Consider the following 57,096-nt stretch of genomic DNA (forward strand, 5'->3'; position numbering starts at 1 on the left):
TCAGTTTTTGCGGCCGCCGACTATAAGACTCATCCCCTGTCAGGAAGCTTAGGCCAATATTACAGTTGTGTCAGGTTGCGATATTTCTCTTGAGATGCAGAGTGATTAGTCCGTAAGGTCTAAGCTATCCAACGACACATAACCTCCATCCACCATCTAAAATTTACCTGTGCGGCGTTGTAAGTTTCCGGTCACTGCACGATGGCGTGGCGTTTTTTGAGTTTTTCGCTGAAATCATACATCGGCTCGGACGCACTACGTTAAGCACTTGAGTGTTCGATAGGTGGGAATTAAATGGCAGCGTAACTAAAGGTGGCCACCGGTGAGTATTAATTTTGACAAAGCGCTTGGCTCCGCAGAAAGAGCATTACGTTTTCGCAGCCAACGAGCTGAGGTACTTAGCAATAATATCGCTAATGCCGACACTCCTAACTTTAAGGCCAGGGACTTGGACTTTTCTGCTGTACTGGCTAGCCAAACAAAAGGAGGTTTGGCTACTCCGTTCTCTTTAAAAACAACAAACCCAAAACATATTGCCGTAAACGAATTAGTAAGTGATATTCACGGCGGTGCTTTGCTTTACAGTACGCCGAACCAACCTTCCATTGATCAAAATACTGTGGATCAACAGGTCGAGGTCGCAAAGTATACGGAAAATGAAATTCATTTCGAAACCGCCTTTACTAGATTAAATGGAGCATTTAAGGGGCTACTTAAAGCTCTGCGAGGTGAATAATAAACTTTACCCAGCGAGGGAATCAGCGCCTCAGGCGCTGATTTGGGAAGGGAAACCGAGTGCTTCGACAGTTTTACGGACTTGCTCTGGGTTTTCACTGCTTTCAACGCTTACCTTACCTGCTGCGCGATCCACGGAAATCATAGCCTCGCTGTCCAGTGACTGAATTGCTTTGGTGATTTTGCTGACGCAGCTACCGCAACCAATGCCTGATACGTTTAAGACGAACATGGTTATTCCTCTTGTGCTGAGCAGTCTATTTTCACCGCAACAACAAGATCAACGTTGACACCACGGTAAGGTCAAGAGTTATGTATAGCGGGCTGTGAGCATCGGTTACGCTCATTCAATTCGGGTATTCCTCAGCCTCAAAGCATTGAAAACTACAGACGCAGAACTGACGCTCATGGCTAACGCAGCAATCATTGGAGACAGAAGGTGCCCCGTCAGTGGATAGAGCAGGCCTGCGGCGAGGGGAATACCCATTGAGTTGTAAAGGAAGGCGAACCCCAAGTTTTGCCGCATGTTTTTTACCGTTGCAACCGAAAGTGCCCGTGCCCGTAAAATCCCCATCAGGTCGCCTTTTACCAGCGTGAGCTGCGCGCTATTCATCGCGACGTCAGTCCCTGTACCCATGGCAATGCCCACATCTGCTCGCGCCAAGGCCGGTGCGTCGTTGATACCGTCGCCGGCCATGGCAACCTTTCGACCGGATTGCTGGAGGTCCGCCACCAGGCGCTCCTTGTCCTGAGGTTTCACTTCACCATGAACCTCTTCAATACCCATCTCCTTGGCGACAGCACGTGCGGTGGTGAGCCCGTCTCCCGTGGCCATGATGATTTTTACGTTATCAGCCTTAAGCTTGGTGACTGCTTCTTTAGAGGTCGGTTTTATCGGGTCTGAGACCGCTAGTAATCCTGCCAAGACCCCGTCAACTGCTAGATAGATGATGCTGATGCCTTCAAGGCGCAACAACTCTGCACGTTCTTGTAAGACCTTTGTGCTCACGCCGGCAGCTTCCATCAGTGCAGTGTTGCCCAGCTGTACTTTCTTGCCATCAACGAGACCACTCACCCCAATCCCTGAGCCGGACTCAAACGATTCAGGCTTGGTGAGCGCAATATTTTCAGTTCGGGCGTGATCGACGATGGCGTGTGCCAAAGGATGTTCGCTGCCTTGATCAAGGCTAGCGGCCAGTTGAAGCACATCGCGTGGGTTGAAATCTGGTGTGGCCTCCACACTGTGAAATACCGGCCGTCCCTCTGTCAGGGTTCCCGTTTTATCGACAATCAGTGTGTCGATCTTGCAAAGGTTTTCGATGGCACTGGCATCTCTGAACAGCACACCCATACTGGCGGCTTTACCCGTCGAAACCATGATCGACATGGGCGTTGCCAGACCCAGAGCACAGGGACAAGCGATGATAAGCACGGCGACAGCGTTGATCAGGCCGAAGACCCAGCTGGGTTCCGGGCCGAACAGTCCCCAACCTATGAGGGTCAGCAACGCAATCGCGATAACCGCCATCACAAAGTAGCCGGCGATCGAGTCGGCCATTCGTTGCATGGGCGCTTTGGAGCGTTGGGCTAGTGCGACCATTTGTACTATCTGCGACAGCATGGTGTCAGCGCCGACCTTTCGCGCCTCCATCACCAAGCTTCCATGAGTATTAAGCGTGGCACCGATCAGACTATCCCCTGCTCTTTTCATGACCGGCACAGGTTCACCAGTGAGCATGGATTCATCCACCGCACTTTCTCCCTCGAGTACAGAGCCATCAACTGGCACTTTTTCACCAGGTCTGACCCGCAAATGGTCTCCCAAGTGAACATGGGTAAGAGGAATGTCTTCCTCCTGACCATCGGCGTTGATCCTGCGTGCAGTCTTGGGAGATAGGCCAAGAAGGGACTTAATGGCGGCGGAGGTTTGTGACCGTGCTTTGAGCTCAAGAATCTGCCCAAGCAAGGTGAGCGAGATGATGACCGCAGCGGCTTCGAAGTAGACGCCGATGCGTCCATCTTGCATGAAGGTGGTGGGAAAACTTTGGGGAAATAGGGTTGCCGCGACGCTGTAAAGATAGGCTGCGGCAGTACCTAAACCAATCAGAGTCCACATGTTTGGACTGCGATTTCTAACGGATGCTATGCCTCTTACAAAAAAGGGCCAACCTGCCCATAAGGTGACCGGAGTGGCAAGAGCGAACTCGATCCAGTTTTGAACCGAACCATGGAAGATTTGTAATGAGTGACCCGCCATGGCTAGAAGGGCCACCATTACGGTTAAAGGCAGCGACCACCAAAAGCGGCGGGTGAAATCCAGGAGCTCGGGTTTGTCATCGTCATCAAGCGCGGGCATGACGGGCTCTAATGTCATGCCACATTTAGGGCAATTGCCGGGCCCTGGCTGTCTTATTTCCGGGTGCATAGGACAGGTAAACTCAGTGGCTACCTGTAGCGTGGGCTCTATAGCGGCGCTGCTGGGTTCAGCGCTGGGATGATTACCAATGTAGCGTTCTGGATCTGCCCGAAATTTCTCTTGGCATTTCTGGCTACAAAATTGATACGTCTGTCCTTGGTAAGACTCGCCAAATTTACTTGGAGGTATAACCGCCATACCGCACACCGGGTCGCGTAGACCACCGTCATTGGGTGAGGCAGCGTGGGCGGGACCGTGATCGTGGTGGCTCGGTGGAGTGGGCATAGCTATTTCTCTTCCTTGTTGGTTCCTGCCTGATCGCCATGGTCATGTCCGCCATGTCCATGTCCAAAAAAATGCATCAATGGACAGATCAACAGGATGAGGTAGGGCAAATACGGATAAACGTGGGTGAAATGTTCCCGCACCCCGTAAAAGGCACCGATCGCAATGAGCATGATCAGTACAACGCCTGTTTTGCGCCTCCAAAATGGTGGGGAGGTGCTTCCAGCCGGATGCTGATGCTTATCCATGATCTAGACCCCGTGTGTGAGCGTGTTGCTCTGATCTCTGCCTCAGAGCATAGCGAACTCTTGCGTCGACGCGGTTTTAGCGGTCGGTTCAGGCTTACTTCAAGTCAAATTGACCGACCATCCCCGACTGGTAATGACCTGGCACGTTGCAGGCAAATTGAAGTCCAGTTGTGTTGTTGAAGGTCCAGATCAACTCCTTGGTTGCCCCTGGCTCGATCAGCACGCTATTCGGGTCGTTGTGTTCCATTCCAACCATCTTCATGCCTCCCATGCTATGGCCCATGTTGCCCCACATTTTTCCAGTTCCGGTGGGTGTAAGCGTTCCATTCTGGAACATGCTCGCCATTTCTTTTTGGTGCGCCGCGTGAGCAGCGGCTTGGCCGATATTGAACTCGTGCAGCAACGCCCCTTTGTTGTGAAGTACAAAGCGAACCGTTTCACCGGGCTTTACGTCGATGCTTTTAGTTTTGAAGAAAATATCACCCATCTCTACATCAACCGTGCGAGTGACCTCTGAGGCGACTCCAGGCTGACCGATATCCTCTTTCCCATGACCTACGCTGGCCATCGCCGTAGCGCCGAGGAGTAGGGTGATTGCCGCAATAACTGGAGTAATGAGCTTAGTTTTCATGGTGACCTCGAGAGCCAGTGGAAAATACTAGCTATGCTAAAGGGATAGAGCTGAGCGTTAACTGACTTGAACACTACATTTCTGTCAGTTTTCCTGAGAAAACACGGCGCCCAGATGACGCCGTGTCTAGTGGGCGGTTCAGAGAGCCCCGTAGGAGTTATTCGGTTACTGATGGTTCTCAGAAAGCATCAGTTTGTGCTCGCGCTGCATTTGGTTCAAAACGTCATCAACCATGGCGTCGTGTTTTTCCATCCAGGCGAGATGTTCCTGAGGTGACATTGATGCTTTTGGATGATCTAGATGAAGCTGGCCCATGATCTCGCCCAGTATTTTCATATGCTCGGCCATGTGAACATGGCGCTGCCCTTCAGGAGCTTTTTCAGCTTGTACCAAGGTCGCTTCGGCTTTATCGCGCAGGCTTTCCATGCGCTCCATAATCCGATCTGCACCACCTTCAGCCAACGCAGATGCTGAGATGAGTATCGAACTAGCAAAGAATAGGACTTTTAAACGGTTCATGAGGAAGCTCCTTTTTGATTTGTTTTCCGGCTCCTCTAGCTTTCATGGTTAAGAGTCGGTCGAGCACCAGAAAGTACTCATGCTCGAACCCTAGACAGCACTCGCTGACATCTACCTGAAGCCAATATTACTTTTCTGTCAGTTGCTGGTTGGCAGAGGCATTTCATTGCAGACTCAGCCTCACAATTATTCGAGAGCCATCCCCATGAGACTTCTGGTTGCGGAAGACGAACCCAAAATAGGTATTTATTTGCAGCAAGGACTCACCGAGGCGGGGTTCAATGTTGATCGTTTTACCAATGGCAAAGACGCGCTTCAGCACGCCTTGAGCGAGGCGTATGACCTGCTGATTCTCGATGTGATGATGCCTGGGCTGGATGGCTGGGAAGTACTTCAGAAAGTGAGAGCATCCGGAAAAAATGTCCCTGTGCTTTTCCTCACGGCGCGAGACCGAGTTGAGGATCGGGTAAAAGGACTTGAGCTGGGGGCTGACGATTACCTGATCAAACCCTTCGCATTTTCTGAATTGCTGGCTCGCGTCAGAACGCTGCTGCGTAGAGGTACCACTGCCCCCTCCCAAACCCATATGAAATTGGCTGATTTGGAGGTGGACCTCCTCAAACGCAGGGTTATCCGCGCAGGCAAACGTATAGATCTAACGGCCAAAGAGTTTGCGTTGCTCGAATTGCTGCTCCGTCGTCGAGGTGAGGTTCTGCCCAAGTCGCTTATTGCTTCCCAGGTCTGGGACATGAACTTTGACAGCGATACTAACGTCATCGAGGTTGCTGTCAGGAGGCTCAGAGCAAAGATTGATGATGATTTTGAGGTCAAGCTTATCCACACCTCTCGAGGCATGGGGTACATGCTGGATGCGCCGGATTCGGGGACGGGGTCGGAATGAAGCGAATGTCCCTGACTACGCGCATGAGCCTGATGTTCATGCTAGCTGTAACGGCTGTGCTCACCGTCGCTGGACTCAGTTTTAACAACCTCAGCCGGCATCATTTCAAGATGCTGGATCAGCAGGCGCTGAACGAAAAGCTTCACTCGACGCAAAGAATTTTGACTGGGTTGAACAGCATTGATCAATTCAGTGATGTTAAGCCTGAGCTGGAGGCACTGCTTGGTGCTCATCGTGATTTGACAGCTCTTATCATCGATGGTGACGGTAAGCTCCTGTTTGCTGACCCAGGTCCGATCGTAGTTCCTGAAGACTTCCGAACGGTCACAAACAGCAATGTCTGGGAGTGGCGAGACCAGGAGCAGATATTTCGAGGCGTGACGGCGCAAGCCATAGTGACGGGGCAGGACAAGCCATTGACAGTGATGTTGATCTTTGATGTTACTCAACATATGGCCTTCTTCGAGACGCTTGAACGATGGTTTTGGATAGGACTGGTGATAAGCGCGCTGGTCAGTGCTGCACTGGGCTGGATGGTAGCGCGTAGTGGACTACGACCTATTCGCCTAGTCACTCAGGTAGCAGCTTCGATGTCAGCTAAATCGCTCAAAGAGCGTATTCCATTAGGTCCCGTTCCCCAAGAGCTCCAGCAGATGGTGCTCTCGTTCAACGCAATGTTATCTAGACTGGACGATGCGTTTGTTCGTTTATCGAACTTCTCTGCGGACATTGCTCACGAATTACGGACACCCGTTAGCAATTTGATGACTCACACTGAAGTGATTTTATCTAGAAAAAGAAATATTGAGGACTACGAGGACAATCTGTACTCAAATCTTGATGACTTGAAACGTATGGGACGTATGATTGATGACATGTTTTTTCTAGCGAAATCAGATAACGGTCTAATTACACATGAAAACAAACCGATTGACCTGGTAGCAGTAGTAGAGAAATTACTCGAGTACTACCGTTTGCTGGCTGATGAGCGAGGGATCGACCTGAAGGTCACAGGCAGGGGTAGCGTCCGAGGTGACGTACTCATGCTCGACAGGGCCATCTCTAATCTGCTCTCAAATGCGCTCCGGTACACCCCCGAAGGAAAGTGTATTACTGTCGATATTCGGCAGAAAGGAACTTCAATATCAGTCTCTGTGGAGAACCCGGGAGAGCCCATTGCGTCCGAGCATCTTGAAAAGCTGTTTGATCGATTTTATCGCGTGGACCCAGCTCGCAGAGAAGGAAGTCCAAGTAATGCAGGGCTAGGTTTATCGATTACTCGATCTATCATTGAAGCGCATGACGGAAAAATATGGTGTACGTCGTTAAACGGAATAACAGCCTTTCATATTGAACTCCCATGTGCTGATGCAAGAAAGGTCTAAGACACCTTGTTCATATGTATGCAGGCAACATGTGGTTAGCTCAATAGGATCGTTTTTGGATGAGAGAAAACTCTTGGAGCGTTCCAAAGAAAGTCGCGTATTTGGCGCCGTATCCGGGCAGATCAGTGCCAAAAACCCGCCCCAAGCTGACTGAAATGTAATCGAACAGTTTGCGTTCATGTGGCATCGTGTACTCGCACTGTGACGTTGGAAATCTTGTGATTCCTCCCTGTCCAGCCGGCCCTAGAACACGGAATTTGCTAGGTATTCGTCAGTGGTTTTAACGAGCGTCAAAAAGTAAAAAACTAGATATTCCCTAAAAACCTAGAACCAACAGCTTTTGCTGTCAGGAGTCTTGCATGTCATTCCTTAAAACTACCACCGTAGCTGTTGCGCTGACTGCGGGTTTGCTTCTGAGTGCAGTTGCTCAGGCGCATCCAAAGCTGGTTTCTTCTACTCCCGCTGAAGGATCGGATGCGGCGGCTCCGTCTAAAATCGAACTGCACTTTTCTGAGAATCTAACGACTCAGTTCTCTGGTGCAAAGCTGATTATGACCGATATGCCTGGTATGCCGAATTCACCTATGGGCGTAAAAGCTAACGTGGCAGGTGGCGGTGATCCGAAGACGATGGTTATTACACCCGCATCGCCATTGACCACGGGTACTTACAAAGTCGAATGGCGTGCCGTTTCCTCGGACACTCACCCGATTACCGGCAACTTTTCTTTCAAAGTGAAATGATTCATGAGCGACTCATTAAATATCGTTGTTCGCTTTGCTCTTTATTTCGACCTGATGCTGTTATTTGGACTGGCAATTTTTGGTCTTTATAGCCTCAGGGGAAAAGAAAGAATATCGGGAACAGTTTTGAATTTTGAGTCGCTTCTTTACAGTACTTCTGCTGTAGGTGTAGCTCTGTCCCTTGCCGCCATGTTGTTACTTGCGAAAGCAATGAGTGGCGTGTCGGGTTTCATGGAGCTACATCACCATATCTTTCAAATGGTTCTCATGGGGACTGACGTCGGTTTGACCTGGATGGTCCGAATAGGGGCGTTGGTGACGGCCATTATTGGCGTTTCCCTGAACAAGCGCTTTCCAACACTGAGTCTTTGGATTGTCACTGTCTGTGGCGCGATTGCGCTAGCGACGCTGGCATGGACAGGGCACGGAGCAATGGACGAGGGGAGCCGTCGCTACTGGCACTTTATTAGCGATATCTTCCATCTTTTGGCCGCAGGCGGTTGGTTGGGTGCGCTAGCGGCATTTGCCCTGCTGCTGCGTTTGAAATCACTGAAAGGTGAGCGAGAAGCACGAATTCTTGCTCGGGTACTGACAGGGTTTGAATCGGCCGGCGCGGTGATTGTAGTGATCATCAGCATTACGGGAGTGGCGAACTACCTATTTATCGTTGGGCCAAATCTCGATGAGGTGATGCTCAGCACTTATGGCGAGTTGCTATTTTTGAAGGTCCTGCTCTTTGCCGGGATGATCGTATTAGCGACGCTCAACCGTTTTCACCTAAGCCCGCTCTTGGAACGTTCTGTTCGAAATGGAGACTATGCTGTCGCGGTCAATGCCTTGCGCCGTAGCATGAAGCTCGAATTTTCAATGGCAGTCATCATTATTTGTCTAGTCGCATGGTTAGGTACTTTAAGCCCGGTCATGGAAATGAGCGCGGCATAGCGGTTGGTGATGGCCGACTAAGGAGTCTCAAGGGTGAATTGTAAGGGCCATTTGCACCGTCTACACTCCAGCTCATGAAACGCTACCTGCGGTTTTGCCTAATTTTCCTGATTAGCTTGGCGCTTCCCCTCAGCGGGATGGCGGGTGTTCAGACATCGATTGAACCATGCCCGATGAAAACCATGGGCATGGCGATGATGGATGGTATGGGGCAAGACTGCTGCCACGACATGAAAAGTCCCACCGAGCATGGCAAACCTTGTAAGCCCGGTCAGGAATGCAAAACTGGCGGCATGTTGCAAGTATCGATCATCAAGCCTCCTATCACCCTGTCCAGTCCTCTCATTCTATCATTCTCCAGCCATTTCCCGCTCGTACAAACCTCTTCAGGGGTATGGCGACCCCCACGTACTTGATTCCTGTACCACACTGAGCCTCATTCCGCGTTAGCGGGATGGCATATCTGCGCGCATGTCTTATGAAGCGCGCGGTGGATCATCACAGGAATCGTGAACATGAACTCCAAGTGCTGTTGCACAGGTTGGTCCTTCCTGGCCGGCCTGGCGGCAAGCGTACTTGCATTGCCGAGCTTCGCTAGCGCATTGACATTCGATGAAGCGCTGCGTCTGGCCGAAAACAATGCACCATCGTTGACCGCACAAGACGCCAAAATTCAAGCAGCCACTAGCGCGGCCATTCCCGCCGGCGAACTACCCGATCCCAAGCTACTGCTGGGCGTGCAGAACTACCCCATTGGTGGACCCGACAGATGGAGCATCGACCAGGACTTCATGACCATGCAAGTGGTCGGGATTAGGCAGGAGATGCCCAACAGCGACAAGCGCAAAGCACGTATCGAGGTCGCGGATGCGGCTGTTGATCGAGCGTCAGCCGAGCGTCGAGTGGCGCGTCTGAACGTCCGACAGTCCACGGCATTAGCCTGGATCAGAAGCTACTCGGTTGAGCGTAAAGATGCGTTGTTCCAGGACTTCTACAAAGAAAACCGTCTTCTGACCGATACCGTCAGAGCTCAGATTGCGGGTGGCCGAGCCCAACCCGCCGATGCGGTGACACCTAAACAGGAAGCTGCTCAACTGGCTGAGCAGCAGGATGATTTAGTTCGTCAACGTGCACAGGCCCGGGCCGCCCTCAAGCGCTGGATTGGCCCTGCCGCCGATGACAAACCGGTAGGCGGTTTGCCTGATTGGCCTATTGAGACCTCAGGTTACTCCCATAAGCTGCAACATCACCCCGAATTAGCGGCTTTTGTGCCGATGACCCGTGAAGCACAAGCCAAGATCCGTGAAGCTGAGGCGGAAAAGCAGTCTGACTGGAGCTGGGAATTCGATTATCAGCACCGAGGCCAACAATTCGGTGACATGGTCAGCGTGCAGTTTTCATGGGATCTCCCGCTGTTCCCTAACTCTCGGCAAAACCCCAAGATTGCGGCCAAGCACGCCGAACTAAACCAGCTTGAGGCTGAGCGCGAAGCCCTGTCACGCGAGCATACCCAGCAACTGGAGGATGAGTTGGCTGACTACGAGCGCCTCAATCGTGCAGTCAGCCGTAATCAGGAAAGCTTGTTGCCGTTGGCTAAAGAAAAGGTCGAACTCACGATGGCCAGCTACCGCTCCGGCAAGGGTGATTTGAACTCGGTTGTTGCCGCCCGACGCGAACTCATCGAAGCCCGTCTCAAGCAGGTTGACGTTGAAGAGCAACGTGCCCTGACCAGCGCTCGCCTGTATTTCTCTTACGGGGAGTCCGCTCAATGATTTTTAAATTATGGAAAGGGACTTTAATCATCGGCATCTCGATTGCCTTGGGTGTTGCCGGGGGTTACTGGTTAGCCCAACCGCGAATGAGCGGAGTAGCTGGTGTCGTACCGGATCATGAACCCAAAGCCTCTGCCGATCGAAAAGTTCTGTATTGGTATGATCCCATGTACCCACAACAGAAATTCGATAAACCGGGTAAGTCACCCTTCATGGACATGCAGATGATCCCTCAATACGCAGATACCAAGGGGGACAGCGCTGCCATTCGAATTGATCCAAGCCTGACTCAGAACCTTGGTGTGCGACTGGCTAGTGTCAGTCGAGGCGTATTTGCCTCGACACTGAACGTGGTAGGTGTGCTGGCCTTCAACGAACGGGACGTTGCAGTCATTCAGGCCCGTACAGCGGGTTTTGTCGAGCGTGTGTATGCCCACGCACCTGGTGATGTGCTGAAAGCGAATGCCGCCTTGGCAGATATCTTGGTGCCGGAGTGGGCAGCTGCTCAGGAGGAATTTCTCGCCCTCAAGCGTAGTGGCGATGCTGGCTTGCTGACAGCGGCCCGGCAGCGACTGCGGCTAACCGGAATGCCACTTACGTTAATTGCTCAAGTTGAGCGCACTGGCAAAGTTCAATCGAACCTGACGCTGACCAGCCCTATTGGTGGTGTGCTTCAAGAGCTGAGTGTGCGTGAAGGTATGACGGTGGCCGCAGGCGAGACGTTGGCTCGTGTTAATGGTTTGAGCAGTGTCTGGCTGGCCGTGGCTGTACCAGAGGCGGAAGCTGGGTCAATCGTAGTAGGGCAAGCAGCTGAAGCGCGTTTATCCGCATTCCCTGGAGTTGTGCTCAAGGGCGTCGTCAGTGCGATTCTTCCGGAAACCAGTTCGGACAGTCGCACACTTCGCGTTCGAGTTGAGTTACCCAATCCAGATGGCCGACTCAGACCAGGTTTGACCGCACAGGTAAGCCTCAATCGTTCAACGGAGCAAAGTGTTCTGTGGGTGCCGAGCGAGGCCGTCATTCGTACCGGTCGACGTGCGTTGGTCATGCTCTCTGAAGACGCTGGTCGATATCGCCCGGTGGAGGTGCAGCTAGGCCAGGATAACGATGGCAAGACGGCGATATTGAAAGGCTTGGAAGAGGGGCAGAAAGTGGTGACCTCTGGCCAGTTCCTGCTCGACTCGGAGGCCAGTCTCAAGGGCGTTGTCGCAAGCTCATTGGACGTTTCGCCATCTACTATGCCCGTTGGCGCTTTGCATGAGGCCGATGGTCAGATCGTTGAGATCAACGACAAAGAAGTCACGCTCGCCCACGGTCCCTTCAAGACATTGGGTATGCCAGGCATGACGATGACTTTCCCTCTCGCCACTCCTGCTCTGATGAAGGGCCTAAAAACGGGCGACAAGGTTCGGATCGCTGTTAGCCAGACGGACGATGGTCTGCGTGTTGAACGTCTGGAACGCTCTGGGGGCCAGCCATGATTGCGGCCCTTATTCGCTGGTCGGTGGCCAACCGCTTTCTTGTGTTGCTGGCGACGCTGTTCGTCACGGCATGGGGGATCTGGGCGGTTCAAAGTACGCCCATCGATGCATTGCCAGACCTGTCGGATGTTCAGGTAATTATCCGTACACCTTACCCAGGCCAAGCCCCACAGATCGTCGAAAACCAGGTGACCTATCCACTGGCAACCACCATGCTCTCGGTACCTGGGGCCAAGACTGTGCGCGGTTACTCCTTCTTTGGCGACAGCTTCGTTTATGTGCTGTTCGAAGACGGAACTGACTTGTACTGGGCCCGCTCGCGGGTGTTGGAATACCTGAGCCAGATACAAAGCCGCCTACCAGCCAGTGCTAAGCCAGCCTTAGGACCTGATGCCACTGGCGTTGGCTGGATTTTCCAGTACGCGTTGGTTGATCGCAGCGGTGGGCACGATCTGGCGCAACTGCGAGCCCTACAGGACTGGTTTCTCAAATTCGAGCTCAAGACGCTGCCGAACGTTGCGGAAGTTGCCACCGTAGGTGGCATGGTCAAACAGTATCAGGTCCAGCTCGATCCGCTAAAGTTGGCGAACTTGGGTATCACGCAGTCTGAGGTGACCGAGGCGATCGGCAAAGCCAATCAGGAAACCGGTGGAGCCGTGCTGGAAATGGCGGAGACAGAGTTCATCGTACGAGCTTCCGGCTACCTAAAGACGCTCAATGACTTTCGCGCCATCCCGCTCAAACTGGGCGCGGGCAGTGTGCCGGTCACGTTGGGCGATGTTGCCACGATTCAGTTAGGGCCTGAGATGCGTCGAGGCATTACCGAACTCGACGGTGAAGGTGAGACCGTCGGCGGCGTGGTGATTCTGCGCAGCGGGAAGAATGCTCGTGAAACCATTGCGGCGGTCAAAACCAAACTCGACGAGCTGAAAAGCAGTCTGCCGGCGGGGGTTGAAATCGTCACCACCTACGACCGCAGCAAGTTGATTGATCGTGCCGTGGAAAACCTCAGCCACAAGCTGATCGAAGAGTTCATCGTCGTCGCGTTGGTCTGCGGAATCTTTCTCTGGCACCTGCGTTCATCTCTGGTGGCAATCATTTCCCTGCCGGTTGGGGTGCTGATCGCCTTCATCGTGATGCGCTATCAGGGTATCAACGCCAACATCATGTCCCTTGGCGGGATTGCCATCGCCATCGGCGCTATGGTCGACGCTGCCGTGGTGATGATTGAAAATGCCCACAAGAAGGTCGAGGCTTGGCACGTGGCCAATCCTGGGGAGGAACTGAAAGGTGAACGTCATTGGCACGTGATGACTGAAGCGGCTGCCGAGGTAGGACCTGCATTGTTCTTCTGTCTGCTGATCATCACCCTGTCGTTCATTCCGGTGTTCACGCTGGAGGCTCAGGAAGGACGTCTATTCGGTCCATTGGCGTTCACCAAAACCTACGCTATGGCCGCAGCGGCTGGACTGTCGGTAACTCTCGTACCGGTGTTGATGGGGTATTGGATTCGTGGACGAATTCCCAATGAGCAGCAGAATCCGCTAAATCGCTGGTTGATCCGGATCTACGAACCCGCTCTGGACGCCGTATTACATCGACCTAAAATAACGCTGCTGGTTGCGTTGCTAGTCTTTGTCAGCGCGTTGTGGCCGATCTCTCGTCTGGGTGGTGAGTTTCTTCCCCCGCTGGACGAAGGGGACCTGCTCTATATGCCATCAGCTCTGCCTGGATTATCGGCGCAGAAGGCCGCGCAACTGCTTCAACAGACTGACCGTCTGATAAAGACAGTTCCAGAGGTCGAACACGTTTTCGGCAAAGCCGGCCGCGCTGAAACCGCGACTGACCCAGCACCTTTGGAAATGTTCGAAACCACCATCCAATTCAAACCACACGAACAGTGGCGCCCAGGCATGACCCAGGAAAAGCTCGTTGAGGAGCTAGACCAAGCGGTGCGTGTCCCAGGATTGACCAACATCTGGATACCGCCGATTCGTAACCGCATCGACATGCTGGCCACTGGCATAAAAAGCCCTATTGGTGTGAAGGTTGCCGGTACCAACCTGACGGAGATCGATGCCGTCACCCAAGCCATCGAACGTGTTGCCAAGGATGTCTCAGGTGTGAGTTCAGCGTTGGCCGAACGACTGACCGGTGGCCGCTATATTGATGTGGATATCGATCGTAAAGCTGCGGCCCGCTATGGGTTAAATATTGCCGATGTGCAATCGATCGTGGCCGGCGCAATCGGCGGTGAAAACGTCGGGGAGACGATTGAAGGGTTGGCTCGTTTCCCAATTAACGTACGTTACCCTCGTGAGTGGCGGGATTCACTCGGCGCTCTGGAGCAGTTACCTATCTATACCCCTCTAGGCAGCCAGATCACTCTTGGCACCGTTGCGAAGATCAAGGTCAGCGATGGTCCGCCGATGCTTAAGAGTGAGAACGCCCGACCTTCAGGCTGGGTGTATATCGACGTGCGGGGACGGGATATTGCTTCGGTAGTCGCCGATCTACGACGGGTCGTCAGCGAGCAGGTTAAGTTGCAGCCTGGTATGAGCCTGAGCTACGCAGGACAGTTCGAATTTCTCGAAAGGGCCAACGCACGACTCAAGCTGGTGGTGCCTGCCACGCTGTTGATCATCTTCGTGCTGCTTTATTTAACCTTTGCTCGCTTCGATGAGGCCTTGCTGATCATGGCCACTCTGCCATTCGCACTGACTGGTGGGGTATGGTTTCTCTATCTATTGGGATTCAACCTGTCGGTCGCCACTGGTGTCGGCTTTATCGCTTTGGCCGGTGTTTCTGCCGAATTTGGCGTAATTATGCTGCTTTATCTGAAGAACGCCTGGGCTGAGCGTGAAGACCTCGGCGATAGGACCGAGCACGGGCTGATGGCCGCGATTCGTGAAGGCGCTGTCCAGCGCGTTCGGCCCAAAGCCATGACTGTGGCTGTCATCATTGCTGGCTTGTTACCCATTTTGCTGGGCAGCGGGACCGGCAGCGAGGTGATGAGCCGAATTGCGGCACCCATGGTTGGAGGCATGATTACCGCGCCCTTGCTGTCGCTGTTTGTCATTCCGGCAGCCTATCGACTGATGCGTCGCCGGCACCTCTCAGTTGAGCCCATCAATCCTCAAGAAAAAGTCGTATGAAACTGACCCTGATTGCAGTTGCAAACACCGTATTTGCGCTGTCTCTTTCGGCCCACGCGTAGGACATGCCGGGCATGAAAATGTATGAATGGAATGCAAGCTCATTTAATGACAATGGCTAAGTGATTTAACGTTCGACTTTTGCAGAGCGTCGCAGCTCTTTTTTTGAGCCAGCCAATCACGAGCTGATAATAACAATACCCCGTCAGCTGGTCCCTCAAGCTTTACGGAGCTGCCAGTCGTGTTGTCTTTAATTATCACAGTAGGAGTTGCCGTAATGCCCGCTTTGAGGGCCTCCTCGACCTGTTGGCCAACATGCCGGGCGATCACTTTGTCGGTAGCTGCACAGGACAATAAGTCCTGGTAAGTAACATCAACGACGTTCAGATGCCCATTGAAACCCTCACCGTTGCTACGGGTCCGGTCAAAAATCTGGTCAATGGCTTGCCAGAAGGCAGGTGCGCCACCAAGCGCCCCCGCACATTCAGCGAGCTTGGCTTCGTGTAATGCGGTCGGACCGTGCACATCCAGTGGCAGATGATGCCACTGCAGGTTTACATCCTTCTGCTGCTGTATCCAGGTTTTCAACGCAGGTGTGTACGTCTTGCAGTAGGGGCACTCCAGATCCGCGAACTCAGTCACAGTCCAGCGTGCTTTGGAAGGACCAAACAACCACGGGCCTGTGTTGTGCGGGGATGGTATCTCACTTCGAGTGAGGGCTAAGCAGGCCATCGATGTGCCTGCCAAAACGCACCCCAGCATCAACCAATATTTGCGAAGGCCTATCATGCCCGAGCCTCTGCTGGCTTCGATGAAAGCAGCGCTTGTTTACGAAGGGCCTCAAGAAGAGCGTTCTCAGCATTCTCGGGTTGTGGGTGCTGTAGCAGCCAATTGGCTAACACCGCGTGAAGTTGGGACTCGATGTCACGACGATCCACCGCACGAACCAAAACCTGTTGCAGTTGCTCTATCAAAACGGGGGCACACACCTCAAGGGTTTGAAGGGCGTCTTCACCCGGTTGTTCAAGCAGCTGGGTCAGACTTTCTATAAGGTTCTGGGTCAGGGAATTCAATGCTCTCATGCTTGGCGCTCCAAGGCCGTGACTTGCTCGGGGAAAGTAATGATGTGAGGTTCGATACCGCGATAGCGGTCAAGCGTTGCAGCAACTTCAATGGCCGCATCCAGCTCGCTGCAGCCTTTGGCTTGCATGATGTCGAAGCGTTGCTTTTTCTCTTCCGGCTCGGTCATGGCCAGGGCCAGATACAAACTCGGTGGTACCGCCCGGAATAACATTTCCATGCTTTTGGACAACACGACGCCCTCGGTGAATTTGCCGCTTTCTTTACGCGCTGACAGCATCATCGACTTCTGTGCAGGAGTCAGTTCACGAAACCGCGCGATCTTCTCCACCTCATCAGGCGGCATGTTTAAGCACATCCACCACTCGATCATGTTGAGCAGGGCTGAGGCCTCTGGCGGCACGTCGTCAACGTTCTGGGTGGCCATCCAGAACCAGGCGCCGAGCTTTCGCCACATTTTGGTAATCTTGACGGAGTAGGGGGATAGGAGTGGGACCTTCAACTGGATGTGGCCTTCGTCGGTGAAGCAGATCAGCGGACGGCCTTTAAACTGGTCACGCTCGGCAATGTTGTTGACCGTGTTGAGCAGGGAAATATAAGCGATGGCCATCTGTGCGCTATAGCCTTCTCGCGCATAGGTGGCAAGGTCGACAATGGTAATGTCCGCTTCTGGCCATGGGGTGCCAGGACGGTTGAACATGTCGCCTTCGGTGCCCATACAGAACATGGACAAGGCTTCCGCCATCTCCAAGAATCGTGAGCTTCGGGCGTCTGGAATACCGGGCTCGAGTCCCATTTCTCGCAGCGCTTCACGGATATCTTCCGGCAGAACGATACGTTGCTCCGTCACGCATTTTTTCGCTGCATTCAGTATGCATTGGCGGATGGCGCTACGGTCGGCACGAGTAAGACGGGCATCCTCTTTTTCTTCACCACCGGTGATCATCAGCCTGGCCGCAATTTCCATCTCGCCCAGGATGTCGCGTTGTTCATCCTCGGTCTGGCTAGTCAGATGTTCGTCCGACGCCTCAAGATCATCAGCTTGGATAATCTTCACGTTTTGGCTGGGTTCGATGAGCTTTACGGCATCAGCGAATGGCGCGAGGCTGACACCCGATCCAGGTGCAAGTCGAACCCGGTTTACCGTCAAACCCAACTTTTTGGCGAAATCACCGAGTAAGCCGAAGCTGTTGCCAGCCTCCACAATGAATAGACGTGGCCGATAGATGGCGATGATTTGGCTAAGGATGTTTGTCGCGCTGGCCGATTTACCTGAACCCGTAGGCCCGAAAATGAACAAATGCGCGTTCATCTGCCGGTCCAGCTTGTTCAGCGGGTCGAAGGTTATCGGCGCTCCCCCACGGTTAAACAGGGTAATACCCGGGTGCCCGGTTCCGGTCGACCTACCCCAGACGGGGGCCAGGTTCGCAATGTGTTGGGCGAACATCAGTTGTGCGTACCACTCCAGTGCTTTGCGCGCATTGGGGTCGAAGTTGCCGGGTAGCCATCTAAGGTAGGAGTTCAGCGGTGCCACTTCATCCCGAGGTTCCACCGGCTCCATGCCCGCACCCAGCAATGCGCTGCTGAGTTGCAAACTGCGTTCGTGCAGCTGGGCATCATCTTTACCCCGCAGGTAAAACGCTACGCTACCTCTGTACAGCTTGTGCTTGCGCCCGAGCAACTGACGGGCGGTGGCGACGTCTTCGCGTGTCAGGATCGAGGCCTGAGTGTCTCCAACTGCCTTGCGTGAAAGCTGTTCCAGATGCCCTTCGAGAATGTCCTGCGGGGTGATCACGAGAGTGATACAGAGAATGGTGTCCTCTGGCATTTTGTCGAACAGTGCGTTGAGCGCATCACCGCCCTTTCGGGTTTCACCGGTTAAGTGCCCGGTCTTGGGAGCATCCCTCAAGCGGTCAAGCATCACCACCTGATGGGGAAGGCCGTCGAAATACCACAGACCTTTCTCTATATCTGACAGTGGTTCGCGATAAAACAGGTTTTGCGAGAAGTCAGTGCCGCTGGCGAGCGGCAGCTCGCCCTCTGCAGCACCAGGTGCTTGCTTGCACACCAATTCGTAGAAGCGGCGAATATCTGCATCGGCAGGGCCAAGATGATCGGGACGTGGATTGAACCAATGAATCAGCCAATGGCGAATGGCGTGGCCATCCATGCGATGGGTTTTAATGCCGGCGTTCGCCAAGCCGCCCACCAAGCGATCGCAGATGATTTTCAGGTAAGGACCTGGTGCCTGGCCTCGCACATCCGCTTGCGCGCCTTGGGTACGGCGGTAGACAACAACACGGACGCGGCGCTGTTGGCCCCTCCAGGGCAGTTGGCTGACCTTGGTGTCTTCAAACAGCCCGCCTGGTTTGGAGATGGATTCCAGGTGTTGCTTCATCAGCTTCAAATAAAGCTCGGTGAATGCACTGCCTTGTGCGCGTGGTTGAACGTAGTCATGCAGTTGCTGAAGGTAATCGTCCCAGCTGGTTTCGTCCTGGGCATAGAGCTGAACCACCCAGGGTGAGGTTTCAAGCTCGTCGAAGGAGTCCTGGAGGGCGTTTTCCAGGGCGTCGCGGGCCTTGCGTAACCATTCGGGATCCCGACCTTCAGTACCAATCGGTGTCAGCTCAAAAAAGGCAGCACGAGACACGCCGTCTTCCAATAGCATGGCTTTTTCTGCAGGCAGGTAATCTACCCACGGCAGTAGGTCTACGAAGGAGGGGTTGACGTGGTATAGACGGTCAGCATCAGCGGTTGTGGCTGGCTTTTTCTTTGGGTTACGCCAATCGCTCGGCGAGGGAATACCCATGGCAGCAAGGCGTTCGTAGTAACGCTCTGTAGCAGCCTCAAACGTCTCGGTTGCTGGTCCCTGCACATCGTCAGATAACGGCGAACCTGGTGTTACGCCAGGTTCCACACGCTCTGTCGCCCGTCGCGTTTTGAATCGTTCAAAAAAACCCATCAATATGCCTCCGTGCGTTCGCCAGGCATGGCGTATTGCACCCGCTGATACAGCGGAAACACCGTGGTGTAGCCTGGGATCGGTGCCGGGTCTGAACCCGCTAAATGAGGAAAGACGTACATCACCAGGTCGGGATTGGGTAGGCGTTTAAATTGGCTGTAGATCTCGTTTTGTGCGGTACGTGTGAACATGGTGTTGTCTGTTTCCCTCGTCTCCAGAGGCCGACGAAGATCTTGGCGTGCATCGAGCAATTGGCGGCTGCTCGAGCTGCTTGAGCCGCTGGAGCCTTGATCCCAAACGTCCATCATTGTGCGGTCCCCATGGGGGAGCAATTCGTCTTTGTTGGTGGAACAGGCCGAGGCGAGTAGGGCGATGGCCAGGTATGCACCTAGTTTTAAGCCATGATTAGTCAAGCGCAGTCGAAACATGACGGGCTCCTGAGCGATAGTTGACCTTGCGGCCATTGAGTTCGTAATCGATGGTCAGTTGCTGGTCCAGGTGCACAGCTATCTTTGCCCCGGGTTGTACATACACCGCTGCGAAGGCTTGCCCGTAGAGTTTGTTGACCCAGCTGGAGACGTCATTGACGCCCTGGCCAATAATTTTGCCCATGGCTTCACTGCCCGAGCCGCCGACAGAACCGATGGTCCCGGACTGAGGGTTTATAAAAGAGCCGCTGTTTCCATCTGACTTGATGAGGGAGGCAGCACCTGCGCCGGCGGCGGTAATCAGTACCTGCGAGCCAATGTATTGCGAGGCGTTGCTTTTGCGGTCGCCACTGATACAAGGAATGCCATAGGCATCGCTTATCCAGCCCAGGCCACCCTGAATGGTGGTTTGGTTGCCATTGTTCTGATTGTTACTATTTTGACTGCTATTCGTTTCTTCCTGAGGTTGTGGCAGCGTGCGCACAGTGCCGTCATTGAAGACGAACGTCAGGCTTTTGATCTGACCGCGTACGCAAGACAGGGTCCAATCGCCGGAAGCCGTTCCGCTGGCCACCGCGCCGGCGACGTCGGGCAAGTCGATGCCGTTGGCCGTGAGATTGTCCGGCCCGATCAATACCTTGAACGGGTAGGGGTCGTTGACAGTGCCGTCAATGGGCACCCGGCCGATCAGCGCGGACATGGCCACCGAACCCATCAATGTCGAGTTCTGCGGCAGGTGTAGACCTTGCGCACCTGTTTGCGGGCCTCCTGTGGCGAGATTTCATTCGCAACACTTTGAGCGCCCGTGCGCAGTGCATTTTGTCCTCGGTCCACGGACTCGCCAAAAGAGGTCGGGAAGTTGAAGCCGCTTGCCGTTTGATTTGTCCCTGCAGCGATGGGCTTGCCGTTGACATCGACCGGCGTTGCGTCCTGCGGCTCTATCCAAACAACGTCCGCGCCAGGTCCGCCTTTGAAGCCTTGACCGTCACCTGGCTGAACGCCGAAGCCGATCGGCAAATCAGATCCAGACTCATTGCCACTGCCCGATTTGCTGCTCAGGGTATTGTACTGCTGCTGCAGTGTGTCCAAGAGGGTTTGGCTCTGTTGTTGCGCCTCCTGCTTCATCGTTTGCTGAACGTTCTGCAGTTTGTTATCGACGTTGAGGTCGATGTTCTGCAGGCGTTTTTGCAGCTCGATGTTCTGTTGCTTTAGTTCGTCATTGTTCTTCAAAGCATTGGAGACTTGGTCCTTGAGTTGTCTGCTTTCCACGACAATGGTGCGCAATGTGTCGCTGGGTGTATCTCCGTCAACCCCAAGCTTTTTAGCCTCCTTCGTACTAAGTACAACCGTTTCCGGCGCATGAACCTGTTGGTCGGCACTTTCGCGATTGAATAATTTGACCACTACGTATATCGCCAGGATCGCGAACGGTATGACCAGGTATTTAACAAGTGGATTACTCTTCACGACGGCCTCCCTTCGGATCGATCTGGCTGATGGCGGCCGGCAATAACGATTCGGCTAGACCATGACCACGGGTCACCAAGTAGACCGTCGAGGTGTCGCTGGAATCACCTTTGGCGCCAAGGTAGGGATGCTGAAAAGTCGCGGTGACAAAGTCACCCATCAGGTCACGCGGATCCAATGTGAGGTTTTGGGCGCTTGTGTTACGTAGCTTCACCGCCGTGACCCAATACTCGTCTAACCGCCACGACCCCAACGCAGAGGCTTCGACCGGCAATATCGGCATTAGGGTGGTGAGGTCCAAACCGCGCTTCAGATTGATCTGAGCAATCCCCTCCACGGGCTCAACGGTGCGTAGGGGCGCGTAAAGCATCTGTGCGGCATAGCGCGTCATGACCACCGGAAGAGGGGTCTCACGACGCGGTTTCGGCGCGTCCTCATCCTCCTCGGCTTGAGCGCTGGCTTGGGCCGTGGAAGAAGTTGAATGGTTGCTTGTAGGTTTGGCGTTGACTTGGCCGTAACGCGGGGCGGGACTGTCCCCGGCTACAATTTTAGCCGGCTCGGATGCGACCTGATTTGGTTTCCCTACCGTTGCGATGATATCCACGAGCATGATCTCACCGGAGTTCATGTTCTGCAGCTGTAAGCGAGTCGGTTCAATCGGCTCTTTCGCCAACAGGTAGAGGGCACCACCGGTGCTCTGCACGCGCAGTTTGTCGACGAGGTTACGAGGCAGACCCACCCGTACGTTTTGGTCCACAAAGACAATACGCTCCTGACCCACGATCAAGGGCAGTGCTATAGGGATACGATCCCAGCGCAGGATTTCGACGGCGTTGGCCAACCCGCAGAAGTGAAGGGCTACGAGCCCGATGATCAGTAGGCGGCGTGTCATCATTTGCCTCCTGCTCTGGTCGTTTCTGCGGAGACTTCGATGCGTTGTGGATTACTGCTATAACAGTCCCAGGCCAAGCCGAATGGGTTTTTTTCGGGATCGACGTCGAATCGGATAATTCTTAACGGATAGCGAGCAAATGCCCGCTTTACGCGCTCCCCGCCGTAGTGCTCGTCAGCGGTGATGTCCAGGTTGACGGTCCAGTCATTGATGCTGTGCTGTTCAATATGTTGCTCAGACTTATCGTCGATGCCTCTGCCTGGAATTTCAAATACACCCCGCTCACGTTTGCGCAGTTCCCCGCTATTGCGGCGTAGCTCGAAATCTTTCTGCAAGTAGGCTTTGCAGCTGGGAGTCAGGTAGCTTTCCAAGCGGGTAATGTTGTCCTCGTAGTCGGTTTCACCGTCAACGGGCCAACGGTTCATCTGCTGAAAAATGTACAGACCGAAGGCGTATACCGACTCCGGTGGAATATCCCACCACTTACGGGTGCTACCTGAACGTAGATCTGGAGGTACATGAACAGTTAGGTCACGCGGTGCGCTCTGCCAGCCATAAGCCATGTACAGACCCAGGGCAATGAGAAAACCAATGACCATGCGCAGGCTGTTAATGTGGGCCAGTTGGGCGTCTACTTTTTTACGGTAAGTCATTGAACCTCCGTTCGATGACAGGTCCACGCACCTGTACGAGTAATCAGCAGGGCTTTATTCCAGGTAGGAAAGAACCGCGCGATGTTCAATTGCATCTGGCGGTATAGCCATGTATCAGGTCGGCCGCGTTTCCACCGACGCAAGAAACGACTGGCAAGAAACAGCCCTAGGACAGCACAGAGCATGGCGGCGCCGATGATAAGTGCCCAAATCTGGGTCAATATCGCGGCCGGAATACCGATAACCAGCCCTGCGCCGGTGCTCAACGCCAAGGTGGCCCACATTTCGTCAGCGGTAAGGCCGCCCATGATGACTGGCTGATTGTTCAATCGCACAGGGAGGAAAATCAGGGTCCCATCGTCTGAGAGTTCTGTCATGGCCACGGCTCTTTTAAAGAATATTTGAAGCCTTGGTGACCAGAAAAATGGCGACACCGAGGATGGCGACGCCAACGGCGGCTGTCGCCCCCAGATCTCCCCATTTTTTCTTGCCAAGTTGAATTTCGTGGTAGGTGCCGAAGGCATGCCAAGCAACGCCACTGAAAATGACTGCGCAGATGATGAGGCCAAGCAAAGTAAAACCGTCAAAGGCGTAGTTCTGCATGGTTTGCATCAGGTTAGAGCCTTCCCCCCGGGTAGGAGGCTGAGACTGCGGAAGAGCCGCCATGGCCAGTTGGGGGAGAGCAAGCAACCCGATCAGCATGCGGCCCGGTTTTAAGAATGAAGTCATGGTGTATCTCCCATAGGGTCAACTAAGAACAAATGTGGTGAGGATCATGCAAAGCAGTAGGATGCGGACGAGCGAGGTCGAGGCAATCGTTCGATCAAGGTTGCCAGTGGCCCATCCTCGGTAGCAGCTCCAGATAGCCCAGGCGCCCCACATAAAGATGATGGCTACAGCGACGCCGACGAAAAACAGGTAGCTCGTCGAGGCAGGAAATCCTCCTGCCGCTTGAAACGCAGCAGCCTGAGCGCCGCTCATGCTCATGGCTTGCGTCCTTCGGTCGTGTATTGGCCTGACAGCTCAACAGGATCACGAGGCTGGGCTCGGGTTGGGGTTAGATAGCCCTCCAACCCATGACGAATTCGAGCGATATCACCTGCTAGACGCTGGTAATCGAAGAAGTAACGCTTGCCAGGTTCGTCGGCCACTTGAGCGCTACGACGTGCGGTGTCCTCTAAGGCATTCAACTGGCGGATCATCACGTCCAGGTTGGCCTGTTCGGAGGCTGAAGCAGCGGTCGCATGAGAGACAGGCAGGCCGCATCCAAAAAGTGCGATGAGGCCTGGCAAGGCAAGTCGGCAAGTGAGTGCAGTGAGACGCGGGTACTGGATCACGGCTGGGCTCTAGTCATTCCTGATGCCGTCAGCTTGCCGTGATCAAGCTATGGTCGCCGCAAGAAAACCATATTCAGGACTGTAAGGATTTCTTCTGACGGTACTGACACCATCAATCACAGTGGATAGGGCGTTTGAAGAACAGCAGATACCCGATGGGCAAGGCGAATCCGTAAGCCCAGCCTTGGGCGTTTTGATTGCCAACCTTGACTTCTCCTTTGACCACGGGCTGCACGCTGACCAGCTCCCAGCCTTCGCTGCCTAATTGAGCAAGGCGGTTTTGACGTTCAGAATCTTCCAGAAAACCCTGGGTGTCGGGTTCAGTGGTGGGCTCTTCGGACTTGAACATGAAGAGCTTTTTGGTTCTGACAACGTACTGAAAGGGAGAGAACTCAGTGTGGTATTCAAATTTCTGACGGCCCATGGCGACGTCCTCAATGTGCAGAGCTACCAGGGTTTCAATAATAAGCGCGTGCCAGCAATCTGAAATAGTTTGTTGCTAAGCGCGTGATTTCTGAGGTTGGAGTGCAGAGGTCCGAGCATCGACATAGCGCTGCATGATAGAAAGCACCATTGAGTTCAACGCTAGGATCTTCATCCCTCGCGTCACCGCCACGTACAGCAAATTCAACTCGTCATCTTTACGACCTTGATCGATATCGGGTGAAAGCGGATCAGCGCTAAAGTCGTCATACAGGCTGACAAAGTCCCACTCCAGCCCCTTGGCCTTGTGCCCAGTCGTGAGTGTCACGGTGGCGTCGAGCTCGTTATCTACAGAGCGGGAACGTAGGGTTTGGATCCGCTGGGGCAGGTCCGGATAGGCTGTAATGATCTTGATCGATCGCAACATCTCCGTATCCTGGCTTACCTCGGCTATTTCCACGTACTGTGAAAAGTCCCGGTAATCTCTCAACAGCCTGCGGTTCTGCACCTCATGGTTACGGTTGCGGCTGAATAGGTATAAATCTTCCAGATCGCGTAGCGAGTAGCTGTCGATACCGCCGACCCAGAAAATCTTGGGGTTGCTTGCGACCAGCTGCAGGGCGTTCTCGATGACGCCGGTCACGGTACGATGGATAAACGTGCGATGCGGTAGCTCTTCAGGCAGAGCCCGTTTAACCAGGGTATTGCAACCTAACCCCTGCAGCTTTCGTGTCTCACCCTTGTAAAAAAGAATGATGTTGGCCACATGCGCGACGGCAGGGCCGAAGCGAAAGCTTTGGGTCAGGTAGTGACGTTCGGCGTCGGCCATCCAGTCGCTGTTGAGCGCATCTTCTGCGCCGCGGAAGCGATAGATCTGCTGGTGGGGATCGCCGACTGCCACCTTGCGGACCCGTTGTATTTTTACTATGTCGGCAATAACTGGGTTCACGTCTTGACCTTCGTCGAGCAGAATGGCGTTAAATCGTTCGCTCAGGTCGGGCTTGCTTAGCTGATACAGCTTCAAGTAAGCGTCATGGGTGATCGACATTGCTGTGTCCTGCAGATCGATCATCCGGTTCCAGATGGTTTTAGCCACGTTTAAAGCATTGTTCAGGAAACGTTCCTGGGCACTTGTGAGCATTCGTTGCCCCTGGAATCTGGGAAAATGCACACGGCCCAACTCGTCATCGGCGCTGGCCATGAAGTTGTTAAGCGTGCTGAGGACATCCCGCACGAGCTCCCAGTCCTGGGTGTTGATGGCCCTTGCGATGTCCGTCAGGCGTAAGTTATTGGTCTGCTTGGTGGCGTACTGACTGCCATAGACTGCATATGCGAGGCCATGCGCCGTCTTACACACCACGTTTCTGCGTGGAAAGCGGCCCCTGGCAGCGAGCTCGACGGATTTGTTGTAGCAGAGGTAGAGCATTTTCACCGAGGCGTGTTGTGTGGCGTAGCCCACCAGTGTGGTGGTTTTGCCGGTACCGGCAAAAGCCTGAACCAGTAGCTTGTCAGCCGTGGAATGGATGATGGGCTGCTGTTCTTGTGTCCACTGCATGGGCAGCTCCTAAAGGTATTTTTTGAAGCTTGAAACGGTGATGTAAACGGACACACCCAACAGCACGGCGCAGGGCAACAGAATCAAAAGGGGGCTGATGCTGATGGGGATGGCCAGGTAGACCGTCCAGGGCACGATGGTCAGCGGAGTGATCGTCCCCCGGGCTTTGTGATACAGGTAACTTGACTCGCGGCCGGAGCCGAATTTTCGTAGATCACGCCGCACCAGGCCATCGACCAAGCCAGTGAACGCCGCCAGTGCGAACAGCGGAATCGTCAACGTCAGAATGACCATTCGCACACAGAAGGTCAGGACTGTGTATAACGCGGCTAAGCCATAGTCCTGGAATTTGATCATCGCCCGACCGAGTTCGTAGCGAAGGTTCAAGGTTCCCGTTTGTTGTGGTGATGTTGAGCGAGCGTACTGTGTCAGTGCATTTATATTGTCCTGCATGCCGGTTTTCACCATCAGCCAGTCATAGACCGTTTGTGCCAGCCAGGTTGCCGTACGCCCCGGTTCTTTGATGACAACGCTGTGCAGCAGATCCTGGGACAGCCAGCCCAGTTCATGTTGGAACATCTGCTGAGCATGTTTCCAGCCGGCATCCGGCCAGAACGTGTACATGCAAAGCCATTCAACGACGATGGCGCCGAGCAAGGAGCCGAACATCACCCCCAAGAAATGAAAAGGGGTAGAGAACAGCATGCCCAGGAAGTTTTTTTGACCTTCCTGCTGTTGCTGGGCTTTTTCCGCGATATCGGCCATGGCTCTGTTCCTTCAAGCCTATGCGGCTTTTCCGTTATTGGCCATCTGGCGGAAGTCGTCTACCAAGTCATCAGGAAGCGACTCACTTAGTGCGTCATATCCCGGTGCTTGCCACCAGTCGCTGCTGGTTCCGGATCCTTTACGCATGCCCTCAACCAAGGCCTGAAGATCCTTGGGCATCACTTCATCGGGATCGCTTGCCGGCAACGGCATACGAATCTTCCACAAATTCCCGCCCTCTATCAGGGCAAAGCATTGCCCCTTGGGTAGGGCAACCACATGCGCCGGTTCGATCATCGGTACGCTGACACTTTGGATCTGATCGTGAGTGTTAGAGGTGAAAGCGGTGTTGCCGTTAATAGCGTCGTTTGCACTGCTTGCTGGTGTACTGGTAAACACCTGGACCTTTGGCAACTGGTTGGTCAGCAGCTCGGCGGTTGCAGTCTCACGTACACGTAACATGAACAGGTTGTTGAAGTTACCGATGACTTGGCCAGCTTTAGCCCGGTTACCGATTTTTGCCTCAATATCGCTCATGGTTTGGGTATAGGCCGTGACCTGCATGCCGGCACCACCGCCTTTGTTGATCATCGGTATGAATTCATCGCCCATCAGTTCGTTGAATTCGTCCGCATGTACGTTAATTGCTACCTTGCCGCCGGTGGCCCCGGGCAAGCCATCATCGATGCCAAACTTATAGATGTGACCCGCAACTGACACCAGGTCGCTGAACATCGAGTTGCCCACCGCTGCAGCTACCTCTGTATCAGATAAAGCGTCCAGGCCGACATAGACCACTGCCCGTTTGCGGATGATCTGCATCCAGTCAAAGATTGGTCGTGGGTCCTCAAGATCCATGTAGTCGGGAGATAGCAGCTCTGCAATCCGGCCTGTGGTCAGTTTTTCCAGCAATGGCAGAAGGCTGGCCACGATCTTGTCGAAATAGGTTTTGTCATAGCGTACGGCTGATCGCAGACCCTCCATCACTGGGTCGGAGATGCGTTGCTGAGTGAGGTACATGTCCAGGGCCACCACGCGTAGCGGTCGATCCTTCATGGCGAAACTGAGGTTCTTACGATCGATCTTTCCTTCCAGCTCAACGATGGTTTGCCAGGCTTTGGGATCATTTTCAGCAAAGTGCTTCTGCGCATACTCAATAAACAGCGCGTCAATGTTTGTCACATGCTTGAGGATCTGTTCATAGTCCGGCCGACGTCCCAGTGCCACGAGGGCGCGCGCGATGATGTTGACGAAACGCCAGGCGAATTCCCGGAATGCCGCGGAATTGCCTTCCCCCGAAAGTTGGCCGGCAATGCGGGTGGCAACCTCCGAGATCCGACCAAACCGGCCGACGGCGTTGTAGCGAGCGGAGTGATCGGGCCAGCCTAGGTGGAACACGTAGAATTCCTCCAGTCGGTTTGCGCGCTTGCATTCGATGTACATGCGCTTCAGGAGGTCTGCGTCGCCTTTAGGATCGAAGACAATCACCACTTCGCGGTCCAGGTCCATTTCTACATTGCGCTGGCTTCGATGAACGGGTTGCACGCGGCGCCCCATATGAACGCGGCGCCGGGGGCTACGGCGGGTACGCCTGATGTCTTGGGTGATAAACAACTCTGCCAAGCGGGTTTTTCCAACACGAGTAGTCCCCAATACAAGGGAGTGTCCAACCCGCTCACCCAGTGGCAGGCTGACATCCGCTTCGTTCGGCTCTATACCGTGTAAGCGCGGTAGCCCCCCGACTGGAGGAAGTGGACGCGCCGGGTTAAATGGCACATCCCACGAGGTAGCCTTTGACAGCAATTTGAGTGGAAAGGGTGCGAACTCCAGACGCTCCTCAATTCTGCGAGCAAAGGTATAGATAGACGTGGGCTCGACATACTCGGCGTACTTTGGGAGGTAAGTCTCCATCAACCGCTGAGTATGTTTTTGGGTCCAGCGAAAGCCTTTACCGATGAATAGCCGCTCATTGCTGACCGGCATGTCTTTGCTGGTCATGGTGTAGTGGGGTAGGCGCCGAATATTGCGCCGGTAACGCAGCACTACCAACGCTTGTTTGAGGCGGACGAACCCTAGACCCAGAAAGCCTGTACCGGCAACCATGCCGAATAAAGGCGTCAGAGCAACCGCCCAGGGCGCGAAAATACAGAGCAACGCCGCAGCGGCACATACGCAAACTGTGTACAGCTCAACAGCAGGGCGTAGTAACGACTCAATGGTGTAGGAGGTGGTCATGGATCACTTCCTATGAGTGAAAGGGGACAATGGCCCCACTGTTTCGAAATGGAAAACGACTGGCTTGCCTGTCTCAGCGATCAGCCCATAGGACTTGGCCAGGCGGTATATGGGGTGGTAGCTGTTAAGGGAGTTGACGTGTCCAGCAATGCGCTCTCGCCAGACTTCTAGTGGCATCGCTGCCTTGCTCAAATTACACGGCACGCACGCGGGCATCATGTTGCTGATGGCGTGGTTCTCTGGCCGCCCCAAAATGATGGCACCGGAGTACTTGCCGTCCACCCTCTCTGGTTCTCGCCATACTGCTTCCATGTGGTCCGCATGCCACCGGTCACCCAACAGCACACCGCAGTATGCGCAATGGCCCGCGAATTTAGCGTGAAGCTCGCAGCGTTGCTTCTTGGTCAGCTTCATGGGGCCGGGATCCTCCTTTCATGCGTGATGATGAATTGGCCAACTCTTGCCTCGCTTGCTCAACTGCCTCGGGCAGTCGTTCTTTTAGCCGCTGACATAGCTCCACCTCGTCACCAGGTACGCGGGCGATGACGGTGCCGCCATAGAGCTTGGCGACATAGGTGACCTGTTCAAAAAGCAGTTGGCCTGCTCGTGGGTCATCTGGTTGCTTGATGACCAAGGTGATGTGCGTAAGAGAGGCCATACCCTGGTTACTGCTGGATCGTTGTGGCAGTGATCAACAGCGGGTAATGCTGGACTCCCAAGCGCTGTGCCAGATCATTTGATGGAGCCGGGACCAACTGTAGATTTCCTGCCCATCGTTGGATTTCGGCAAACCGCTCGGCGCTGGCCACGTTAACCACAAGGCCCACTGCCTGCAGTTGCTGTAACTGATCGCGGCGCTGTGATAACCACTTTCTGGAGCTTTCATCGTCGCCTACAAGAAACAATGGTTGCAGGCCAGGTGCATTGATTACCCGGCCCTGTACCTGCCCGGGTGTCAGTTGGTCAGAGCGCACTGGAAACGAGCCTTGCCCACGCACACCAATATTCTCTGACTGTGCTGACTGCTCAGTAGGTTCTGGAGCCAAGTACTGGTAGTAGGGCAGAGCGGAAACACCCCCTCGGTCTTCAACAACAATCAGCGAGGTGGCATGCACTGCCATGGGGGAGGCCAAAGACAGCAAAACAGGCAGATGCAGCAATCTATTCATGGATTATTCGCCATCAGGTTGATACCGGTGACCCGGCTGAGGTGTTTGGCAAAAGCTCGTCGGTATCGGGCAGCGGGTTCGCCTCCGGCAGGGCGGTGGTACCGACCAGCAGCGGTGATCCAGTCGCCTCCTTTGGCTTTTTGCTCAGCCAGGATCTGGGCCGTAACCGAGAGGTTTTTGTACGGATCCAGCCCTTCGCAGGGATAGCTATAACGGTGGCCGTTGGCACCGATGTTGGTTTGTCCAAGCCCGACGTCGACTCTATTTGGGCCTGCGGTCTGAAGGGCGATCATCAACGCTCTGCAAGCATCGCTGCGTGTCGCAAAGCGATATCCGGCGCCGGCGACATTCAACGTCCAGGGCCAGGGGACGATCTGGCCGCGAAGTCGGGTGCCACTCTCTTGCAGTGCAACGGAGTACAGCACCTCGGACGGAACGCCGGCAGGCAGGGCAATCAACTGATAGGCCGGTGGCGGAACCTCGGCACCGTTAGCAAATGCCGCGGTGAGCAGTAGCCCCCCCGTTAAAGCCGCGCGAATTACAGACGCTGCCATTGTCCATTCACCTCGCGTACCACGGCCGGCAGCTCACCGCCGAGTCCAAGGCCAAGCCATCGACCGGCATCGTGATTCAATGTGATCTGTCGGCTTCTCACGCTGGCCGGTTCGACTCCAGCCAAGATGGCCCAGCGGCGAATTATTTCGTCATCACCTTGACTACCAACGAAGTACAGATCAAAGGACTGTTTCTGGTTTTGTAAGTCTTTGACGCGGTCAATACATGCGTTGCAACTGTCTTGAACAAAAACGGCTAGTCGTCCAGTGCCTTTCACAGCAGTTAACGCTCCCGAGCCAGGAGCAGATGCAGGGTTGGACGATAGTTGGATGACTTTTTCATTGGGGTAAAGACGTGCGAAGGCTTGGTCATAGGCCCTTTGGTACGCCAGTTCCTTATCGATACGCTGTCGCTCGGCTCGCACCTGCAGCTCTGCATAGCGTCGCCGCTCCTCCTCCGACTTCGCTTCGATGCCAAGTGCTGTCAGAGGATCCAGGCCTGGCGAATAGATTCCGCGAGGACCCTCCATCACAGTTTGAAAACGGGACCATTCTTGGGGGGTCAATCCCCACTCGCGGGCGAGTTCTGTCTGACTTGCTCCTTGAGAAGAGTTGTGAACTTCACTGTTCTGAGTGTTCGAGATCGACGTTGATTGCCCCGAAGCCGCATGACAGCCGTATGCAAACGCGAAGGTGGCCAAGCCTGCAATGAAACCCAAAATGTTCCTGGGCTTCATTGTTTTCGAGGAAGTGGTAGGGGAGTGCATAAAGGAGGTCCTATTGCGCGACGGTTACGGTTTGAGGTGTTCCGGCCACGTCAAAGCGTGCGGATCTTCCGTCCAGCGCGTTGAGTCGCCAGGCGGTGCCCGCCACAGCGTCACCAGGTCGGATAAGGTAAATTTGATTCAACTGCGTGCTGCCAGGCGGTGCTACGGACAAAAAGCGTTCACCGCCGCGATACTCGATACCGACAACGGTAAAAGGGGGTGTTTGCGGTGTGACAGTGGCGGTAGCGGGCGGTTTTGGCCGCTTTGGTTGGCGGGCAACGGGCTTAGGCTTGGGCTTGAGGGGCACAGCAGTGGTTTGTTTGATGCGTGACTGACTGAGTTCTTGAAGACGGCTATCGAGTGTTTCGACGCTGGCTTTGAGGACTAGCAATTCACCAGCAGACGCAGCATTTTGAGAGATTTCTTGCGCTGACTCCGTCGCTTGCTTTGCATACGCTTGTGCGGCATCAATTCGATTCGATAAAGCCTGCTGCCCGGCTCGGAAGTCCTCGTTGGTCACCAGGTGGTTGCCGGCTACCGTGCCCAGTCGCTCATCGACTTTGCCAAGCCGCGTCAACAACGCATCGAGCGACTCTTTGTCTGCAGTCGCAGCCAAGCTGGTGCGGAGTTGGGAGAGTTGATGATGCTCATAACACAGAATGCCTGCCAATAATGCAAGGCACAGACTGAGTATCGCTGTGGTTCGAGTAGGGCGTGGTAGGTTCATGGGCGTCCTCGCGCAAAAGCGAATACACCCTCTCAAACCAGTCTCTTAGGTGCATCAGGAAATAGGTTTTCCAGGACGCATGGTTTTTGAAGTGTCGAGTTGGCCGCTGGTAAATTGGGATCGTTATAAAAAAATGGCCACCCGAAGGTGGCCGTCAAACTATGAAGCAATGAGCTGCCTTGCAAGTGTCATTTCAACTGAATCACCATCTTGGTTCAGCGAGTCGAGACCAGAATCTGGCACATCTCCCGACGTGCTTTGAATCACGGCGATTTTCTTGGCCATCAACTGCAGGCAAGTAATCTGAGAGCTGCCGGCATAGCCAAAAAAACACCCTCACTGGCTGCTTTTGCCCAATCCGCCATCACCGTCGAAATGCCTGTTGCAAGGTGTTGGGTAAAGCCATATACCGTAGCCCCACTGCGCGGAGTAAAGTCTTAAAAACCCGTGATAATGATCTGCGGAGTCAGAATAAAGTGGGTAACCGTCCGGCCAGGTCATCTACCCAGCTCTGCAAAGCGAAGACATGGTGTGCATTTAAATTAAGTGGACACCAATTCTAGCCTTTCAAGCGGGTATTTCATGCAGCCAACACGCCGTTCCTATTCCAAATCCTTCAAAGCCCAGATCATTCAAGAGTGCGCCCAACCAGGCGCTTCGATTGCCAGCGTCGCGCTCGGCCATAGCCTCAACGCAAACCTCGTCCACAAATGGATTCGGCTGCAAACGCAGAAAATTCCGGCACACCCACCTGCGGGGGCGAACTCCCATCCAGCATCATCGAATATCTGCGTTGAAATACAGCACCCGCGCGCCATCATCAAAGTGGACTGGCCCACTGAAAGTGCTGCCGCCTGCGCGACTTTTCTTCGAGATATTCTGCGATGATTCACATCGACTCCATCTGGCTCGCCACCGAACCGATGGCCATGCGCGCAGGCACCGAAACGGCGCTAGCCAAGGTGATCGCGGTGTTCGGTGCGGCGCAGCCGCACTGCGCTTATCTGTTCGCCAACCGCCGCGCCAATCGCATGAAAGTGCTGGTGCATGACGGCTTCGGAATATGGCTGGCGGCGCGCCGGTTAAACCAAGGCAAGTTCCACTGGCCTGGCATCCGCCATGGTCCTGAGATGGAACTGGATGCCGAGCAACTTCAAACGTTGTTGCTGGGGCTGCCATGGCAACGCGCAGGTTCTGGAGGCTCGATCACACTGCTTTAACGGCAGCCATTAGCCTATCGGTCTATCGTCGCGAAACGCCCGCTCTGGCAAAGTCCGGCGTATGACTTCTTCGCCCAATCTCGACCAACTGTCTCCCAATCAACTGCGCGTCCTCGCAGCGCAGTTGCTCTCGCAAGTCGACACTATGGGCAAGAAAATCAACCGTGATCAAACAGTCATTGAGAAACAGACCCACGAGATCGCCCAGCTCAAGCGTTTGAAGTTTGCCAAGCGCAGCGAGCAGATGAATCCTGAACAGGCCAGCCTGCTAGATGACCTGATCGATACTGATATCGCGGCGATTGAGGCCGAGCTTCAGGCGTTGCAAATAGCACCAGAGGCGACCGAGGAAAAGCTAAGGCCCAAGCGCACGGCATTGCCGGCAGAATTTCCGCGAACGTTGATCCATCACGAACCGGACAACACTCACCGCCCATGCGGCTGCGCCCTGAAGCGCATCGGTGAGGACGTTAGCGAGAAGCTGGACTACACGCCCGGCGTGTTCACCGTCGAACGCCATGTCCGTGGCAAGTGGGTCTGCGATAACTGCGAAACGCTGATCCAGGCACCGGTTCCGCCGCAGGTCATTGATAAGGGCATCCCGACTTCGGGCCTGCTCGCACACGTCATGATCGCCAAGTTTGCTGACCATCTGCCGCTTTACCGTCAGGAATCGATCTTAGGTCGAGCGGGCTTGGCGATTCCACGTTCAACCTTGGCTCAATGGGTTGGCGTGACCGGAGTTCAGTTGCAGCCGCTGGTCGATGCGCTGCGCGAAGTAGTGCTTGGGCAACAAATCATCCACGCAGATGAAACACCGGTGCAGATGCTCATGCCGGGAACAAAGAAAACCCACCGCTCCTATGTGTGGTCCTACGCTACCAGCCAGTTCTCGGATGTGGCAGCGGTGGTTTATGACTTCAGCCCCAGTCGCGCCGGAGAGCATGCTCGCGACTTCCTTCAGGACTGGAATGGCAAGTTGGTCTGCGACGATTTTGGCGGCTACAAGGCCAGCTTTGAACTCGGCGTGACCGAGATCGGCTGCATGGCCCATGCACGGCGCAAGTTCTTTGAACTGCACGCTACGAATAAAAGCACGCTCGCCGAGCAAGCCCTGCGCTATATCCAGTTGTTGTACGAAATCGAAAGAGAAGTCAGAGACCTGGAGCCGGATTTACGGCGCCGAATACGGCAAGAAAAAGCCGTACCGGTGAAGGATAGGCTGCATGCCTGGATGAACGCGCAGCGTGATCTTGTGCCCGAAGGTTCGGCCATCAGCAGAGCGCTCGATTACAGCCTTAAACGCTGGGCAGCGCTGTCGCGCTACCTCGATGACGGGGCGGTTCCCATTGATAATAATTGGGCGGAGGTGCGACACGAAGTCGCTTAATGAAGTTGTTCCCCCTTGGTGGGAACCACCCGTGTCACCGGGTGAATCTAGAAGGCTGAATCAAGAGCGCCTTCGACAATGTTACGAGGCGCCGCAAGGTGCGGGGTACCAATCGTGAGAGGCGTACCCTTCTGGCAGCCATGGCCGGACAAGTGCTAGATAGTTGGTATGGTGAACACACGTGAATCTGCGCAACGATCGTTAAATTAAGCGAGCGGAAATGGCTTACACGCTCGAACCAAAATGGTAATGGAGGTGGGAACTGCGTCTTTCTACTACGCATTCGTGACCCACATGCCTCCCGGTCGATAGCAGGCACCTAACCCGACGCACTTCAGTAAGCGGAACGTGGAAATCCCGTATCGCTCCCGTCAGGGAAAGCCGTTTGTAAAAATTGCCCATGGCGGTGCGGGCGAAGGAACGAGGAAAAAGCGAACGCCGTCCTGTAATGGGTTGGATAGAGGTTGAAACATCACTTCACGCGAAAGCGGGCAGACGTCCTCATGGTCTCTCTTCACACGAGAGTAGGTAGAACCCTTTCAACGGAAGGAGAGCAAATGAACGCAGCAGCATTGGCGTGTGCACCTTCCGGCACGTCGTGGGACAGCATCGATTGGATCGCCGTACAACGTCGTGTCAGAGGGCTGCAAGCGCGTATTGTGAAGGCTGTACAAGATGGCAGACATAACAAGGTGAAAGCCCTGCAATGGCTGCTGACTCACTCGTTCAGTGGCAAGGCATTTGCTGTGAAACGGGTGTCTGAAAACAAAGGCAAAAATACCCCCGGCGTGGACAAGGTTACTTGGAATACGCCTAGGGCCAAGCTCGGCGCGATAGAGTCGTTGACGCGGCGAGGTTACTCGCCGCTCCCGCTTCGGAGAGTGCTTATTCCGAAGAAAAACGGCAAAACGAGACCTCTTGGAATTCCCGCGATGAAATGCCGGGCCATGCAGGCGCTTCATCTGCTGGCTCTGGAACCGATAGCGGAAACTACCGGCGACCCGAACTCTTATGGGTTCAGGCCGGAACGCTCAACTGCGGATGCCGTCGCACAGTGCTTTGGTGTGCTGTCACGAAAAGCAAACGCGGAATGGGTGTTAGAGGGCGACATTCAAGGCTGTTTCGACAATATCAGCCATGACTGGTTGATCGCCAACATTCCCATGGACAAGGCGATTTTGCAGAAATGGCTCCGGGCTGGTTATGTCTACCAAAAGCAGCTATTCCCCAGCCACGCCGGAACCCCGCAGGGAGGCATCATATCCCCGGGGTTGGCGAACATGACGCTGGATGGGTTGGAAGCGATGCTGGCGAAGAGATTTCCCAACGCGAAGTGGACAGCCCGAAAAATGCGCGTGGTGCGTTATGCAGATGATTTCATCATCACTGGTTGTTCGAAAGAATGGCTGGAGAATGAAGTCAGGCCCGCCGTGGTTGAATTTCTGGCAGAGCGTGGACTTGTCCTCTCTCCGGAAAAAACCAAGATAACGCACATAGGGGACGGGTTCGACTTCCTCGGATGGAACCTGCGCAAGTACAACGGCAAGCTCCTGATCAAGCCGTCCAAGGCGAACATCGGGGCTCTACTTGCCAAGCTGCGAGAGTTGATCAAGACCAACAAAACGATACGACAGGCTAACTTGATAGGTTTGCTCAACCCGGTTCTACGGGGCTGGGCGAACTATCACAGTCATGTCGTCGCCAAGAAGGTCTTCAACCAGGTGGACAGCGCAGTGTGGGAAATGCTCTGGCGATGGGCGGTACGTCGCCACCCTCGCAAGACACGCCGATGGGTGAAGGATCGGTATTTCAAAGTACAAGGGGCGCGCCGTTGGGTGTTCTCGTGTACTGAAAAATCCGCCGATGGTCGGAAGCGTCAGTACACGCTAGTAGACGCCTCAGACACACCGATTGTGCGACATATCAAGATTAAGGCTGCTGCCAACCCTCACGACCCTGCATGGGATGAGTACTTCGAGTCCCGCTGGGGCAAGAAGATGCTCACTTCCGTTAAAGGTCGAGCCAAGCTGTATCGGGTATGGGTGCAACAGGGCGGCAGGTGCTGCGCCTGCTTCAAGCCGGTGACCAAAGACACACCGTGGCACAGTCGCCATATTGTGAAGCTAGGTCATGGCGGGACGGACGCTGCGGCTAATCTTGAGATTTACCACCTGCGTTGCCCACGAGATGTGCAATTTGCCAATGTCGACGATGTATAACCGGGTGCCCAATGGCGCCTTAGCAGAGGCTTGAGCCGTGTGCTGGGAAACTCGCATGCACGGTTCTTAGGGGGTTGGACGCGGGCAACCGCGTCTGACTACCCGACAACCAGATCCGGCCATGGGCTCTTGGGCGCAAGAACTGGCTCTTCGCCGGGTCGCTACGCAGCGGAAAACGGGCTGCGGCGATCATGAGCTTGATCCAGTCAGCGCGGCTGAATGGCCATGATCCGTACGCCTATCTAAAGGATGTTCTCACGCGCCTGCCGACGCGGCGCGCGAGTGAGATTAACAAGCTGCTGCCGCACAGGTGGGCACCTGTTTAATCGCGCAGGGTGTTTTGTGCTTATGTCTTCCCTGGCATCTACATTTTGCGCCACACCAAAGCAGGAATTGCTCGGATGTAAATTAGTTCGCTGACCAACTCAATCAGCGTTTGAGTAATCACTGCTGCCGCAGCGAGCCCTCTGATTTCCTCGGGCAAGGCCAATGCCAATGGTAGAACTACCAATGAGTTTCGTGTCGAACTGCTGAAAGCGACAGATCTTGCCGTGCTAGCCGGTAACTTAAACGCCCGAGCCACCAGCGCACCCACCACGGGTGCCAAGAGCATGAAACCAATGTAGACGGGAATAACAGGCAGCAGCTTGTCCATGTCTCTGACCACCGTTGAAATCTGAGAGCCGATCACTACGACCAATACAGCCGCCATAGCTGGCACAGGCATCCAAGCCCATACATTGTTCCAGCCCTCAACGATGCGTGACCCCTTTGCCCCGGCAGCTGTTGCTACTGCCAAGACCAAGGGTAAAGCGATCAGCACTACGAAGGCCTCAACAAATGGGCCGACCGATATAACCACCGCCGAGTCATCACTCACCATGAAGGCTAGATAGAGGGGTAGTAGCACAAGCTGAAGCACGAGTAGTAATGGTGTTGCCGCCAGAGTCAGTTTGGAGTCGCCCTTACCGATATGGGTAAACACAACAACATAATCGATACAAGGCGTCAGCAAGACCAATAGTGCGCCCACCAAAATCGCCGGGTGGTCGGCTAGGCCCATCGTCAACGCCCAAACCAACAGGGGGATGGCGACGAAATTGGCGGTCAGCAGCGCGGTCATGAAACGCTTGTTTGCAAGCCCTTTGCGAAGATCCAAGAATGGGATCTGCAGAAACATGGCGTACATCAGCACAGCGATGGCTGGTGTCACCAACGCACCTAACGCTTGAGAGGCATCAGGTGCGAGCAGGCCCCCGATAGCCGCGACAATGACCGCGACGAAGTAAACGGGAATCTGGTTCTTCTCTAGCTGTTCTCTGTCCACGGAATGCCCTTAAAACGCGTGAAATCATTTTTCGATTGAGCAGGTTAATATCTGTAGCTACTACAGGTTCAAGAAAATGCTTGGGGAGTTTGGATGTCAGGAATCGGAGCGCTGTCGAAATCAACGGGTTGCCACATTGAAACGATTCGCTACTACGAGAAAATAGGCCTTCTCCCTCCGGCCCTACGGTCGACAGGGCGGCATCGAATCTATACCGAAAAGCATCGGTCACGACTCATCTTCATCAGGCAGAATCGTGAACTGGGCTTTCCACTCGACGATATCCGCGAACTCATTGCGCTCGCGGCAGATGCTGATCGTCCGTGTGCTGATGCGTTGTCGGTGGTCAAGAAGCACTTGGCAGAAGTGGAATCTAAGGTAGCTAAGCTCCTGCAGATCCGGATAGAGCTGCTCTCAATGGCAGGCACGTGTGAGTCAAGATGCCTAGGCTCGAACACTCCAGACTGTACGATTATTGAGTCACTGTTCGAACCCGCTGCTGGGGCTCGCTCTGGTTGCTGCTCCTAGACGAGTCAAGAGCATAGGGGAGCAAGCTGCCATTGAAACCGAATAGCGCGATAGTCTCGACAGGGTCTTTCGAGCGTCCGTCTACACCAAACGGGCTGGTGCAAGATGTGTTCGGCAGACGCTTACTAAAGTGGTGCGCCACTGCTGGCATAAAAATATCAAGCTATAGTGTTTGGGGCCCTCAATCTCGTGACCGTACTGAGCGAACGCTTACACGGCAGACGTTTGCCAGGGCATATACCTATCAACTGAAGGAGCAAGTTCTATGGCCATCAAACCTGGGCCCAAGCCAATTGCCGAATCAACCGGCAAGACAGACCAGCGTCGCCGTGTAACCCCCGAGAACAAGCCTAAGCATCCCGACCTGGACGTGCATAAGCACAAGAAGGGTGATTGATGAGACCCCGCCAGACATGGCGGGGTTTTATTCTCGGTTAGCAGGTGTCACCGGATTTCCAGTGGGCATCTCCTAATTAATGCCGAAAAGCTTGTAGTAGGGTTGTTGAGGAGGACATGCTGGTGCGACTGTGTCGAGGAGCTTTCTGGATATTTCTACCCTTAACCCTGTCGGCTACCGATGGTAATGAGCGCTTAGAGAGGTCTACAGCCGACACATGCCAATGGCGTCGAAAACCATCATGGCGGATTTCTCCAAACGTTTACTCGTAGGCTTCACAACGCGATTGACGACTTGCTCGATATGCATGACTCCCAGGGTGAAAGCTGAGTGGGCATTTGAGGTGCTGACCAACCTGGCTGATGCATCGCAGCATGCAGCTATCAGGCGCTCGCACTGAGGGACGTAGACTCGAGCGGCGCCCTCGGCCCAGTCGAAATTTCAAACTCATTGCTTGACACTGTAGCTACTACAGGCTGTTCAATGACGCCATATCCTTATTGGTAGATGCGTCATGAGCCAGGAAAACCCGTCGAAAGCCAAATTGCACCTCGTGCCGAAGTCGGACGATTGCTGTTCTGCTGACCCCCGCGAGACCTTCGCCAAACAGGTTCATTCTCGTGCACATCATGTTGAGCATGGGCCTGATCACGCCGAGAGCTTGGGCAGAACGGGATCGCATGCGTGCGGTTCGAAGGATTCTCAGCCTTGTGGAGCCAAGTCCACCGACCATAATCAAGACCATAGCGCACACGATCATGGCACTTCAGCTCAAGCCCATTCCGATGCCGACCATTGCTGTTTGAGCAAAGTGGATTCCGCAGGGGCGGTGACTTCACATTCGGCCATGGCTGAGCCAGAAGGCACGACCCTGGTTCGGTATCGCATTGATAAGATGGATTGCCCTACCGAAGAGCGGCTAATTCGTAATCGCTTAGAGCCGATGCCTGGCATCGCACGACTTGATTTCAATCTGTTGGATCGTGAGCTGACAGTGCATCATCGCTTGGATGATCCGAAGGCGATAGTCATCGCTTTGACCGCGCTGGATATGGGGCCCAATCTCATCGAGGCCGGCGCAACCCCGAATGCCATTTCACCTGCTCTGACGACGCGCTTGAAAGGGCTGCTGGCGGTCAGCGGTCTAGCTGCCATCGCCGCTGAAGTGATCGCTTGGACGACCGGACAGGAGGGTTCTTTGCCTGTAATGTCCTTGGCTGCGCTGTCCATTCTTACTGCTGGTCTACCAACTCTGAAGAAGGGGTGGATCGCTGTAAAGAACTTCACATTGAACATCTACTTCTTGATGTCTTTGGCTGTCTTGGGTGCCATGGTGATTGGCAAGTGGCCGGAAGCCGCGATGGTGGTTTTCCTTTTCGCTATTGCCGAAGCCATCGAAGCACTCTCACTTGAGCGAGCGCGTAACGCGATTAAATCGCTGACTGCATTAGCTCCTGAGACTGCGGAAGTCATGACCGAAGCTGGCTGGAAAGAACACCCGGTTGAGAATGTCGTTCTCGGCAGCCGTATTCGTGTTCGCACAGGGTCGCGGGTACCGCTGGATGCGAGGGTGGAATCTGGTCGTGCTGCTCTCGACCAAGCCCCTATCACTGGTGAAAGCTTGCCAGTAGATAAGGCAGAGGGGGATCCGCTATATGCTGGCAGTATCGTGACAGACGGCGTCGTGGAGGCGACTGTCACGGCAGTCGCTGGCGAAAGTACGCTCGCTCGTATTGCTGCCGCGATTCAGGATGCGCAGTCTCAGCGGGCGCCGACGCAGAGGTTCGTTGACCAGTTCGCACGGTATTACACCCCAGCCGTAGTGGCGGTGGCATTTCTTGTTGCCGTTTTAGGCCCAGTGCTGCTTGGTGGTACGTGGGGTGAATGGTTGTATGAGGCCCTGGTGTTGTTGGTCATCGCGTGTCCTTGTGCCTTGGTCGTCTCAACGCCTGTCACTGTTGTGAGTGGTCTTGCCGCAGCCGCACGGCATGGAATCTTGATCAAGGGTGGTGCCTACCTGGAAAGCGGGCGCCTGCTGAAGGTGGTTGCTCTGGATAAAACAGGCACGTTGACTCAGGGCAAGCCAGTTCTGACTGACTCAGATATATTCAGTGACTTGTCTATCGAGAAGGCAACTTTGATTGCTGCGAGTCTTGATGAGCAAAGTACCCACCCAGTAGCGAAAGCATTGGTCAATGGGTGGAAATCGCAGCAGCCTGGCGCTGTGGCTCTGCCTGTCAGTGACTTCAGTGTGCTAAATGGCCGAGGCGTGAAAGGCACGATCGACGGTCATCTTTGGCATCTAGGCAACCATCGTTTGGTTGAGGAGTTGGGCGTGTGTTCTTCGGAGCTGGAGGCCAGACTTTCACGGCTTGAGGAAACTGGCAAAACGGTGATCGTGCTATGCGGCAATAGCGGCCCCGCCGCGATATTCGCGGTCGCAGACACAGTCCGACCGGAGAGTGTTGAAGCTGTGGCTGCTTTGAAGGCTTTGAACGTGGTTCCAGTAATGCTGACTGGGGATAATCCTGCGACGGCGAGGTCGATCGCTGAGCAATTGGGCATCGAGGATGCCCGTGGAAATCTGATGCCAGAGGACAAGCAGACTGCAGTCGCTGAACTCAAACGCAGATATGGCGCCGTTGGGATGGTTGGTGACGGCGTTAATGACGCCCCCGCCTTAGCGCAATCCGATATAGGTTTCGCAATGGGAGCCGCAGGGACAGCGACAGCTCTCGAAACAGCTGACGTTGCGATCATGGACGACGACCCTCGAAAAATCGCGTACTTTATCAGCCTGAGTCGCCGATCCGCCTCGGTTCTAAAGCAAAACATCATTTTGGCTCTGGGCATAAAAGTTGTCTTCTTGGCGTTGGCTCTCTCTGGTTTCGCGACATTGTGGATGGCCGTTTTCGCCGACATGGGGGCGAGCTTGCTCGTCGTATTCAATGGCTTGCGGCTGCTGCGTCGGTGAAATGGCTGCTGCGTTTTATATAGCTCATTCGCTGGAGGAGAGAACCATGCACTGCCCAGTTTGCAAAGAAGTACTGTTGGTAATGTCGGAACGTCAAAACGTTGAAATCGACTATTGCCCGCAATGTCGAGGTGTTTGGCTTGACCGGGGAGAACTCGACAAGATCATCGAGCGTAGCCAGCAGGAAGAACAAGAAGCTCGTTTTCTTCCACAGAGCGTATCTCAGTCGCTGCAAGGTACACCTCCGTCTGAACCTGTGTATGCCCAGCCGTCTTCTGGCCACCATGACAACAAACGCGGCACTAAGCACGGCCACTCCGCGCCGCAGCCTGGTCACGGTGGTGGTTGGCGGGACGGATATCAGAACGGCCATCAGAATCAGTCGAGGCATCAGGAAGAGCAGGTTTATCATAAGAAATCGTTTTTACGGGAAATTTTCGACTAATATTTGCTTGGATACAGCGATCCGCTAATCAGACTCCAGCCGGAAGATTTGATCAGCCGGCTGTAGCTTTTTCGAAACCCGGTATCCGGTATTCAACCAGTTTAGTAGAGCGGTTCCTCAGCCACTAGCGGGCCCGAAAATCCTGTAAAACCGTCTCTCCCCTTGACTTGCTCATCCCAATTACCGGGTAGGCGCTGCGTCGGTCACCTGACTCCATTCCGAGCGATCCCACGGGCATACCGAAGGCAGCTATTCCGTCCAGATTGGCTCGTCGACTTAGTTCAGCAATTTGTGTGACCGGAACATGGCCTTCGACGAATTTCCCACTTACAACTCCCGTGTGGCACGACGCCAGATTTACGGGTACGCCGAGCTTCTCGTTCATATCGCTAATGTTGTTTTCCATATAGTCGACCACTCCTTCAGATAAGCGATCCACCTGGTCCAGCAGCCACAGTTAGGGGCTTTGTAGACGGCAATTGATTACGCTGCCTGTAACAATGAGGCTGCATTTAGCGTTGCAACGAGTGCAATGACTTGAACGGTCTTTTTGAATGAATTCATGGCTGATGCTACTTAACGAAGAGAAAGAGAGGAGGAGTTAGCGTGCATAGCCTCACCGACGGTGGCCAGATGGCCGTGACTGGGGTTCAGTTCCAGCCGCTGGTTGATGCGCTGCGCGACGTGGTTCTCGGGCAGCAGATTATTCAAGCCGATGAGACACCTGTGCAAATGCTCATGCCGGGAACTAAGAAAACCCACAGTTCTTATATTTGGTCCTATGCCACCAGCCAGTTCTCGGACGCGGCAGCGGTGGTTCACGACTTCAGCCCTAGCCGCGCCGGAGAACACGCTCGCAACTTCCTGAATGACTGGAAGGACAAGCTGGTCTGCGATGATTGTGTCGGTTACAAAGCCAGCTTCGAACTAGACGTGACCGAGATCGGGTGAATGGCTCATGCGCAACGTAATTTCTTTGAGCTGCACGCTAAGAATAAAAGCACGCTTGCGGAGCAAGCTCTGCGTTATATCCAGTTGTTGTACGAAATTGAAAGCGAAGTCGCGATCTGGGGCCGGATTTACGACTCCGAATACGGCAAGAAAAAGCTGTACGGGTGATGAATATGCTGCACGCCAGGTTGATTGCCTAGCGTGACCTCGTGCCTGAAGTCTCAGCCATCAGCAGAGCACTCGATTACAGTCTCGAACGCTGGGCAGCGCTGTCGCGCTACCTCGATGACGGGGCTGTACCCATAGACAATAACTGGGCAGAGAACCAGATCCGATCATAGGGCCTTGGGCGCAAGAACTGGCTCTTTGCAGGGGCCTTACGCAGCGGAAAACGTGCGGCAGCGATCATGAGTCTGATCCAGTCTGCGCGCCTGAATGGTCATGATCCGTATGCATATCTGAAGGATGCTCTCACGCGGCTGCCGACGCAGCGGGCGAGTGAAATCGATCAGTTGCTGCCGCAATCTTTTTAATCACGCAAGGCGTGATGCCCGGACGCTTATGGCGATACTCAAGCTAATGCAAAAGTTCTGACGATTGAGCAAGTGTGACGGCTTAACCCGACGGCAAGGGGAGGTGTCGAATATCGTCAACCATCAACGCAAAACGCCGTAATCGTTTCAATATGTAGCTTTCACTGTAGAGTTTAAAAGCGTTATGCAATGAGCTTGCAAGGTATCTAGAGAGCCGGAGTGATTCACTTGCTCGCCTTCAGAGATCATAGAGTATGCGACCTTTAAGTCACGACCGTATTGTCCACTCCATGGCATGCTTAGGCTTCATGCCCCGGTAGATTTATCATATCCACACGCAACTACATGGATATGTGCGCCGTGGCACCGTCACGTAGTTCGTCTCACCAGATTATGAGAGTATCAACTGATAAAAATCTACGTTCCTTGAACTACACTTTATCATCGGCAACTACGTTACTCACAAATACCTAAAGTGAAAGCGGGTCTGAACGCTTCCACATACATTGGACACTGAAATCCAGCTTGTGGATAAGCATTATCGAGCGCTGTTTCGGGGGGGTATGGTGTTTTTTCGCACCACGGTTTTGGACCGGTAGGCGAGTTGAAAGCTTCGATTAGCAAGTTTTTTGCGCGCCGAAATGTATATCCGACGCGGTAGGCCAGAAGCGCCAAGTGAAAGACAAACTTGGATGAAACCTGAAGTGCCCGTGAGTCGGCGAAATCACAGGAGCGTATGTGATTGCTTCAAGAACAGCACGCTAGCGTTTTTCTAGAACATATCCTACGCCTCTGAGTGTATGTATCAGTTTGTTTTCAAAAGGATCATCCATCTTGGCTCTTAATCTTCTAATTGAAACTTCTACAACATTTGTATCGCAGTCGAAATTCATGTCCCATACCTGAGATATGATCTGTGTACGACTCAGGACAATTCCCGTATTTCTCATTAAATAGTGCAGAAGTGCGAATTCCTTCGTTGTTAAGTCGATACGCTGACCGTCTCTAAACGCCCTATGACGGCTTTGATCCAGCTCCAGATCGGCTACGCGAATGATCTCAACAGATGCTGGATTATCAGACCTGCGCATCAGTGCGCGAACTCGAGCAAGCAGTTCCGGGAATTCAAAAGGCTTAATTAGGTAATCATCTGCACCATTCTCTAGTCCTCTGATTTTATCAACCAAGCGACTTCGAGCAGTAAGCATCATAATTCTACAAAGACAATTGTTTCTTCGCAACAATTCAAGTACCTGCCACCCATCCATCTCCGGCAGGTTGATATCTAGGATGATTAACTCGTACATATGTTGTTTGGCCAGAAAAAGCCCGTCGTATCCGGTATGTACGCAATCCACGATATAACCGCTCTCCGTAAGGCCTTGGCGCACATATTCGGCAGTTTTTACTTCGTCCTCAATTACCAGAATTCGCATTGGATTTTGTCTCGATATGACTGAGCTGTTTTAACTACGCGAATGCGCTGTCATCATTGGCAGGAATGATAATTCAAAACCACTTGGGTGGGGGCTAAATAACGTACTTGTAATCAGTGAGCAATACACTTGATAACATCGCGATATATTATATCGTGGCTCGGACCAACCAGTTGCGGGTTATTTCTCTACTGCTGAATTGACCTTATGAAATGTTGGGTTGTTTTTTTTATTATGGCCATTTTATTCCGTGCAGATGAGGGCGATTTTTCTCATGCTGAAGAAGGCGGTCACTGGTGCAGTCATGAACTCCATCGGGACGCGGTGCGCGTACTCGAAGATTTACTCGAATTTTAGGTAAAAAAAAGCGCCCCAGGGGGGCGCAAAATATTCACCTTTTACCAAAGGAGCATTTAAGCAACTCAAGGTGAATTCTTTAAGCTCGCTATTTTTGTTTTAGGCGAGTCACATGAATAAATCGATCTTGTTTAGGGCTCACAGTATCGAAAGTGGATATTCAACGATCAGGCGTACTTCATCCAAGTCCGATTCGAATGCAGTGGCACGAGTATTTGCTTGACGTAATCGCAAGGAAAGATCTTTCGCCGCACCTGTTTGTACGACGTATTTGACTTCAATATCACGCTCCCAACGTTTTTGATTCGTGAGCGGATCGCCGTTACCATCAGTGCGCATATAGAATTGATTGGCGTTCGAATAGTCTGCACCAGAACCTCTGGCATAACGAGTCATGAACGATAGCCCCGGAATACCGTAGCTGGTCATGTTCAAGTCGTAGCGCAGCATCCAAGAGCGTTCCTTCGGTGAGTTGAAGTCGCTGTACTGTATTGAGTTGTCAACGAAGATTGAGTCTGATTGACGAAGGTAGTCGAAGTCGTCATCGCCATTGTTTCGCTGATGAGACAGTGCAAGAGTATGCGCACCGTACCGGACGCCGAGCTTGGCGCTCCATATATTGTTGTCGAATTCGCCCAGGCGCTTCTTGCCTTCATCTACAGCTTTGTAGTAGTTGAATCCGCCGATAAGCGTCAAATCATCGCTGAGTGGGTAAGTGAGGCTGCTACCGGCATAGTATTGATTCCAAACATCCTTCAATTGGCTGGCGTAAAGGCTCACCGTGATGTTGTCGTTGACTTGGTAATCACCGCCGCCGTACCCAATCCAAGGCGAGTTGACCGGGCCGGCATAAAATGTGGCAAAGTTATCGTTCAAGTTGCTGGAACCAGGCTGGCTCATCGCATGCAGTCGACCACCCTGCAAGGTTAGGCCTTGAATGCTACTATTTTCGACCGTCACGCCGCGGAAACTTTCAGGGAGTAAGCGAGAATCTCCCGATGCCACGACGGGTGTTGCGGGGAAAACATCTCCAACCTTTACGACAGTATCAAACAGCCGAAACTTCGCTGCTCCACCCACCTTAGTGTATTCATCACGTGCTTCGCCGTCACCGTTAACAGGCAGCACGTCAAAGCTGCTACGGCCACCGTTGCGCCCGCCACCAGTATCAAGCTTGATGCCAATCATTGCAAACGCATCTATACCAAAGCCCACAGTGCCCTGCGTAAAACCAGAGTTGAATTTAGTGATTATCGCATGTGCCCAAGCTTCGGAATAACCGTTGGTATTGCCTTTGCCGCTGTTGAAAGTCGGCGCAGATGCATCACGATTATCACGATTGAAATAGAAGTTGCGGTTTAGAACAGTAAGGCTGCTACCTTCAATAAAACCTTCTGGTTTACCTTCCGCTTGTGCCGTGAGGGCATAGCTTCCAGAAAAAGCTGAAACCGCAGCCAAATACAAAGTTACTTTGTGTCTCAAGCGATGCTCCTTTGATTACGGCAGTTTTTATTATGATTTACCTACGCGGGTATAGTCTGTTGTTTTGGCCCGGTGGAGCACTTAGAATAGCGCCTGGGTCATATTTGCAGATCAAAGATAACGAGTCGGTGACGGGGTGATTACAATTCTGTTATCAGGTATTTCCACCGTTGCAGGGCTTCCAGAATCTTTTTCACTAAATCCCTGCGTTTCGCCTGAAAGCTTTCTATTTCGACTATCCCCCCAGGGTTTCTAACGAAATTGTAATTTTATAGCCACCCCTCTGATAGTGATCGCTGATTAGAGTGCCATCACCTGATCCAGAGGGGCTTGGCAGCTGTTTAGGCGTTCTCGCCAAGCTTTATCAAAGTTTGTGCATGAGGACTATCAAAGTGCCCTGGTATAATCACATTGCTTTATCTAAAACCCCCATCTTTCCTTTGAAAGTCTTTGTGTTCTGTATGGTCTTGTCTGGATTGTGGGTGCCTGCCGCATTTGCCCAGAGTCTCAGTCTGGCTGAAGCGCTTTCGACGGCAATAGACGCTAACCCCGATCTTGCAGCAGCACGTCAAGAGATCGGAATCTCTGAAGGAGTGCGCAAGCAGGCTGGACTCATCCCCAATCCTGAAATTTCTTATCAAGTAGAAGACACCCGTCGTAATACCAGCACGACGACTGTCGCGCTTAGTCAGCCGTTAGAGTTGGGTGGCAAGCGACGTGCTCGTGTCGAGGTTGCAACCTACGGTCAAAGCGTCGCGCAGTTAGAGCTGGACCGTCGAGTCAATAGCCTTCGTGCAGATGTTGTTCAATCTTACTACGCTGCTTTGAGAGCTCAGACCGGCTTGAATCTGGCAAAACAATCATTGGAGCTCACCGAACGCGGTCTGCGCATCGTCGATGGACGGGTGCGTGCCGGTAAGTCCTCGCCGGTGGAAGCCACGCGCGCTCAGGTGCAACTGGCTGAAGCCAAGTTACAGGTAAGGCGCGCTGAAACCTTGAAGTCAACGGCTTACCAGCAATTGGCCCAGTTAATAGGCAGTTCGGTCACTGCATTTGATCGTCTTGACTCGCCAGACCTATCTCCCGGCAAGCCGCCGCAAGCTACAGAATTACTGGCGAAGCTCGATCAAACCGCAGATATGCGTCAAGCGCTTGCTCAAATAGATAAGAGCGATGCCTCACTAGGCGCGGAAAAGGCGCAGCGCATCCCGAATCTCACCGTGAGTGTTGGTAGCCAATACGACCGCTCTATTCGCGAGAGGGTCAATGTCGTGGGGCTGTCGATGCCTTTACCGCTGTTTGATCGCAATCAGGGCAACATTCTTTCCGCTTCTCGCCGCGCAGATCAGGCCCGAGACCAGCGAAACGCTGTTGAGCTCAGGCTACGTTCCGAAACTCAAACCGCAGTGAATCAGTGGGCTACCGCCATGCAGGAGGTCGAGTCCTATGACAAGACGATCCTGCCTTCAGCTCAACAGGCCGTGGATACCGCAACTCGTGGATTTGAGATGGGCAAATTCGGTTTCATCGAAGTGCTGGATGCTCAGCGCACCTTGATAGTTGCTCGTGGCCAGTACCTCGACTCTTTGGCGGCTGCGACCAATGCGCGTGCTCAAGTGGAAAGGGTGTATGGCGACGTCGGCTTGACTGCCAATACGCGCTGAACAGGCCAGGCATTTTCCTTGTATGCGTCTTTGAATAAGCCGGTACCTAAGATCAGCAGGAGTAGCAATGGATAACAAACGCAAGATCGCGCTCGCGGTAATCGCTGTGGCAGTCCTCGGATTTGGCAGTTTCGCCTGGAACTCCAGTTCCGAGCAGCCTCCAGTCAGTAAGGCCGAACATGGCACTGAAGATGGCCATGAGAGAACTGCTGTAGCACCTGCTAAAGACGGGGGGGATGAAGGTCACGGTGAGGAAGGCCACAGCGAAAATGCCAATGAGGAAGAGGGCAAGATGACGCTTAGCGCCGAGCAGATTGAGGCTGCGGGCGTCGTTCTGGAAGCAGCTGCTCCCCGTGAGATTAGCACTATTGTGACTTTTCCTGGCGAAATACGGTTTGATGAGGACCACACCGCACATGTGGTACCTCGCGTTCCTGGAGTTGTTGAAAGCGTTCAGGCGAACCTGGGCGAGTCGGTCAAGAAGGGCCAAGTCCTTGCGGTGATTGCCAGTCAACAGATCTCGGATATGCGCAGTGAGCAACAAGCTGCACAGCGACGTGTTGAGTTGGCACGCTTGACTTTTGACCGCGAGAAGCAGTTGTGGCAGGACAAAATCTCCGCCGAGCAAGATTACCTTCAGGCGCGACAAGCTTTGCAAGAAGCTGAAATATCACTGGCCAACGCTAAGCAAAAGGTCGGAGCAATCGGCGCTTCGGTCAATTCTGCAGGCGGTAACCGCTATGAACTGCGTGCGCCTTTCGACGCAGTTGTAGTGGAAAAGCACCTGACCGTCGGTGAGGTGGTCAGCGAGGCAACCAATGCTTTCATCCTGTCCGATCTTAATCAGGTGTGGGCAACTTTCGCGGTTCCTCCTGGCGATCTCGGAAAGGTCGTGACTGGCCGCTCGGTAAAGGTTTCTTCTCCTGACATGAAGGCTGAGGTCGAGGGCAAGGTGGGTTACGTAGGCAGCCTTTTGGGCGAGCAGAATCGTGCAGCGCCCGTCCGTGTCACTCTGACCAATCCCAATGGGGCCTGGCGACCGGGGCTGTTCGTGAGCATCGCAGTCACGTCACAAACTGATCAAGTTGCTGTAGCTGTTCCAGAGTCAGCGGTGCAGACCGTCGAGGAAAAAACTGCAGTTTTCGTGAGGACCACTGAGGGCTTCGACACTCGCAGGGTAACTCTAGGTCGCCGTGCCGGTGGCTATGTGGAAATAACCGAAGGCCTCCAATCGGGTGCCCAAGTGGCAACCAGTGGCAGCTTCACGCTCAAGTCTGAGCTTGGCAAAGCGTCTGCCGAGCATGGCCACTGATGCGAATTTACAGGATGATTTCTTATGTTTGAACGTATCATCAGATTCGCCATTGAGCAGCGCATCGTAGTAATGATCGCAGTTCTAATCATGGCCGGTATAGGTATCTACAGCTACCAAAAACTGCCCATTGATGCGGTGCCTGATATCACAAACGTCCAGGTGCAGATTAACACTGGCGCCCCTGGTTACTCGCCGTTGGAAACCGAACAGCGGATCACGTTTCCAGTTGAAACGGCCATGGCCGGTCTTCCGGGCCTTCAGCAAACCCGATCCCTATCTCGCTCCGGCTTGTCACAGGTCACCGTGATCTTCAAAGACGGTACTGACATCTTTTTTGCCCGCCAACTCATTAACGAGCGTTTGCAGGTTGCAAAGGAACAGTTGCCAGATGGGGTCGAGGCCGTCATGGGGCCTGTATCCACCGGGCTTGGTGAAATCTTCCTGTGGACCGTTGAAGCGGAAGATGGCGCACTCAAAGAAGATGGTACTCCTTACACTCCCACCGACCTGCGAGTGATCCAGGATTGGATTATCAAGCCGCAGCTGCGCAACGTCCCTGGTGTTGCCGAGATCAACACCATCGGTGGCTTCGCCAAGCAGTTTCTGATTGCGCCGGACCCGAAGCGGTTGGCTACCTACAAGCTGACACTTAATGACCTGGTAGTTGCATTGGAAAGCAACAACGCCAACGTGGGCGCCGGTTACATCGAGCGTAATGGTGAGCAGTTGCTCATTCGTGCGCCGGGTCAGGTAAGCAATATCGAAGATATTGCCAACATCGTAATTACCAGTGTAGATGGCACGCCGATTCGCATCAGCAACGTTGCTGAAGTCAGCATCGGTAAAGAACTGCGAACGGGGGCTGCTACTGAGAATGGTCGCGAAGTAGTACTCGGTACCGTATTTATGCTGATTGGTGAAAATAGTCGTACAGTGTCCCAAGCTGTGGCCACCAAATTGACCGACATCAACCGCACCCTGCCGAAGGGCGTGGTTGCTGTGACCGTTTATGACCGTACCAACTTGGTTGAAAAAGCCATTGCGACGGTGAAGAAGAACTTGGTGGAAGGCGCGATTCTGGTAATTGCTATTCTCTTCCTGTTCCTCGGCAACATCCGCGCAGCACTGATCACCGCAATGGTGATCCCGCTGTCCATGCTATTTACCTTCACAGGTATGTTCAACAACAAGGTTAGTGCAAACCTAATGAGTTTGGGAGCACTCGACTTTGGCATTATTGTAGATGGTGCCGTGGTTATAGTAGAAAACGCGATCCGCCGACTGGCTCATGCGCAACACAAGCATGGTCGCATACTCACCAAAGCAGAACGCTTCCATGAAGTCTTTGCCGCTGCAGGTGAAGCTCGCCGGCCACTGATATTTGGCCAGTTGATCATCATGGTAGTGTATCTGCCGATCTTCGCCCTAACCGGCGTCGAAGGAAAAATGTTCCACCCCATGGCATTCACTGTCGTAATGGCGCTGCTGGGGGCAATGATTCTTTCCGTAACCTTTGTTCCTGCTGCTATCGCCATGTTCATCACTGGCAAGGTCAAGGAAGAGGAGGGCGTGGTAATGCGCACCGCCCGACAGCGCTATGAGCCGATACTGCAATGGGTTCTTGGGCACCGGAACATTGCGTTCTCGGCTGCAGTAGCTCTGGTCGTACTTAGCGGTATACTTGCAAGTCGTATGGGTAGCGAGTTCATTCCCAGCCTTAGTGAGGGCGACTTTGCGATGCAGGCTATGCGAGTGCCCGGAACGAGCCTTACTCAGTCCGTCGAGATGCAACAGCGCCTGGAGAAAGCGGTAATAGCGCAGGTCCCAGAAGTAGAGCGGATGTTCGCACGCTCGGGTACTGCAGAAATCGCATCTGATCCAATGCCGCCTAACGCCTCTGACGCCTACATAATGCTTAAGCCTCAGGATCAGTGGCCAAATCCCAATAAGCCTCGTGATGAGCTGATCGCTGAGGTGCAGAAAGCCGCAGCAGGTGTCCCGGGAAGCAACTATGAGTTGTCCCAGCCGATCCAGTTGCGTTTCAACGAGCTGATTTCGGGCGTGCGTAGTGACGTTGCGGTGAAAGTTTTTGGCGATGACATGGACGCGCTCAACAGCACCGCCAACAAAATCGCGGCATCGCTTAAAGCGGTACCGGGCTCATCGGAGGTCAAGGTTGAGCAGACTTCCGGCCTTCCTGTGTTAACCATCAACATCGACCGCGAAAAAGCAGCACGCTACGGTTTGAACATCGCGGATGTGCAAAACTCAATTGCTATTGCTGTGGGTGGCCGCCAGGCAGGTACATTGTATGAGGGCGATCGTCGGTTCGATATGGTGGTGCGACTGCCTGAGACCGTGCGCACTGACGTAGCGGGTATGTCCAGCTTGCTGATTCCTGTGCCTGCTAATGTTGCTCAGGATGCTAATCAGATAGGGTTCATTCCTCTGTCCCAAGTCGCTAATCTTGACTTGCAGTTGGGCCCGAACCAGATCAGCCGCGAAAATGGGAAACGGCTGGTAGTAGTTAGTGCAAACGTTCGAGGCCGTGACCTAGGCTCGTTCGTTGAAGAAGCGACTAAGTCGCTGGCTACTGTGCAGATCCCAGCAGGCTACTGGACTACCTGGGGTGGCCAGTTTGAGCAGTTGCAATCAGCAGCCAAGCGTCTGCAGATCGTTGTTCCAGTCGCATTGCTTCTGGTCATGACACTGCTGTTCCTGATGTTCAACAACTTGAAGGATGGCATGCTGGTCTTCACCGGAATTCCATTCGCACTCACCGGCGGTGTAGTTGCACTGTGGTTGCGGGATATCCCGCTGTCTATCTCGGCGGGAGTTGGCTTCATTGCGCTGTCCGGTGTGGCAGTTCTAAACGGCCTGGTTATGATTTCTTTTATCCGCGGGCTGCGGGAGGAAGGACGTACCCTCCGGCAAGCGGTAGATGAAGGCGCGTTGACACGGCTAAGGCCCGTTCTGATGACAGCCCTAGTCGCATCCCTCGGATTTATCCCGATGGCTCTCGCAACAGGTACCGGTGCTGAAGTTCAGCGGCCACTGGCGACAGTGGTGATTGGCGGGATTCTTTCGTCTACCGTGCTTACTCTGTTGGTGCTTCCTGCTCTGTATCAATGGGCACACCGCAAAGATGATGATGGTGATGAAGCGGGTAGCTGATAGCCCATAACAGAAGCCCACAGCAACGTTGTGGGCTTTTCATTCTGGATATTGTTGTCACCTTTCAAAATTGTAAGTTTACCGTCATGCCGGTGATGCCTGTGAGTTGATAAGGTTACTCCCAATAAGATTGATATTGAGAGGACCTTATGAAAAAGCTTATCATTGCGGCAGCCCTAGCTGTTTTGCCTATAGTTTCACAAGCTACTACGTTTTCCGAAAAGAAGCAGTTGCAATATATTCAGGAACATCAGAACGCCGTGGCTAGCTATGCGGCGAAAAATAATAAGCCAATACCAGAGATTCAGGACTACAAGTATGGAATGAAGATTGATGTTGCAAAATTTGTGCGTCAGTCCCAGGATCCCCGTACTTGCGAGGTGTATCAACGGTTGATGACCTACGAAGACTCGCGGGGTGAGCTTAATACGATTCGTTATTCTTTGTTTTCCCAATGTGTCAACAACAAAAATTGAATGCATCGATAGGATTTTTAGAGGCCATAGAAAAACGCCAGGCGATGCCTGGCGTTTTCTATGGTCCTTGACATGTTTTAACCAAAGATTGTCAGTCCTTGCCCCCCTCCCCAAAAGTAAGTCAAGTCCAGCTAAAAAATTTAGGCCGGCGAATTTGCACTCAGAAGCAGCGAATTTTGAAAAAAACTGATTTCTGTGACATCCAGGCAAAGCATGAGCACTGACTCAGTCGAAGTGCGGCTTGATAAGGGTGTTTATTGGAAAGTTTATAATTGGCTCGGGGCTTAGGCTTACTTAAAGACTTAACTCCGGATAATTGCTTTAGGTGAGTCCTCAGGCTTTGAACGAAAAACGAAAGTCGATGGTGTGGCAGCAAGTTCTGGGTCGTACTAGCTTGCTACCCAACCAAAAATAAACACTGAATATATGGGCTTAGCTCGACGACACGTACGTTTAGCAGGTTGCTTCTTGTTTAAACTGATGGGCGCTCGTGAGAAAATGGATCACTGGTTGGTAAGTTGATACTTAATTGGTGTAATTATTGGTGTCGTTACTGGTTTTCATGTTTTGAGAAAGTGCTTAATTGTCCAAGATCTAAAGTGCCATCATGTATATGCTCTTATCAGAATTGTAATCTCTGGATCATGCTAGAGTTATTTGTTCAGTTTATTATTAGGGTTTTTTGGTGTTTGTTGGGTGGCACAGCTATTGTCGAGGTGCTGCATCATTTAGTTCTGAAATTACATGCAGTTCACTTTTTTTTCACTTCGGGTTGTTTAGTCTTTGTAGATGGAAAATACAAGCATGTCGATCATAGCTTTGCTTATTCGTTATCTAGGCATTGGATTCGTAGCAACCGGGGGGCACTATTTTGTATTTCTCCTGCTTATTGTAAATGGAGTTACTGATCCAGTGTTAGCCAGCGTTGGCGGAGGCGTGATAGGCGCTATTATTAGCTATATTGGTAATAGAAGGCTCAGTTTCGTGGCGACGGGAATTTATAAGCTTCAACCTATCAGGTTTGTACTTGTCTCGTTGGCAACTAATATCGGTAATGGTGTAGGTATGTGGGTTCTGATTAAATTCAATCTCTCACCGCTTGTCTCTCAGATTTTAGTGACTTTAACCCTAACTGCGCTCGGATTCACTGCGCATCGTTTCTGGACATTCAATCATGCGGACATCACATCGGCTTTCCGAACGCGCTGACCCCTTGTTAACAATAGTGGTTCCTTGCTTTCAAGAAGAGCAAACCATTCCGGAATTTCACAAGCGCATCACCAGAGTTGTAAAGCGCCTGCCTGTTTCGTGCGAGATTCTCTATGTCGACGATGGTAGTAGCGATCAAACTGCAGACCTACTTCGACACTATCAAGATGGATCAAATGTACGATGCCTGTTCCTAAGTCGGAACTTCGGAAAAGAGGCTGCGTTAAGTGCAGGGATCGACCATGCACGCGGTAGCGCATTGATCTTCATTGATGTCGACCTTCAGGATCCACCTGAACTCATCTCGAGTATGGTATATCATTGGCAGATGGGTTACGACGTTGTGAACATGCAACGCGACTTGCGAACTGGCGACTCCTGGCTAAAACGCACGAGTGCACGTAGCTATTACTGGATCATGCAGCGCCTGGTGGAGAAAGTTGATCTTCCGGTGGATGTCAGTGACTTCCGTCTGATTGGTCCTGCTCCATTGGCCGCCTTAAGAGCGCTGGACGAACGCTCCAGAATTCTTAAGGGTTTGATCGGCTGGGTAGGCTTTCGCACCATTGAGTTACCCTACAATCGCACTTCCCGTCATGCCGGCAATACCAAGTGGAACGCCGCTAGCCTGCTGGACCTAGCCATCGAAAGTATTCTCAGCTTCTCCCGCAAGCCGCTTCGTATATTCAGTCTCATTAGCTTCAGTTTCTTTGTCTCCAGCATCTGCTACCTGCTCGCAGTACTGGTAGCAGGCTCCTTTGACATCCATCACCTGCTTGTCGGAATTGCTTCATTCATGTGCGTGGGTGTTGCACTGGTGGGCGAGTACGTAGGCGTAACGCTCGCGGAGGTCAAACGCCGCCCCCTTTATTTTCTAAATAGTAATAATGAAGCGCGACCCATGACTATTCATCCTCCGGCTTCCTCACTCGAGGGTAAGAAATGCTGAATTTGAAAAGCGAGCGAACATTGTGGTTCATCCTGAGTTCGATTCTGCTTTTGCGTCTCCTGGGGCTGGGCGTATATCCCCTGATGGATACCTCTGAAGCACGCTACGCTGAAATGGCACGCAAGATGGTTGAACTGAGTGACTGGGTGACTCCGATGTTCGATTACGGAGTTCCATTTTGGGGCAAGCCACCGCTGTCTTTCTGGACCCAAGCGGCGAGCATGACGGTATTCGGCACCAATGAGTTTGCTGCTCGATTCCCAGCCTGGTTTCTCCACTTGGCAAGCTGCTTCATCATCATCAGGCTCGCGACACAGGAGGTATCGCGCAAGGCGGGCATTTGGGCAGCCATCATCTTTTCCGGCACGGCGCTGGGCTTGGTGTCCAGTGGTGTTGTGCTGACTGACCCCGTTTTATCGTTCTCGATCCTGTTGGCCAGCTATGGTTTCTGGCGTTGGATGAAGTGCGCAGGCAAAGGGGATGCCTACCTTATGTTCTTAGCTCTCGGCTTGGGCCTGCTTGCTAAAGGGCCACTGACCTTGGTACTGATGGGCGCGCCAGCATTTTTTTGGATCGTCATCTACAAGCAATGGAATCGGGTATTGAGGCTTCCTTGGGTAACGGGGATTGCTCTCATGTTAGGTATATCAGTGCCTTGGTACATTGCAGCCGAAATGAAGACGCCGGGTTTCCTTGAGTATTTTTTTGTCGGCGAGCACTGGAGCCGATATGTTGTAAGTGATTGGGCCGGGGATCTCTACGGGAGTGCTCACGCCAAGCCCTACGGCACCATATGGATTCAGCTTGGCTTAGCGTTGCTTCC

52 protein-coding genes and 5 pseudogenes are annotated in these 57,096 nt (G+C 53.4%); 26 read left to right on the forward strand and 31 right to left on the reverse strand.

Annotated features, from left to right (window positions below; genetic code table 11):
- Positions 1 to 322 precede the first annotated feature (322 nt).
- Positions 323 to 736: a flagellar basal body rod protein FlgB gene (gene flgB / locus YA0848_RS07470; RefSeq protein WP_008437437.1), complete on the forward strand. Its 414-nt coding sequence runs from the start codon at positions 323 to 325 to the stop codon at positions 734 to 736.
- A gap of 30 nt (positions 737 to 766) precedes the next feature.
- Here flgB and YA0848_RS07475 read toward each other — a convergent pair whose 3' ends face one another.
- From YA0848_RS07475 to YA0848_RS07495, 5 genes are all read right to left on the reverse strand, one after another.
- Positions 767 to 967: a heavy-metal-associated domain-containing protein gene (locus YA0848_RS07475; RefSeq protein WP_008437435.1), complete on the reverse strand. Its 201-nt coding sequence runs from the start codon at positions 965 to 967 to the stop codon at positions 767 to 769.
- 111 nt (positions 968 to 1,078) lie between these two features.
- Positions 1,079 to 3,436, reverse strand: coding sequence for a heavy metal translocating P-type ATPase (locus YA0848_RS07480; protein ID WP_024073349.1), 2,358 nt, complete (start codon positions 3,434 to 3,436; stop codon positions 1,079 to 1,081).
- A gap of 2 nt (positions 3,437 to 3,438) precedes the next feature.
- Entirely contained in the window at positions 3,439 to 3,684 is a 246-nt protein-coding gene (locus YA0848_RS07485) for a DUF2933 domain-containing protein (RefSeq protein ID WP_032899631.1), read from the reverse strand.
- A 94-nt stretch (positions 3,685 to 3,778) separates the two neighbouring features.
- A complete protein-coding gene (locus YA0848_RS07490) occupies positions 3,779 to 4,315 on the reverse strand; it encodes a cupredoxin domain-containing protein (protein WP_008437431.1) in 537 nt (178 codons plus the stop codon).
- A gap of 165 nt (positions 4,316 to 4,480) precedes the next feature.
- Positions 4,481 to 4,834, reverse strand: coding sequence for a co-regulatory protein PtrA N-terminal domain-containing protein (locus tag YA0848_RS07495; RefSeq protein WP_008437430.1), 354 nt, complete (start codon positions 4,832 to 4,834; stop codon positions 4,481 to 4,483).
- Between the two features lie 205 nt (positions 4,835 to 5,039).
- On the opposite strand from YA0848_RS07495, the gene YA0848_RS07500 reads away from it, so the two are divergent.
- From YA0848_RS07500 to YA0848_RS07530, 8 genes are all read left to right on the forward strand, one after another.
- On the forward strand, positions 5,040 to 5,735 hold the full coding sequence (locus YA0848_RS07500; protein ID WP_008437429.1) for a heavy metal response regulator transcription factor: 696 nt from the start codon (positions 5,040 to 5,042) through the stop codon (positions 5,733 to 5,735).
- Positions 5,732 to 7,120 (forward strand): copper resistance membrane spanning protein CopS, encoded by a 1,389-nt coding sequence (gene copS, locus YA0848_RS07505; RefSeq protein WP_198712591.1) that lies wholly within the window; start codon positions 5,732 to 5,734, stop codon positions 7,118 to 7,120. The genes YA0848_RS07500 and copS overlap by 4 nt, the downstream gene beginning before the upstream one ends.
- A gap of 359 nt (positions 7,121 to 7,479) precedes the next feature.
- Positions 7,480 to 7,863 carry a copper homeostasis periplasmic binding protein CopC gene (gene copC / locus YA0848_RS07510; RefSeq protein ID WP_008437424.1) on the forward strand — a complete coding sequence of 128 codons (384 nt, stop codon included), beginning with the start codon at positions 7,480 to 7,482 and terminating at the stop codon, positions 7,861 to 7,863.
- Between the two features lie 3 nt (positions 7,864 to 7,866).
- The gene (gene copD / locus YA0848_RS07515) at positions 7,867 to 8,805 is read left to right on the forward strand and encodes a copper homeostasis membrane protein CopD (RefSeq protein ID WP_008437423.1); all 939 of its coding nucleotides are present in this window, start codon (positions 7,867 to 7,869) and stop codon (positions 8,803 to 8,805) included.
- A gap of 74 nt (positions 8,806 to 8,879) precedes the next feature.
- Positions 8,880 to 9,221: a hypothetical protein gene (locus YA0848_RS35930; RefSeq protein WP_073844967.1), complete on the forward strand. Its 342-nt coding sequence runs from the start codon at positions 8,880 to 8,882 to the stop codon at positions 9,219 to 9,221.
- A 99-nt stretch (positions 9,222 to 9,320) separates the two neighbouring features.
- Positions 9,321 to 10,577 carry a TolC family protein gene (locus tag YA0848_RS07520; protein ID WP_008437421.1) on the forward strand — a complete coding sequence of 419 codons (1,257 nt, stop codon included), beginning with the start codon at positions 9,321 to 9,323 and terminating at the stop codon, positions 10,575 to 10,577.
- Positions 10,574 to 12,058: an efflux RND transporter periplasmic adaptor subunit gene (locus tag YA0848_RS07525; RefSeq protein WP_008437420.1), complete on the forward strand. Its 1,485-nt coding sequence runs from the start codon at positions 10,574 to 10,576 to the stop codon at positions 12,056 to 12,058. Before YA0848_RS07520 ends, YA0848_RS07525 begins: the two co-directional genes overlap by 4 nt.
- Positions 12,055 to 15,213 (forward strand): efflux RND transporter permease subunit, encoded by a 3,159-nt coding sequence (locus tag YA0848_RS07530; RefSeq protein WP_008437418.1) that lies wholly within the window; start codon positions 12,055 to 12,057, stop codon positions 15,211 to 15,213. Before YA0848_RS07525 ends, YA0848_RS07530 begins: the two co-directional genes overlap by 4 nt.
- 105 nt (positions 15,214 to 15,318) lie before the next feature.
- On the opposite strand, the gene YA0848_RS07535 is transcribed toward YA0848_RS07530, so the two are convergent.
- The 22 genes and pseudogenes from YA0848_RS07535 to YA0848_RS36515 all read right to left on the reverse strand — a co-directional run.
- Entirely contained in the window at positions 15,319 to 16,002 is a 684-nt protein-coding gene (locus tag YA0848_RS07535) for a DsbA family protein (RefSeq protein ID WP_008437415.1), read from the reverse strand.
- Positions 15,999 to 16,295 carry a hypothetical protein gene (locus tag YA0848_RS07540; RefSeq protein ID WP_008437414.1) on the reverse strand — a complete coding sequence of 99 codons (297 nt, stop codon included), beginning with the start codon at positions 16,293 to 16,295 and terminating at the stop codon, positions 15,999 to 16,001. The genes YA0848_RS07535 and YA0848_RS07540 overlap by 4 nt, the downstream gene beginning before the upstream one ends.
- A complete protein-coding gene (locus tag YA0848_RS07545) occupies positions 16,292 to 19,255 on the reverse strand; it encodes a conjugative transfer ATPase (RefSeq protein ID WP_024073351.1) in 2,964 nt (987 codons plus the stop codon). Before YA0848_RS07545 ends, YA0848_RS07540 begins: the two co-directional genes overlap by 4 nt.
- Positions 19,255 to 19,683, reverse strand: coding sequence for a TIGR03751 family conjugal transfer lipoprotein (locus tag YA0848_RS07550; protein ID WP_008437412.1), 429 nt, complete (start codon positions 19,681 to 19,683; stop codon positions 19,255 to 19,257). The genes YA0848_RS07545 and YA0848_RS07550 overlap by 1 nt, the downstream gene beginning before the upstream one ends.
- Positions 19,661 to 21,150, reverse strand: a pseudogene (locus YA0848_RS07555) (TIGR03752 family integrating conjugative element protein). Before YA0848_RS07555 ends, YA0848_RS07550 begins: the two are co-directional and overlap by 23 nt.
- Positions 21,140 to 22,042 carry a TIGR03749 family integrating conjugative element protein gene (locus tag YA0848_RS07560; RefSeq protein ID WP_008437410.1) on the reverse strand — a complete coding sequence of 301 codons (903 nt, stop codon included), beginning with the start codon at positions 22,040 to 22,042 and terminating at the stop codon, positions 21,140 to 21,142. Before YA0848_RS07560 ends, YA0848_RS07555 begins: the two are co-directional and overlap by 11 nt.
- Complete coding sequence (locus tag YA0848_RS07565) at positions 22,042 to 22,695, reverse strand: PFL_4703 family integrating conjugative element protein (protein WP_020302977.1); 654 nt, start codon at positions 22,693 to 22,695, stop codon at positions 22,042 to 22,044. Before YA0848_RS07565 ends, YA0848_RS07560 begins: the two co-directional genes overlap by 1 nt.
- A complete protein-coding gene (locus YA0848_RS07570; protein WP_008437403.1) occupies positions 22,692 to 23,072 on the reverse strand; it encodes a TIGR03750 family conjugal transfer protein in 381 nt (126 codons plus the stop codon). Before YA0848_RS07570 ends, YA0848_RS07565 begins: the two co-directional genes overlap by 4 nt.
- A gap of 13 nt (positions 23,073 to 23,085) precedes the next feature.
- Complete coding sequence (locus YA0848_RS07575) at positions 23,086 to 23,424, reverse strand: TIGR03745 family integrating conjugative element membrane protein (protein ID WP_008437401.1); 339 nt, start codon at positions 23,422 to 23,424, stop codon at positions 23,086 to 23,088.
- 18 nt (positions 23,425 to 23,442) lie between these two features.
- Entirely contained in the window at positions 23,443 to 23,682 is a 240-nt protein-coding gene (locus YA0848_RS07580; RefSeq protein ID WP_008437400.1) for a TIGR03758 family integrating conjugative element protein, read from the reverse strand.
- Complete coding sequence (locus tag YA0848_RS07585; RefSeq protein ID WP_178110642.1) at positions 23,679 to 23,987, reverse strand: integrative conjugative element protein, RAQPRD family; 309 nt, start codon at positions 23,985 to 23,987, stop codon at positions 23,679 to 23,681. The genes YA0848_RS07580 and YA0848_RS07585 overlap by 4 nt, the downstream gene beginning before the upstream one ends.
- 157 nt (positions 23,988 to 24,144) lie before the next feature.
- Positions 24,145 to 24,456, reverse strand: coding sequence for a hypothetical protein (locus tag YA0848_RS07590; RefSeq protein WP_008437393.1), 312 nt, complete (start codon positions 24,454 to 24,456; stop codon positions 24,145 to 24,147).
- Positions 24,457 to 24,531: 75 nt separating this feature from the next.
- Positions 24,532 to 26,010: a UvrD-helicase domain-containing protein gene (locus tag YA0848_RS07595; protein ID WP_008437391.1), complete on the reverse strand. Its 1,479-nt coding sequence runs from the start codon at positions 26,008 to 26,010 to the stop codon at positions 24,532 to 24,534.
- 9 nt (positions 26,011 to 26,019) lie between these two features.
- Positions 26,020 to 26,775, reverse strand: a complete 756-nt coding sequence (locus YA0848_RS07600) for a TIGR03747 family integrating conjugative element membrane protein (protein WP_044275342.1) — start codon at positions 26,773 to 26,775, stop codon at positions 26,020 to 26,022.
- An 18-nt stretch (positions 26,776 to 26,793) separates the two neighbouring features.
- A complete protein-coding gene (traD, locus tag YA0848_RS07605) occupies positions 26,794 to 29,010 on the reverse strand; it encodes a type IV conjugative transfer system coupling protein TraD (protein WP_024073353.1) in 2,217 nt (738 codons plus the stop codon).
- A gap of 3 nt (positions 29,011 to 29,013) precedes the next feature.
- On the reverse strand, positions 29,014 to 29,424 hold the full coding sequence (locus tag YA0848_RS07610) for a hypothetical protein (RefSeq protein WP_008437384.1): 411 nt from the start codon (positions 29,422 to 29,424) through the stop codon (positions 29,014 to 29,016).
- Positions 29,384 to 29,668: a hypothetical protein gene (locus tag YA0848_RS07615; protein ID WP_024073354.1), complete on the reverse strand. Its 285-nt coding sequence runs from the start codon at positions 29,666 to 29,668 to the stop codon at positions 29,384 to 29,386. The genes YA0848_RS07610 and YA0848_RS07615 overlap by 41 nt, the downstream gene beginning before the upstream one ends.
- Positions 29,669 to 29,675: 7 nt before the next feature.
- Entirely contained in the window at positions 29,676 to 30,179 is a 504-nt protein-coding gene (locus tag YA0848_RS07620) for an integrating conjugative element protein (protein WP_008437383.1), read from the reverse strand.
- A complete protein-coding gene (locus YA0848_RS07625; protein WP_008437382.1) occupies positions 30,176 to 30,733 on the reverse strand; it encodes a lytic transglycosylase in 558 nt (185 codons plus the stop codon). Before YA0848_RS07625 ends, YA0848_RS07620 begins: the two co-directional genes overlap by 4 nt.
- Positions 30,718 to 31,470: a TIGR03759 family integrating conjugative element protein gene (locus YA0848_RS07630; RefSeq protein ID WP_024073355.1), complete on the reverse strand. Its 753-nt coding sequence runs from the start codon at positions 31,468 to 31,470 to the stop codon at positions 30,718 to 30,720. Before YA0848_RS07630 ends, YA0848_RS07625 begins: the two co-directional genes overlap by 16 nt.
- Positions 31,471 to 31,510: 40 nt before the next feature.
- Positions 31,511 to 32,227, reverse strand: a complete 717-nt coding sequence (locus tag YA0848_RS07635) for a hypothetical protein (RefSeq protein ID WP_024073356.1) — start codon at positions 32,225 to 32,227, stop codon at positions 31,511 to 31,513.
- Positions 32,228 to 32,386: 159 nt separating this feature from the next.
- A pseudogene (locus tag YA0848_RS36515) lies at positions 32,387 to 32,618 on the reverse strand (DEAD/DEAH box helicase); the annotation flags it as partial.
- 191 nt (positions 32,619 to 32,809) lie between these two features.
- Between YA0848_RS36515 and YA0848_RS07640 the strand changes: the two are divergent.
- From YA0848_RS07640 to YA0848_RS07660, 5 genes and pseudogenes are all read left to right on the forward strand, one after another.
- Positions 32,810 to 33,115, forward strand: coding sequence for a transposase (locus YA0848_RS07640; RefSeq protein ID WP_093235877.1), 306 nt, complete (start codon positions 32,810 to 32,812; stop codon positions 33,113 to 33,115).
- Positions 33,112 to 33,447, forward strand: coding sequence for an IS66 family insertion sequence element accessory protein TnpB (gene tnpB, locus YA0848_RS07645; RefSeq protein ID WP_024073357.1), 336 nt, complete (start codon positions 33,112 to 33,114; stop codon positions 33,445 to 33,447). Before YA0848_RS07640 ends, tnpB begins: the two co-directional genes overlap by 4 nt.
- A gap of 61 nt (positions 33,448 to 33,508) precedes the next feature.
- Positions 33,509 to 34,816: pseudogene (tnpC, locus tag YA0848_RS07650) on the forward strand (IS66 family transposase); the annotation flags it as partial.
- Positions 34,817 to 35,394: 578 nt separating this feature from the next.
- Positions 35,395 to 37,056 (forward strand): group II intron reverse transcriptase/maturase, encoded by a 1,662-nt coding sequence (gene ltrA, locus YA0848_RS07655; protein WP_024073359.1) that lies wholly within the window; start codon positions 35,395 to 35,397, stop codon positions 37,054 to 37,056.
- A gap of 104 nt (positions 37,057 to 37,160) precedes the next feature.
- A pseudogene (locus YA0848_RS07660) lies at positions 37,161 to 37,382 on the forward strand (transposase domain-containing protein); the annotation flags it as partial.
- Between the two features lie 38 nt (positions 37,383 to 37,420).
- Here YA0848_RS07660 and YA0848_RS07665 read toward each other — a convergent pair.
- A complete protein-coding gene (locus tag YA0848_RS07665) occupies positions 37,421 to 38,383 on the reverse strand; it encodes an arsenic resistance protein (protein WP_024073360.1) in 963 nt (320 codons plus the stop codon).
- Positions 38,384 to 38,476: 93 nt separating this feature from the next.
- On the opposite strand from YA0848_RS07665, the gene YA0848_RS36380 reads away from it, so the two are divergent.
- The 4 genes from YA0848_RS36380 to YA0848_RS07680 all read left to right on the forward strand — a co-directional run bounded on the left by YA0848_RS36380 (position 38,477) and on the right by YA0848_RS07680 (position 42,727).
- Positions 38,477 to 38,911: a MerR family transcriptional regulator gene (locus YA0848_RS36380; RefSeq protein WP_024073361.1), complete on the forward strand. Its 435-nt coding sequence runs from the start codon at positions 38,477 to 38,479 to the stop codon at positions 38,909 to 38,911.
- Between the two features lie 265 nt (positions 38,912 to 39,176).
- Complete coding sequence (locus YA0848_RS36385; protein ID WP_024073362.1) at positions 39,177 to 39,308, forward strand: hypothetical protein; 132 nt, start codon at positions 39,177 to 39,179, stop codon at positions 39,306 to 39,308.
- Between the two features lie 514 nt (positions 39,309 to 39,822).
- Positions 39,823 to 42,282: a heavy metal translocating P-type ATPase gene (locus YA0848_RS07675; RefSeq protein ID WP_024073364.1), complete on the forward strand. Its 2,460-nt coding sequence runs from the start codon at positions 39,823 to 39,825 to the stop codon at positions 42,280 to 42,282.
- 46 nt (positions 42,283 to 42,328) lie between these two features.
- The gene (locus tag YA0848_RS07680) at positions 42,329 to 42,727 is read left to right on the forward strand and encodes a TFIIB-type zinc ribbon-containing protein (protein WP_073844972.1); all 399 of its coding nucleotides are present in this window, start codon (positions 42,329 to 42,331) and stop codon (positions 42,725 to 42,727) included.
- A 124-nt stretch (positions 42,728 to 42,851) separates the two neighbouring features.
- Here the strand turns inward: YA0848_RS07680 and YA0848_RS36520 are convergent, their stop codons facing one another.
- Positions 42,852 to 43,133, reverse strand: a complete 282-nt coding sequence (locus tag YA0848_RS36520) for a DUF411 domain-containing protein (RefSeq protein WP_181125140.1) — start codon at positions 43,131 to 43,133, stop codon at positions 42,852 to 42,854.
- A 233-nt stretch (positions 43,134 to 43,366) separates the two neighbouring features.
- Between YA0848_RS36520 and tnpC (YA0848_RS07690) the strand changes: the two are divergent.
- Positions 43,367 to 44,211, forward strand: a pseudogene (gene tnpC / locus YA0848_RS07690) (IS66 family transposase); the annotation flags it as partial.
- Between the two features lie 761 nt (positions 44,212 to 44,972).
- On the opposite strand, the gene YA0848_RS07695 reads toward tnpC (YA0848_RS07690), so the two are convergent.
- Both YA0848_RS07695 and YA0848_RS07700 read right to left on the reverse strand, forming a co-directional pair.
- Entirely contained in the window at positions 44,973 to 45,647 is a 675-nt protein-coding gene (locus tag YA0848_RS07695; RefSeq protein ID WP_019818115.1) for a heavy metal response regulator transcription factor, read from the reverse strand.
- A gap of 495 nt (positions 45,648 to 46,142) precedes the next feature.
- A complete protein-coding gene (locus tag YA0848_RS07700) occupies positions 46,143 to 47,486 on the reverse strand; it encodes an OprD family porin (protein ID WP_024073368.1) in 1,344 nt (447 codons plus the stop codon).
- A 392-nt stretch (positions 47,487 to 47,878) separates the two neighbouring features.
- Between YA0848_RS07700 and YA0848_RS07705 the strand changes: the two genes are divergently transcribed.
- From YA0848_RS07705 to YA0848_RS35940, 7 genes are all read left to right on the forward strand, one after another.
- Positions 47,879 to 49,150: a TolC family protein gene (locus tag YA0848_RS07705; protein ID WP_131672237.1), complete on the forward strand. Its 1,272-nt coding sequence runs from the start codon at positions 47,879 to 47,881 to the stop codon at positions 49,148 to 49,150.
- Between the two features lie 67 nt (positions 49,151 to 49,217).
- The gene (locus YA0848_RS07710; protein WP_024073370.1) at positions 49,218 to 50,462 is read left to right on the forward strand and encodes an efflux RND transporter periplasmic adaptor subunit; all 1,245 of its coding nucleotides are present in this window, start codon (positions 49,218 to 49,220) and stop codon (positions 50,460 to 50,462) included.
- Positions 50,463 to 50,486: 24 nt separating this feature from the next.
- Positions 50,487 to 53,639: a CusA/CzcA family heavy metal efflux RND transporter gene (locus YA0848_RS07715; RefSeq protein ID WP_024073371.1), complete on the forward strand. Its 3,153-nt coding sequence runs from the start codon at positions 50,487 to 50,489 to the stop codon at positions 53,637 to 53,639.
- Between the two features lie 149 nt (positions 53,640 to 53,788).
- Positions 53,789 to 54,115 carry a DUF2790 domain-containing protein gene (locus YA0848_RS07720; protein WP_019818112.1) on the forward strand — a complete coding sequence of 109 codons (327 nt, stop codon included), beginning with the start codon at positions 53,789 to 53,791 and terminating at the stop codon, positions 54,113 to 54,115.
- A 789-nt stretch (positions 54,116 to 54,904) separates the two neighbouring features.
- Positions 54,905 to 55,324: a GtrA family protein gene (locus tag YA0848_RS07725; RefSeq protein ID WP_024073372.1), complete on the forward strand. Its 420-nt coding sequence runs from the start codon at positions 54,905 to 54,907 to the stop codon at positions 55,322 to 55,324.
- Entirely contained in the window at positions 55,290 to 56,273 is a 984-nt protein-coding gene (locus YA0848_RS07730) for a glycosyltransferase family 2 protein (protein WP_024073373.1), read from the forward strand. The genes YA0848_RS07725 and YA0848_RS07730 overlap by 35 nt, the downstream gene beginning before the upstream one ends.
- A partial coding sequence (locus tag YA0848_RS35940; protein ID WP_232925067.1) for an ArnT family glycosyltransferase occupies positions 56,267 to 57,096 on the forward strand: 830 nt, incomplete at its 3' end. The genes YA0848_RS07730 and YA0848_RS35940, both read left to right, overlap by 7 nt.

The organism is Pseudomonas sp. S4_EA_1b, from assembly GCF_016307435.1.
GTDB classification, from domain to species: Bacteria; Pseudomonadota; Gammaproteobacteria; order Pseudomonadales; family Pseudomonadaceae; genus Aquipseudomonas; species Aquipseudomonas rhodesiae.

Excerpts from the sequence above, each read along its gene's own strand:
- YA0848_RS07540 (WP_008437414.1), bottom strand. The coding sequence starts at position 16,295 with ATGAGAGCATTGAATTCCCTGACCCAGAACCTTATAGAAAGTCTGACC.
- YA0848_RS07535 (WP_008437415.1), bottom strand. The coding sequence starts at position 16,002 with ATGATAGGCCTTCGCAAATATTGGTTGATGCTGGGGTGCGTTTTGGCA.
- YA0848_RS35930 (WP_073844967.1), top strand. The coding sequence starts at position 8,880 with ATGAAACGCTACCTGCGGTTTTGCCTAATTTTCCTGATTAGCTTGGCG.
- YA0848_RS36520 (WP_181125140.1), bottom strand. The coding sequence starts at position 43,133 with ATGGAAAACAACATTAGCGATATGAACGAGAAGCTCGGCGTACCCGTA.
- YA0848_RS07610 (WP_008437384.1), bottom strand. The coding sequence starts at position 29,424 with ATGAAGCTGACCAAGAAGCAACGCTGCGAGCTTCACGCTAAATTCGCG.
- YA0848_RS07520 (WP_008437421.1), top strand. The coding sequence starts at position 9,321 with ATGAACTCCAAGTGCTGTTGCACAGGTTGGTCCTTCCTGGCCGGCCTG.
- YA0848_RS07560 (WP_008437410.1), bottom strand. The coding sequence starts at position 22,042 with ATGACACGCCGCCTACTGATCATCGGGCTCGTAGCCCTTCACTTCTGC.
- YA0848_RS36385 (WP_024073362.1), top strand. The coding sequence starts at position 39,177 with ATGGCCATCAAACCTGGGCCCAAGCCAATTGCCGAATCAACCGGCAAG.
- YA0848_RS07695 (WP_019818115.1), bottom strand. The coding sequence starts at position 45,647 with ATGCGAATTCTGGTAATTGAGGACGAAGTAAAAACTGCCGAATATGTG.
- YA0848_RS07630 (WP_024073355.1), bottom strand. The coding sequence starts at position 31,470 with ATGAAGCCCAGGAACATTTTGGGTTTCATTGCAGGCTTGGCCACCTTC.
- YA0848_RS36380 (WP_024073361.1), top strand. The coding sequence starts at position 38,477 with ATGTCAGGAATCGGAGCGCTGTCGAAATCAACGGGTTGCCACATTGAA.
- YA0848_RS07590 (WP_008437393.1), bottom strand. The coding sequence starts at position 24,456 with ATGGGCCGTCAGAAATTTGAATACCACACTGAGTTCTCTCCCTTTCAG.
- tnpB (WP_024073357.1), top strand. The coding sequence starts at position 33,112 with ATGATTCACATCGACTCCATCTGGCTCGCCACCGAACCGATGGCCATG.
- YA0848_RS07525 (WP_008437420.1), top strand. The coding sequence starts at position 10,574 with ATGATTTTTAAATTATGGAAAGGGACTTTAATCATCGGCATCTCGATT.
- YA0848_RS07615 (WP_024073354.1), bottom strand. The coding sequence starts at position 29,668 with ATGGCCTCTCTTACGCACATCACCTTGGTCATCAAGCAACCAGATGAC.
- YA0848_RS07600 (WP_044275342.1), bottom strand. The coding sequence starts at position 26,775 with ATGGCCGATATCGCGGAAAAAGCCCAGCAACAGCAGGAAGGTCAAAAA.
- YA0848_RS07565 (WP_020302977.1), bottom strand. The coding sequence starts at position 22,695 with ATGACTTACCGTAAAAAAGTAGACGCCCAACTGGCCCACATTAACAGC.
- YA0848_RS07480 (WP_024073349.1), bottom strand. The coding sequence starts at position 3,436 with ATGCCCACTCCACCGAGCCACCACGATCACGGTCCCGCCCACGCTGCC.
- YA0848_RS07570 (WP_008437403.1), bottom strand. The coding sequence starts at position 23,072 with ATGACAGAACTCTCAGACGATGGGACCCTGATTTTCCTCCCTGTGCGA.
- traD (WP_024073353.1), bottom strand. The coding sequence starts at position 29,010 with ATGACCACCTCCTACACCATTGAGTCGTTACTACGCCCTGCTGTTGAG.
- YA0848_RS07550 (WP_008437412.1), bottom strand. The coding sequence starts at position 19,683 with ATGTTTCGACTGCGCTTGACTAATCATGGCTTAAAACTAGGTGCATAC.
- YA0848_RS07725 (WP_024073372.1), top strand. The coding sequence starts at position 54,905 with ATGGAAAATACAAGCATGTCGATCATAGCTTTGCTTATTCGTTATCTA.
- YA0848_RS07635 (WP_024073356.1), bottom strand. The coding sequence starts at position 32,227 with ATGAACCTACCACGCCCTACTCGAACCACAGCGATACTCAGTCTGTGC.
- YA0848_RS07475 (WP_008437435.1), bottom strand. The coding sequence starts at position 967 with ATGTTCGTCTTAAACGTATCAGGCATTGGTTGCGGTAGCTGCGTCAGC.
- YA0848_RS07545 (WP_024073351.1), bottom strand. The coding sequence starts at position 19,255 with ATGGGTTTTTTTGAACGATTCAAAACGCGACGGGCGACAGAGCGTGTG.
- YA0848_RS07730 (WP_024073373.1), top strand. The coding sequence starts at position 55,290 with ATGCGGACATCACATCGGCTTTCCGAACGCGCTGACCCCTTGTTAACA.
- copD (WP_008437423.1), top strand. The coding sequence starts at position 7,867 with ATGAGCGACTCATTAAATATCGTTGTTCGCTTTGCTCTTTATTTCGAC.
- YA0848_RS07500 (WP_008437429.1), top strand. The coding sequence starts at position 5,040 with ATGAGACTTCTGGTTGCGGAAGACGAACCCAAAATAGGTATTTATTTG.
- YA0848_RS07715 (WP_024073371.1), top strand. The coding sequence starts at position 50,487 with ATGTTTGAACGTATCATCAGATTCGCCATTGAGCAGCGCATCGTAGTA.
- YA0848_RS07575 (WP_008437401.1), bottom strand. The coding sequence starts at position 23,424 with ATGACTTCATTCTTAAAACCGGGCCGCATGCTGATCGGGTTGCTTGCT.
- YA0848_RS07580 (WP_008437400.1), bottom strand. The coding sequence starts at position 23,682 with ATGAGCATGAGCGGCGCTCAGGCTGCTGCGTTTCAAGCGGCAGGAGGA.
- copC (WP_008437424.1), top strand. The coding sequence starts at position 7,480 with ATGTCATTCCTTAAAACTACCACCGTAGCTGTTGCGCTGACTGCGGGT.
- YA0848_RS07620 (WP_008437383.1), bottom strand. The coding sequence starts at position 30,179 with ATGAATAGATTGCTGCATCTGCCTGTTTTGCTGTCTTTGGCCTCCCCC.
- YA0848_RS07495 (WP_008437430.1), bottom strand. The coding sequence starts at position 4,834 with ATGAACCGTTTAAAAGTCCTATTCTTTGCTAGTTCGATACTCATCTCA.
- copS (WP_198712591.1), top strand. The coding sequence starts at position 5,732 with ATGAAGCGAATGTCCCTGACTACGCGCATGAGCCTGATGTTCATGCTA.
- YA0848_RS07485 (WP_032899631.1), bottom strand. The coding sequence starts at position 3,684 with ATGGATAAGCATCAGCATCCGGCTGGAAGCACCTCCCCACCATTTTGG.
- YA0848_RS07595 (WP_008437391.1), bottom strand. The coding sequence starts at position 26,010 with ATGCAGTGGACACAAGAACAGCAGCCCATCATCCATTCCACGGCTGAC.
- YA0848_RS07680 (WP_073844972.1), top strand. The coding sequence starts at position 42,329 with ATGCACTGCCCAGTTTGCAAAGAAGTACTGTTGGTAATGTCGGAACGT.
- YA0848_RS07625 (WP_008437382.1), bottom strand. The coding sequence starts at position 30,733 with ATGGCAGCGTCTGTAATTCGCGCGGCTTTAACGGGGGGGCTACTGCTC.
- YA0848_RS07490 (WP_008437431.1), bottom strand. The coding sequence starts at position 4,315 with ATGAAAACTAAGCTCATTACTCCAGTTATTGCGGCAATCACCCTACTC.
- YA0848_RS07530 (WP_008437418.1), top strand. The coding sequence starts at position 12,055 with ATGATTGCGGCCCTTATTCGCTGGTCGGTGGCCAACCGCTTTCTTGTG.
- ltrA (WP_024073359.1), top strand. The coding sequence starts at position 35,395 with ATGAACGCAGCAGCATTGGCGTGTGCACCTTCCGGCACGTCGTGGGAC.
- YA0848_RS07710 (WP_024073370.1), top strand. The coding sequence starts at position 49,218 with ATGGATAACAAACGCAAGATCGCGCTCGCGGTAATCGCTGTGGCAGTC.
- YA0848_RS07675 (WP_024073364.1), top strand. The coding sequence starts at position 39,823 with ATGAGCCAGGAAAACCCGTCGAAAGCCAAATTGCACCTCGTGCCGAAG.
- YA0848_RS07720 (WP_019818112.1), top strand. The coding sequence starts at position 53,789 with ATGAAAAAGCTTATCATTGCGGCAGCCCTAGCTGTTTTGCCTATAGTT.
- YA0848_RS07640 (WP_093235877.1), top strand. The coding sequence starts at position 32,810 with ATGCAGCCAACACGCCGTTCCTATTCCAAATCCTTCAAAGCCCAGATC.